This is a genomic window from Streptomyces sp. NPDC059861, from assembly GCF_042731435.1.
In the GTDB taxonomy this organism is placed as follows: domain Bacteria; phylum Actinomycetota; class Actinomycetes; order Streptomycetales; family Streptomycetaceae; genus Streptomyces.
In genome coordinates this window covers 1-47,688 of the sequence record NZ_JBHWJQ010000051.1, presented here as the reverse complement: position 1 = coordinate 47,688, position 47,688 = coordinate 1, and the positions used below count along the sequence as shown (strand labels likewise).

The window sequence follows — 47,688 nt, the reverse complement described above, 5'->3', positions numbered from 1 at the left end:
GCCGTCCACGCGGCCGACAACGCCGGCCAGCACATCCGCCTCGGCAGCGACGTCGGCGACCTCGGCCGCATCGGCGACAACCTCCCCGGCAGCACAGCCGACAACCTCCCCGGCAGCACAGCCGACAACCTGCCCGGAGGCCGCGCCGACAACCTGCCGACCAACAGCGTCGACACCCGTACCCCCGTCGGAGGCCCGGGCAACCACGTACCCGGCGCGGGGAACAACCTGCCCGGCGGAGTCACCGACAACCTCGGGTCGGGCGGTTCCCACGCCGACGGGCCCGGCTCAGGAGATGCCCACACCGGCGGCCCCGGCACAGGCGGCAACCCCCTCGAACCCCTGTCGCCCGGTGGCGCCCTCCCGGACGGCCTGGCCGGCCTGGACGACGTGACCCGCGGCTCGGACGAAGCCGCGCACCGTGCGGAGTACGAGGCGGCGCGTGAGACGCCCGCCGCCGACCGGACGCCCGCGGAGCGAGCGGCGATCACCCGCGAGCACGTCCGACTGGCCAACGAGGACCCGGTCTGGCGGGCGGAGCACTACGACAAGTGGGGGCCCGGCAAGCGCAACAACGCCGAGGCGATGGTCGACGGCCAGCTCCTGCCGAAGCTCGTCGAGAAACCGGGCGGCGGCTGGATGGCCGCGGACGCGATGCCGTACGCGAACCCGGAGAGGTTCCAGCTCTCTCCCTTGGACAGGGGTCGCGACACGGTCGCCCCGGAGAACATCAACCACCTCGACGAGGTTTCGGCGAAGCGCATCGCAGGCATGGAGCTGTCCAACGCTCAAAGGGCGTTCGACGCCACACCGACCGATGAGGCAGCGCGAGCACTCGCGGACGCGCAGAAGAACTTCGACACAACGGTCGGCGAGGGGGTCTCCAACAACAGCAAGCTGGGCGAGGCCCTCGGCGAGGAGGCCGCACGCCGGCACATGCTCGTGCAGAAGGAGTTCGACGGGGCGCGGGAGATCACCGACCTTCCTGAAACGGCCAACGGTTCGAGGAGGTTCGACCAGCTCTGGCGTGACAAGGACGGCAACCTCATCATCGTCGAGGCGAAGGGCCCCAACGCGAGGCTGGACTGGCGCCAGGGCAACGGTGCGCAGGACAGCGGCACCATGGTCAAGCAGGGAACGATCGAGTACGTCCGCACGATCCTCGCCGACATGGACGAGCGTGCCGTCTTCTCCCCGAAGGACGCCAAGTACGCCGAGGAGATACGAACGGCCATCGAGAACAAGAGCCTGAATTACGTCCTCGTCCAGGCTGCGGAAAACACCGGTAAGTATGCTGGCGCCGAGCTCAAGCACTTCAAGATCTTCTAAGGAGAATCGCGTTGGTCTCGATGATCCCCCGCCCTCCCTTGCCCACGGAGAACGCGGAAGAGGGCCTCGCGGTGCTCCAGGAGAACACCCAGGCGCTGATCGACGGTTTGGAAGAACGCTCCACCAGGTTGGGCGATGCCCAGCGCATCTCGCTCACCTTGGCCCAGTCACGCTGCCTGGTCGACCCCAGGGCCTCGATCTTCCCCACATGGGATGCCTGGGTCAACGCGATGCAGGTCGGTTCCGCCGTGTTCGCTGCCGCGACCACTGACGAGGACCACGTCCGGTGCCGCATCGCCCACAAGGACCGCACGCTCCAGGCCACCGGCCCCCAGTGGTATGTGAACCCGGGCAGCTGGATCAGCGCCTTCTACCTCGCTGTGGTGTGCCGGGAACGGGACAGGATCACTGCCCTGAGCCAAGTGCCCCTGTCTCTGCTCCGCGAAAACGGCGCGCAGTTCGACGAGTACCACTACGCGTGGATCGACACGCTCCAGACCTACTGGCGCGGCGGTCCCGACCTCGGGCCGAAGCTCGTGGCCGCGGTCGACGGCACCGACCCGGAAGTCGCCGCCGACCCGGAAACGGCGGGCAGGCTGCTCTACCCTCCGATGGAGATGTTCCACCGCTTCCTTCGCAAGGACGAGGCAGGCTTCAACAAGGCTCTCGCCAACGCCCTTCAGTGGCACAAGGAGTACTGGACCGAGGAGAGCCGGGCCTTCCAGGCTTCAGGCCTCGTCGCGCTCGCTCCCCTCGCCATTGCCTGCTTCGCCCACGACGCGGGCATCCCCATCGAGATCGAGTCCGAGTACCTCCCCGCTACCCTCCTCGGTCGCAACTGGCTCGGCGAATTCCCGACATGATGTGTGGCGTGTCGCGCCCGTTCCGCAGGCGCGACCGCCCCCGTTCTCGGTGGCTCCACACACAAGGACAGGCATGATCCAGACGCTGCCGCTGGCCCTTCCGGGCATGCTTGTGGACACCCACCGCATAGACCTGACCATGCACTCCCAGGGATGGAGCATGGATGCCCAAGACGTCGTGGCCGCACCTGGCGGAGATGTTTACGCGCTGTACCACGTGAACCGGTACGTCTGGGACACAGCCGACGACGAAGCGGACCCAGCGGTCGCCGACTTCGCCTACTGGGTCATCAACCGCTACTCCCCTGACGGGGAGGCAGTGGCCAGCGCGCCGGCCTGTGCCACCCACGGAGACACGGACATCTCAGCCGTGGCAAAGGGCGACGACATGACCTTGTGTGTGTTGCCGGACGGCACACTGACCGTCAATGCCACACCGGACTGCACCACTCTTGTCACACCCGACCTGAGGAGTGTGCTGGCCACCTATGACTCGCAGGACCAGCGACCTTTCGAGGAGTTCACACCGGGAGGCGGATTCGCCGGCTCCATCGGCGTCACACCTTCCGGGCGCCTGCTGTGCTCGGCCTCCGAATACGGCGTATGGGGCTACGGCAGCTCCATCACCAACCTCGTCGGAGTGGCCGACGGACCTCTGACTCCCACCGAGCGGCCGTCGATCGAGGCCATCGCCTCCCTCGACCCGGCGCCGGCCCGCCACAGCGACAGGGATCTCAAGGCCCATGTCCGGCATCAGGGCAGCCCGGTCGGCCGCGACCACCGTCCCCGCCCGTCGCTGACCGAACTGGCTGCCGGGGAGGACCGACTGTCGGGGTGGCACGACTCGCGACTCGGTCGGCCCGTTCCCCTGGCCGACGACCTTTTCGTGGCCCCCTTTTCGCCCGGACCTTCCGTAGCGGCAGTCGCGGCCAGCCGTTCCTCTTCGCTCTCGTCGACGATCAGGGCGAGATGGTTGGACGTCTCCAAGGTCTGGACGCACACCGCGACAGTCCCCTTACCGGCTTCTGCTTCACCCTCGCGTCCGACCCGGGCCGCGGCAGGGTCTACCACCTGAACCGCTACGGCCTGTACGCCTGGAACAAGGCCGGTGTGCTGCGTGCTCGACTGGAGACCGACTCGAAGACCTTCAAGCCGCTGTCCCACTTCGTGCTCACTGCCTGCTCACCCGACGGCGACCTGCTGCTGGTCCATCGCAAGTAGCATCTGATTCTGCGCGTAACCGCGCCCGGCGAGCTCGCCGACCTCGCGACGGTCATGGCGGACGCCCTGCGAACCCACGCCAAGCAGCGCCTGGCCCTGAAGAAGACGTGGGATCCAGTCGACTGGCACTGGGTCAACCCCTCGGTCCCCGCGCACCGCTTGTGAAAGCACGCCTGCGACCACGGTGACCGACCGGCTGACTCCGCCTAGAACAGGCTCAGCAGTGCCTCCGCCGGATCCATCACGCCGGTCTCGCCGTCCGGCAGCGGTAGTTCGAACCACACCGTCTTGCCCCGGTGGGTCCGGCGTGAGCCCCACGCCGCCGACAGGAGACCGACGAGTTGCAGGCCGCGGCCGCCCTCGTCGGTGTCGCGGGCGCGGCGGCGGCGGGGCTGGACCAGGCCCGAGTCCCAGACCTCGCACACCAGGGTGCGGTCCAGCAGCAGGCGCAGCCTGATCTCGCCCTCGCCGTAGCGCAGCGCGTTCGTCACCAGTTCGCTGACCAGCAGCTCCGTCGTGTCGACCAGCGGTTCCATGTCCCAGCTCAGGAGCTGGCCGCGCGCGTACTCGCGGGCCCGGCCCACGCTGCGCGGCTCGCGCGGCAGCGTCCAGTCGCCGACCGACTCCGCGGGCAGGCCCTGGACGCGGGCCATGAGCAGGGCGAGGTCGTCCTCGCCGTGGTGGGTGTCGAGGGTGTTGAGGACCTGGTCGCAGACGTCCTCCAGAGGGCGGGTGGGGTCGGTGAGCGCCCCGACGAACGCCTGGAGGCCCTCGTCCAGCGGATGGTCCCGGGACTCGACCAGTCCATCCGTGTAGAGCGCGAGCAGCGCGCCCTCGGGGAGTTCGACCTCGACCTCCTCGAAGGGTTCCCCACCGACGCCCAGCGGCAGCCCGGGCGGCACGTCGAGCATCAGCGCCGGCTCCCCGGGCTCGACCAGGACCGGCGGCAGATGGCCCGCGTTGGCGAAGGTGCACCGGCGGGTGACGGAGTCGTAGACCGCGTACACGCAGGTCGCCAGGTACACCTCGGAGAGGTCCGCCTCGCGGGGGCGCCGGGCGGCCCGGGTGGCCTGCTGGATGCCGCCGGGGGTGCCGAGGCCACGGGCGATCTCGTCCAACTGGGAGAGCACCTCGGCCGGTTCGAGGTCGAGCTGGGCCAGCGTGCGCACGGCCGTGCGGAGTTCGCCCATGGCGACCGCGGCGCGCAGGCCGCGGCCCATGACGTCGCCCACCACCAGCGCGGTGCGGTGCCCGGGCAGTTCGATGACGTCGAACCAGTCGCCGCCGACCTCGCTGGGGCGCCCCGTGGAGGCGTTCCCCGGCAGGTAGCGGCAGGCGATGTCGAGGCCGGAGGCGACCGGGTCGCCCGGCGGGAGCAGGGACCGTTGCAGTATCAACGCGCGTTCGTGCTCACGACGGTAGAGCCGGGCGTTGTCGATGCAGACGGCGGCCCGCGCGGCCAGCTCCACCGCGAGGTCGCGGTCCCGTTCGCCGAACGGCTCGCTGCCCTTCGTACGCGAGAACTGCGCGAGTCCCACGACCGTGTCGTGGGCGACCATCGGCACGGCCAGCGTGGACTGGACGAGGCCGCCCTCCTCGGCGGGGACGATCTGTGTGCGGGCCGTGCGCAGCGCGTCGGCGCAGGGCGAGTTGAATGGATAGTGGTGGACGGCGCCGACCGTGACCGGATCGCCCGTGCCCGCGAACGGGGCGTCGGAGACCGCGCTGGCGAAGGCGACGCGGCGCAGTTCGGCGCTGCCGTCGGCGAGGCTCTGCGGGGTCTGGTCGCCGACCAGCAGCCCCTGGTAGAGGTCGACGGTGGCCAGGTCGCAGAAGCCGGGGACGACGACGTCGAGGAGTTCGCGGGCGGTGGTCTCCAGGTCGAGGGAGTTGCCTATGCGCGCTCCGGCCTCGTTGAGGAGAGCGAGATTGCGCCGGGCGGCGGCGGCCTCGCGGGCGGCGGCGCGGCGGGAGGTGATGTCGGTTCCCAGCCAGGCGATGCCGATGGGGCTGCCCGTTCCGCTGTGCACCCGGTAGAGGTTGACCGACCAGTGACGGCGCTCGTCGGAGCCGGGGCGGAAGCCCGTGACGTGCATGTCCGTGATGCTGTCGCCGGTTTCCAGGACCCGGCGCAGGGTCGCGGCGACCCGCTCGGCCTCGCCGCGCGGCAGATAGTCATGGACCCCGCGGCCGCGGTGGTCGTCGGGTGTGCCGCCGAAGACGGAGGCGAACCGCTGGTTGGCGCGCCGCACCTTCAGATCGGCGTCGATCAGCAGGAAGCCGAACGGGGATTGACCGAAAATGGCCTGCGAGGCGGCGAGGTCCGTCTCGATGCGGCGCAGCACGCGGACGTCGACGACTATGCAGACGGCCGCCTTGTCGCCGCCTTCCGTGCGGGTCGGCATCACATAGACCTCGGCGAGGCCCGTGCCGCCGCGCCCGCCGTCGGCCGTGTCCGGCAGCCGGAAGGGGATGACGCCGGTCCACTCGCGCCCGTCGAGGATCTCGGCCATCTTCCGCTGTCCGCGCTCACGCAGATCGGGGTCGATGAACGCCGCGATGGGGTCCATGCCGACGGCGCGCTCGGCCGGGATGCCGAAGAGGTTCTCGGCGCGCAGGCTCCATTGGTCGACCAGCCCGTCGGGGCCGATGGAGAAGGACGCGACCTTGATGTAGTCGTAGATGGAGCCGGGCGGACTGCTCTGCCACAGGGCGTCCGTGAGCGGCATCTCAACGGAGGCACCCATGGCCTCCGTCCTCGCGCCGTCCGACGGGTCCTCGGACTCCGTGGCCTTCGCTGGTATCTCGCTCACGCGAACCGTCCCCTCCAGCTCACCGCGTCCGGTACCGGTCACCGGGGGCGGCTGCCCACAGTATCCAGCACTACGGCGCCGCACAACACGGTGTTCACGATCACAGCACGATCCAGGCGGTTTTCGGACCGTGCCGCGACAACACTTCCAGTCTTCTAACCAGGGGACACACCCTCGAATCACGCCTGAGGGCAACGGCTTCCGGCCCAATCCCGTTCGTGGACAGGAGTACGACCGGTGTAAGCGCCCCGGGACCGTTCTTCAGTCCGGGACGGCGAGCTCGAACCACACCGTTTTGCCCGACTCCCCGGGCCTGGTTCCCCAGCGGCGCGAGGACGATGCCACCAGTTGCAGACCGCGCCCGCTCTCGTCCTCGAGGCGGGGAGCGCGTTCACGGGGCGGCTCGGGGAGCGGGTCGGAGACCTCCACGAGCAGGACGTCGGACAGGTCGGCGGGACGCACCAGGCGTACCCCGATGGGGCCCGTCGCATGGCGCAACGCGTTCGTCACCAGCTCGCTGACCAGCAAGGCAGTGATGTCGCTCACACTGTCGAGCGCCCAGCCGTGCAACTGGCGGCGGACGACGGAACGTGCGGTGCGCGCGGCCGTGGGGTCGGCGGGGAAGGTCCACTCGGCGCAGTCTCCATCGGTGTCGATCACGCCGATCACTTCCCAGGACAGTAGGCCCACCCATGTCCGGTTTCGTGGGGTTAATGGGCACATACCCGATATCCCTGGGGCAGTACCCACAGGAAGGGCGCACTGTGGCACCAACGGCGTACGGATCGAGGTCGAGCACCAACGCCCGGACCAGGGCGCCGAATCACGCCGCTCGCGCTTCCACACGCCGGCCGATCACGCCGGTCACGCCCCCGCGATGTCGGCGTCCAGCTCCCCCGCCACCTCCCGGACCGCCGCCACGTCCTGCTCCAGCCACTCCACGCTCCACAGCGTCGCGGCAGTCAGCCAGCGCAGTTCGTCGTGGTCCTGGAGGGCCTTCGGCTCGGGGGAGCCGGCCCGCAGCCGCGCGGTCCACACCTGGAGGACGTACGGCGATCTCAGCGGCCACTCCCCCGGCACGCGCCGCACGGGCTCCGTCTCGACGCCGAGTTCCTCCCGCAACTCCCGCTCCAGCGCCGCCTCGGGCGTCTCACCGGGCTCCACCTTGCCGCCGGGCAGCTCCCAGCGGCCGGCCAGCTCGGGGGGCGCGCTGCGGCGCGCGGCGAGCAGCCGGCCGCCGTCGAGCAGGGCCGCGCCGACCACCACGATCCGTTCCGTCATGCGCCGGAGCCTACGGGAGCGCCCTGGCGGCACCCTCACGCCTCGAGGTCCCCGTCCTGCCCGATGCGCTCGACCCAATAGAGCTGCTTGTGCCCCCGGCTCTCGAGGCTGTCCGCGATCTTCTGGGCCTCGGACCGCGTCGCGTACCTGCCCACGCGGTAGCGATTGCCGCTGTCGTCCTGCCGTATGACCAGCCACGGGAGAGTCACCGTGCTGTCGTTCATCGCGCCCCTCCGCTTCCCGCCCTCGGCCCGCGCGCCCCGCCCGCTAAGGAAACCGCAATCCGCATATGCCCGAGCCTACGCCTAACCTTCACGCAGCGAATACGGCTTTTCACAAAGAGGTACGCAACAAGCCAGCACCAAGGGGGCGCACAAGGTCGAACGCGCCGTGCGCACACCTCGGCGCATCCGGTCAGCGGCGTACCGGGCACGCCCGGAGTCACCTGCGAGAACGTCCGGATTCCACCGGCGCGTGAAAGGGCTCCCGGCACGCCCGTGCCGGGGGCAACTGCCGCACGGTTGTGCGCTACTTCACCGGAAGGTGATAGGCGACCCGGTAGCGGTCGGCCGGGATCACGACGTCCGACGTCTCGACCGGTCGCCCTGAGGCGTAGAAGGTGCGCTGGACGACGAGGACGACATGTCCGGGGACGCCACCGAGCGTGAGCAGCTCCTCGGCCAGTCCGGGGCGGGCGCCGACCTCCTCGGTGACGTTGTCCACGACCACGTCGATGGCGGCCATGCGCTCGACGACACCCATGCCGCCGAGGGGACCCTCCTCGGGCAGCATCACCGGCGTGCGCCCGGTGACGGCGAGCGGCTCCCACGAGGTGGAGAGCATCATCGGCTCGCCGCTGTCCCGGAAGAGGTACTTGGTGCACATCACGCGGTCGCCCGGCCGGATGCCGAGCCGCTCGGCGATGGCGCCGCTCGCCGCGGTCTGCGCGCTGCGGGACTCCCAGGTGCCACGCGCGGCGGCGTCGGCCTGCTCCTGCCGGAAGGGCGTGGCGCCACCGGCAGGGCGGTACCCGGAGCGGGCGATGCTGCGGGGCACAGGCCGCTCCCGCACATAGGTCCCGGAGCCGGACCGGCCCTCGACCAGACCCTCCGCCATCAGCACCTTGCGGGCCTCCAGCGCGACCGTGTCCGAGACCCCGTACTCCTCGCGGATTCTCGCCTGCGAGGGCAGACGCGTATGCGGTGGCAGCTGACCGTCGACGATCTTCTGGCGGAGATCACCCGCGACGCGCAGGTACGCCGGCTGCTCACCGAATGTCACTGGCCGCTCCCATCAGGTTGTACAGACAGCAACAGCGTGGCAACCGTGGGTTGTGCCAGGCAAGCGAAGGCCAGAGAATCACTCAATGTGATGACTTCTGGCCCCCGCAGGCTTTACGCAGGCAGTTTCTCCCCGCTATGAGGCCGATCACTCCCCCGGCGACGGAAGTGGATCAAAGACCTGTGGCGCGCCCACACCTCGGCGCGCTCACACCTCCTTGTCCGGGGCCGCCTCGCCGGAGGCACCGGCGGGCGGACTAGTGTCCAGGCCCAGAGCTTCGCGCGCGGTGACGGTGGCCTGGCCGTCGTAGAACCCGTACCCCTCGTCGTAGTGCACGTAGAAGGTGTCGGCGTCCCCGGCGTCCGCGGCCTTCGCCCAGTCCTCCTGGGCCGACGCCAGCTCCTTGACCAGGGCGGCCATCGGCCGCTCCGCGTCGGCGGGCCAGGTGTGCGCCTCCAGTGCGGCGCCCTGCTCGGCGAGCACGTCGCGCATGTCCTGTGCCCATGCCTGGTTCACCGGCAGGTCCTCGTCGGGGAACGCCTCGGGCTCCTCGCCCATGACGGCGTCGATCGCGACCACCGTCTCCAGGTACGCGAGCTGGTCCGCGTCCAGGGTCGTCTCGTCGTTGCGCAGGGAGCCCGTCAGGCTGCCCTTCTCGTCGGTGTTGCCGAAGAGGCAGGTGATCTCACGGTCGCCGAGGGCCCAGCTCTCCCGGGTCGGCGTCAGGTAGTACACGTCGACGTCGTCGGGCACCGCCCAGCTGTCCATGGCGTAGTCGGGCTCCAGGGCGTAGCACTTGTCGTCGGCGACCTTCGCGACGTGGTCGTCGCCCGGGAAGGTGCCGCCGGGCACGGTGACGGTGGCGAACACCTCGCCGTCGTGCTTGCCGGAGCAGGGCACCACCTCGACGTCGTACGTCTCCCCCGCCAGCGATCCGGTGGGCGCGTCGAAGCACTCGCCCTTGTCCGGCGAGACGATCGCGCTCTCCCGCGCGCCCTCCTTGAAGCCCTCCCAGAAGTCGGACGCGCCGCCCGTCGAGAAGGTCAGGGTCAGCAGGGCCAGGCCGACCGTCGACAGCACGGCCCCGGCGATCGCCATGCCCTTGCCGCGCTCACCCTTCCGCTTGATCTGGCGCAGCGCGATCAGACCGAGCACCAGCCCGACGGCCGGCAGGAAGCAGAGGATGCCGAGCACGAGGGCGGCGATCGCGGCACCGTTGACCGGCGGCAGCCCGGGCGGCGGATAGGGGCCCCATGCCCCGTACGGCGACTGCTGACCGTACGGCCCCGGAGCGCCGTACGGTCCCTGGGTGCCGTAGTACCCCTGGGCACCGTACGGTCCCTGGGCCTGCGGGGCCGGGTACTGGCCGTAGGGGCCCTGAGGGTCCTGCGGCTGCTGGGGCCCAGGGGGCGGGGGTATGGACACAGGTACGGTGCTCCTGGTTCGGGCTGCGGAGGGTTCGGAACTGCCGTACGGATCGCGGGTGCGACGGGTGCGACTGGCGCATCGTAAGCGGGGGACGAGTGGGGGCGGAATGCGGATTGCGCGTACCACGGCACATGCCGTGAACCGGCTGACGGCCCGCTGGGCCAGGAATGTCACGGACGGTACGGCGATCTCGGCGGCCGGGGTGTGGCCCCTGCTCGACCTGCTCACGGACGGGGCCGGGGGCGCGGCGCGGGCGGAGCCGGCGGACGCGGTGGGCCTTACCGCGGACCAGGCGGCGGGCGCCGCACGGGAGTTGGTCGCCGCCTGGCCACGACGCGCGGCCTGGACGCGGCCCTGGGCCTGTGGACGAGACGCACGCTGGAGCTGAAGGAAGCCTGGGATGCCGGGCTGCCCGCCGCGGCGCACGGGGTGCTCACCGGGGACGTGGCCACCGATCGGGGCGGCGCTGGACGCCTGGGCGACGAAGCGCACGGGCGGGCTCGTCGACCGTATCCCGGTCGGGCCGGCGGACGGGACCGAACACGGCCCGCTTCGAGCGCCCCTTCGGCTTTCCTGGCCCTGCACCGGCACTCACGGCTGGTGCTGACGGCGGGATGGGTGACCGAGCCGGAGCCGTACCCGGAGGAGCCCAAGTTCTCCGGGGGCTTCTGAGGAACGTGCCTCGTCCTCGCGGTCCCGGCCGGGCTTCCGGCCGGGACCGCGAGGACGAAGGATGAGCGGGCGTCAGGCGTCAGAACTGGAGCGCCCAGGCGTCGATCCGCCCGGTGTCGTACCGCGCGTTGTCGCTGACCCTCAGCTTCCACGTGCCGTTGGCTGCCTCGGAGGACGCGTTGACGGAGTACGTGGCGTCGATGTTGTCCGCGCTGCCGCCGGTGCCGTAGCCCTTGAGGGTGTACGCCGTGCCGTCGGGGGCGATCAGCTGCACCTGGAGGTCACCGATGTACGTGTGGACGATGTGGACCTCGACGGAGAGCGCGGCGGGAGCGTTGCCGGAGACGCCGGTGACCGTCACCGGGGACTCGGCCGTCGCGTTGTCGGCGATGGCGACGTCACCGGTGTTCTCGAAGCGCGGGCCGGGCGGCGTCGGGTTGCCGCCGCCCACGTACAGCAGGCGGTTGGGCGAGCCGGTGCCGGGGCTGGTGACGACGTTGGGGGTGGCCGCGGACGTCAGCGCGCTGGAAACCTGGGCGGGCGTGGCCGAGGGGTTGCCGGCCAGGTAGAGCGCCACCGCTCCGGCGACGTGCGGGGTCGCCATCGACGTACCGGAGATGGTGTTGGTGGCCGAGTCGCTGGTGTTCCAGGCGGACGTGATCGAGGAGCCCGGGGCGAACAGGTCCAGGACCGTGCCGAAGTTGGAGTAGCTCGCCTTGGCGTCGGTGCTGGTGGTGGCGCCGACGGTGATCGCCTCGGTCACGCGCGCGGGTGACCTGGTCGAGGCGTTGGTGGTCTCGTTGCCGGCCGCGACGGCGAAGGTGACACCGGAGGCGATGGCGTTGCGTACGGCGGTGTCGAGGGCGGTGTCGGCGCCGCCACCGAGGGACATGTTGGCGACGGCCGGCTTGACCGCGTTCTGGGCGACCCAGTCGATACCGGCGACGACCTGGGCGGTCGTACCGGAGCCGGAGTTGTTCAGCACGCGGACGCCGACGACCTTCGCCTTCTTGGCGACGCCGTAGGCGTTGCCGGCGACCGTGCCCGCGACGTGGGTGCCGTGGCCGTGACCGTCCTGGGCGGTGTTGTCGTTGTCGATGGCGTCGTAGCCGTAGGAGGCGCGGCCGCCGAAGTCGCTGTGCGTGATGCGGACGCCGGTGTCGATGACGTACGCGGTGACGCCCTCGCCGGCCGAGTCCGGGTAGGTGTACGAGCTGTTCAGCGGGAGGTTGCGCTGGTCGATGCGGTCCAGGCCCCAGGAGGGCGGGCTGGGCTGGGTGCCGTCGATCGTGAAGGTGCGGTTCTGGACGACGGCGGCGACGGCCGGGTCGGCGGCGAGACGTTTCGCCTCGGTCTCGGAGGCCTCGATCGCATAGCCGTTGAGGGCCTTCTTGTACGTGCGCTCGATGGTGGCGCCGTACTTCGCGGCCAGCGCGCGGCCCTCGGCGGAGCCCGAGCGAGCCCGGTCCGCCTTCAGGGTCACGATGTAGCTGTCGGCGACGGCGTTCGCTGCGCCCTCGTACTGGATGTGGCCTTCCGCCGCGCCTGCGGGCAGCGCGGAGACGAATCCCGCGGTGAGCACGGCGCTGGTCAGGGCGCCGATCGCGGCCAGTCTTCGCCGGGTGGTGCGGTGGGGAGTACGCATCACTGCCATCTGAGGGGTCCTCCTCAATCGGTGGTGCGTCGGTGTGGGGGCGACGTTCAGGTGGACAGGAGCATGACAAGCAGCTGTGGTGCTCACCTGTGCGTCAGCCGAAAGATTGAGGCTTCCACAGGAATTGCACAAGGGCTGTGCATGAATGTAACTAGCCCGCCATAAGGCTGACATGACGGACCGTCAAGGCGATCGCGGAGCCGAATCCCCTCCGGGTGGCGGGCGGCGCGACGCCGGGGTCCGGCGGCCTGGCAGGCTGCTCGTATGGCTGATCGAGACGCTGTGTCGCCCGAGTTGTGGACCACCGTGGACGCGTTGTGGAGCTGGCTGGAATCGGATCAGCCGGTCACCGGCCGCGAAGGCCTGTTGCTGCGCATGCTGAAGCTCCAGGAGGAGGTCGGCGAGACGGCCGAGGCGGTGATCGGCGCGACCGGCCAGAACCCCCGCAAGGGCGTGAGCCACACCTGGGAGGACGTCCAGTCGGAACTGTGCGACGTGGTGATCACGGCACTGGTGGCCCTGCGCTCCCTGACACCGGAGGCCCGCCAGGTCTTCGCACGGCATCTGGAGCGGGTGGCGGAGAGGTCGCTGGGGGCGGAGGAGGGGTAGGCGCCGCCGGCGCGAAGGGGTTTGAAGCGGAATGTGTGCGGTCTGGTCCTGACCTGCGGCGGATCTCCATCCAGGGCTCTGAACTGGGGTTTCCTCGTTGGCGTGCGTTGGCTTCCGACGGCCGCTTACGGGTGTCCTGCGGACTGGCTGCGGACGGGCCGGGCAGGCGGAGGCCGAGAATCCATGGCGCACCGGCGGGACCGGCAAGGAGACTGCCCAGGTGAGCGACCGCTACCCCTGCCCCTGCTGTGGGCACCGCGTGATCGACGCCCTGCCTGGCTCGTACGAGATCTGCCCCGTTTGCTTCTGGGAGGACGACGGGGTCCAGTTCCGCTGACCCAGCATGAGCGGCGGCGCGAACAGGGTCTCCCTGATCGAGGCCCAAAGGACGCTGGCGGTTCGTCCGCCGGCCGAGGACGAGCCGCTCGACCTCGCCTGGCGCCCGTCGACCTGACGCGTGATTCCTTTGAGGACTGGGCGGCCGAGGACCGCGCCGCGTGCCCCGAGGACCGCTCGGCGCCCTGCTGGTGGCTGCCCACCTTCTGGCGGCGCGATCACCATGACCACTCACCACTCACCTCGAGAGACTCATCCAGCAGCTCGACGACTCGACCAGCCCGCCGTACAACGCCCGCGCAGAACTGATCGGCATCGGCTCCGACGCCATCCCTGCCCTCGTCGACGGACTGTCCTCCACCGACGGCTTCGGGCACTGTCCGCCATCGAGGTTGTCGAGTCCGCCCCTCAACTTTCTTACCCTGAGGCAGAATTACCGCTGCATGCTGCGACTGCGTCCAGCAGCACGCCTGCACAGTCTTGGAGACGTCATGCACGTGGGAAATCAGGCTCTGCTCGAACGCTTGGACCGTGGGCCGTGTTTCCTGCTGCTCGGCCAACGCTACCTGTCGATCGAGACCGGCTCCGACCCCCTGGCTGGTCCACTGGCCAGGGCTCTGGGGGTCAATGAGCCCCAGCAGAGTGTTTACCGGGCGATGCTCGGTCTCGCCCCGGGGCAGCGTCAGGCTGCGGCTAAGGCGCTGACCGAGGCCGGGCGGGCGCTGGTGCTACCGCCTCCTGTGCGGACCATTCTGGAGTTCCCCTGGAATGGGGTATTCTCCTCGGCCGTGGACCCGGCGTGGCGAGCGGGCCTGCAGCGTGAGTGGCGAACCATTCAACAAATCGTCCCTCAGCGCGATCGGACCCGGGTTTCGCGCAATGCCTTCGATGTCCAGGCGCTCATGCTCTTCGGCGGAGTGGACCAGCCCGCCGACGACCAGCCTCCCGCGACCAGACCCGAGCTGACCCGCCGCCGGGCGATCGCGGCCGAGGCGCTCGGCCGCGTTGTGTCCGACGCTCTCACCCCCAGAGGGCTCCTGGTGATTGAGGGCTGGGGTCTCGATGACTGGCTCACCTCCGAAACGCTGTATGCGCAGATCTGCGACGCCGTGCCGGGCCAGGTGCACCTGTTCTCGGCCACCGACGAGATCCTCGCGGACGACCACATCCAGGAGGCCATCGATCTTCAGGTTCTCGTCCCCCACCGGGAATCCTTCGCGTCGGTCGTGGTCGAGGCCCGTAGTACGGGCCGACTGAGCGAGGAACCTCCGGCGACGGCACTCACCCGGGCCCTGCGCGTAGGTGACCGGCTCCTGACGATGGACCGGAGCCGATGGCAGCGCATCCTGCCGCACGCCCGCCCCGTGGACGTCGACCTGCTCGACGAACCGCCCGCCGAATCGTCCGAGCGCCGATACCAGAAGTTTCGGGAGTTCCTCGGCACAAGCGACGGCTCCCCGGCATGGTGGGCCCATGCCCGGGGGCTGTCGTTCGAGCGGTCCTTCGAGCAGGCTCTTGCGGACCTCGTGGAGCAGTCCGCTGGCGCCCGGGGACAGAGGGGCCCGCTCTTGGTCGTCGGGCAGTCCGGCACAGGCAAGAGCGTCGCGCTGGCCCGGCTGGCCTTCCAGACGGCACGCAGCGGACGACGCGTCGTGCTGCACATCCCCAGACGCTCGACCCGACCTGAGTACGAGGCACTCGACGACTTCTGTCTCTGGGCCGAGGAACAGGCGGGCGGTAACACTCTGATCGTCTGGGACGGCATGATCGAGCCGCAGGAGTATCAACGGCTTTTCGACTATCTGCGCAGCCGCGGCCGGAAGGTCGTAGTCGTGGGCAGCTGCTACTGGGACGCGGACCTCTTCGCCGGGCCTCACAGGCGCAGACAGGGGCCCTCCGGAAAGTCCTCGCCCGCCGACTCCCGTTACGTACCCGGGCGGGACTTCATCCAGGCCCCCGCGACACTCGCCGGCAAGGAGCTGCAGCGCTTCCTGCGCTACCTGGGGGATTTCGGCGTCCGGCTCAAGCCCGGTGACGAGCAGGCCGTATCGCGCGACAAGTCGTTCCTCGCGGCGCTGTACCGGCTGCTGCCCGAGGTGCACGGCTCGCTGTCCAGCGGGCTGGCCCTGGAGCTGCGCCGGTCGGAACAACTACTCAACACGGCCGCGCGCACCCGTATGGACTTCCGGGCGAACAGCGCCATGGCGGACGCACTCGAAAGAGCCGGACTGTTGCACGGTCTGGAGGCGGTTCTGGACCACAACGGCGACACCCTGGCCTCCGTGGAGAACGACCCCTACGAACGGCTGCTGGGGCTCGTCCTGCTGATTCACAGTCACGGTCTGCGCATGCCGCTTGAACTAGCCCTGCGGACCATCGGCCGTGACGGTGTACGCAACCTCCCCGACCTGCTCAGCGGCATAGACATCATCCGCTGGGATGAGGACGAAGTGGGCAACTACACTCTCGGCGGCCGCAACCAGCTGGAGGCCCGGCTGCTGACGCAGGCAAGGGGCTCGGGAAAGGGGCGGGAGGCATCGCAGATCGCCGAGGTCCTCGAACTCGTACGCCCCGACGCACGGGCACGGGGTGGCGGCCCCGAGATCGACTTCGCCCTTGAACTACTGACCCGCATCGGGCCGCAGGGCGACCGCGACCAGCGCCTCTACGGAGCGCACTACCTCGAATTCGCCGACTCCGTAGCGGAACTGTGTATGCGCGTGACCGACCCGGTGGTCCACGCCAGACTCACACACAAGGAAGTCAATCTGCGCAGGGAATGGGCGGTCCGGGACCAGCGGCGGGAGGGTACCGACCCTGACATGCGCATGGCCGCACTGGAGACGGCCCAGGAAGCCGTCGACGAGGTTCTCCGCTCGGCAGAGGACGTGGGCCTGAGACCGCAGATCAGACTCAACCTCTACGTCGAGCAGGCCAGTGTGCGCGGCTCGCAGCTGTACGAACTTCTGTACTGCCGGCTGCCCTCTTCCCCGCCCTCCGAGGCGTATATCACCGACCAACTACAGGCCGTTCAGCGAAGCGTGCAGTCCGCGCTGTCCTGTGAGGGGACGAACTACTACCCGGTCGACGTCCTGTGCTGGGTGTGCCTGAACACGCTCAAGGCCAGCGTCCTGTCCGACGAAGCTTCCGCCACCCTGCTCGGAAACTGTCTGTCGATGCTGACGGCGATCGACCCGGACACGCTAGACCCACGCCAGGCGGCCCGCTACCACAGCAAGTTCGAGGAGATCGCGACCCTAGCCGGGGACACGGTGCTGGCCGAACAGCAGCTCAAGAAGCTCGAAGCGTACGACGAGCCACTGGCCGCCTTCTTCTACGCCCTCAAGGTGAGCGGCTTCCTGCAGAAGAACCCCCAGCAGGAGAGTGCCCGGCGGGCGCTGGAGCATCTCCGCGAGCGGCCGGACCGGCTCCAGGACGAGAGGTGCATCCGTCTCGCGGTGGATCTGCTGTGGTTCGCACGGACGGGCCAGCGGTTCATGTCCGGCGAGCGTCAGACGCTGCCCCTGGACAGCGCGGCCTGGCAGGAATGTCTGGACCTCACCGAACTGGCGATGGTGTACGACGTGGTGAACTCACCACGCGTAGTGTTCATGCGGGCGCTGGCCCTGTTCCACCTGGGCAGGGTCGAACACGCACTGGACGCCTTCCGAGAGTTGGACCGCCTGTCCTTCGAACAGCGCGACCGCAGGCGTGTCATCAACGTCTACGTGGCGAGTTCCGAGGACGGCATGCCCAGAGTGTTCCGCGCCCGGGTGCAGCGGGTGGACTCGGACTCCCGGAGCGGTCGCTGCTGGGTCGAGGACTACCAGCGGGAGTTTCCCTTCGACCCGGTCAACTTCGGTGCGGATCAGGCGATCGTCGGCCGGACGTTTGACGCCTACGTGGTGTTCAACATGCGTGGCCCTTGGCTCGAGCCCCCGCGGGAGCCCGGAGAACGGCGCGGCCCCACGCTTCTCGGTCCCGTCGGGGAGCGTCGCCACGAGACGAGGGGGGCCCAGTGACTACGCCACCTGCCGTTGCGCCGGAGGCCGCCTGGAACCGGATGACCCGGTTGCACATGGATCTGGACCGGCTGACCCGTCGTCTCCTCGAACGGCAAGCAGGCATGGACGTCAGTCTCCCGCCACCGGACTTCTCTCATCCACAGACTGCGTTCTTCGCCACGACCGTCTGGACGAGTGCATGGTACAAGGAAGCATGGTCGGTGAGCCACGGCTGGCTGGAATCCCAGGCGAAGGTTCTGGGGCACACAGTGCCCGACGCGAAGTTTGTCCATGTACTGGGGCGGCTGCGTACCTTCCTCGTCCACCACGTCGACCGAAGTCGACCCAAGGACGAGAAGACGGAGAAGACCTGCGTCGAGTGGTTCGAGGCAGCGTGCGGATCGGCAGTACCGCACGCTGCCGACGAGTGGCACGAGTGTCTGGCACGATTGCTCGCTCAAAATGAGGCGCACACTCAGTTCGTTTTCGACACCGCCAAGTCGGTGGAACGGAGCGCCGATCGAGACACTCTTGTCGACCAGTGGCGCTCGGTTCTCGAGCGACGGGACTATCCGAGATACCAGCGCAGCCTCCAGGAGGCTGCTGGCGATCTGGGGCTTGAACGGCTCGATGACCGGCAGCTCAATGGCATCCACGACCAGTACCGCGCCCGCTGGGAGAAGGCGATCTCCCAGCTGCCGCACGAAGCTGATTTCACTAGTGCCATGCGGCTCATGGCCGAGTGGGCCCTGCTCGCCGACACGGGTAGATCACTTGCCGTGGGCGCGGCCGATGTAATACGCACGCTCGGTCTGCCACCGGGCGTGAAGGTGGCTCAGGCGCTGCGGCTCGCTCAGTTGCTCCACGAGATCCACCCAGACGACACCACCGACGAGCTGCTGCGCCGCCTGTCCTGGCACTGGAAGGGGTTGTGCAATCCCATGTGAGCTTCTCAACGCCAGCCGCTCATCTTCTGCGCCGGGATTAGGGGCTCAGACCCATCCGTTGAGAGAAACGGGGTGTCCGTCAGACAAGTACTGACGGAGAGCGCTGGCTGTGGTGTCCACGAACGCTTGGGGGACGGCGTCGGCGTCGACCCAGCGAACCCGGGAGTGTTTGCGAGGTTCGCGGTTCTCGGGTTCTCCGGACCATTCATGGGTTGCGAAGACGACCGTGAGGAAGCCGTTGGGGGCTTCGACGCCCCAGGCGCCGTGGATGATGTGGGCGACCTTGAGGGGGCTCGGGCTTCACGGTGAGGCCGGTCTCCTCGTAGAGCTCGCGGACTGCGGTCTCCGTGATGGGTTCGCCCGGTTCGCTCTTGCCGACGGGGAGGTCCCACATGCCCTGGCCGAACTTGGCGTTCTCGCTGCGCTGGAGGAGGACGACGCGGTTGGTGGCCTTGTCGTGAACGATGACGGCGGCGACCAGCAGGGTCATGGATTCGAGCGCCGGCTTCAGGGCCTTTGGCTGATCGTCGGTGTGCTGGGTCACGGTGTTCCTTTCGTCGGGCGGATTGTTGGGCATGTTAGGCGAGGGTCTCGCGGGCGCGGCGGGCCAGATCGGCGGCGCCGGGAACGCGGCGGCGCTGGTAGACCGCCAGGGTGGAGCGGATCGACGTGATCGCCTTGCGGGTGCGGTCGGAGGTCATGCCCTCCATGAGGACCAGGGCCTGGGTCCAAGCGGCGACGGCTTCGTCGGCGCGGGCCTGGGCGGCGAGGCTGTCGCCTAGGTCTGCGTGGGTGAGGGCGTGGACGCGCTTGTACTTCGCAGGGTCCCAGCGGGTGAGGGCGTCTCGGTGCTGCTGTTCGGTGCCGATGTGGTCCGCGAGGTCAGTCAGGGTGCCGGCGGTGTGGCTGGCCACGGTGCCGGCGGCCGGGCCGCTCACACGGGAGTAGCTGGGCTGGGGACCGTCGTCCCGTAGGAGGGCGTCCTCGGCGGCGAGCAGGGCGCGTGCGGCCGCCGAGTTCTCGTCGGTGGCGGCGTAGGCGCGGGCATGGGTGATGTGCAGGAGTGCCTCGGTCTGGCCGTCGACGTGGCCGAGACCTGTGCGGAGGGCGCCTTCGACGAGGTCGACGCAGTGGTGGGGCTGTTTGAGGCTCAGGGCCTGGTGGGCGAGGGCCCGCATCGTCCAGGCTGCGTGGCCGTGGGGGTCGGCTTCGCAGGCGAGCTTGTAGCCGACCTGGTAGTAGCGCTGGGCGGCCCCTTCCTGGCCGAGGTCGTGGTGCTTCCACCCTGCGAGGTAGGCGAGTTCGGCGACGGCGCCGAAGGCTGCCCGGCGTAAGGCTTCATTGGGGAAACGTCCGCGCAGCTTGGGGGCGGCTGTGTCGGCGAGGTACGTGGTGACGGTGGTCAGTCCGTGCCCGCCGCCGAGGCGCTCGTCGGCGGCGCTGAAGGCCGCCGTGATCTGCCGTACGACGTCCACGTCCTCTGCCCCGACCACGGACGTGCCGGTGCGGGCGCGGAGCATGCGTGCAGTGGCTTCGTGGTCGTATCCGAGCGGCATGGCGACGCCGGCGGTGGTGAAGGCCGCGATGGCGAGGAAGCGGCGGCGCTCTACGTCGGCGCGGCCCAGGTCGGTGGCGGCGAGGACAGGGTCGTGTTCCGTCGGCGCTTCGTCATCGCTGGCCTGGAGGCCGATCTCGGAACGGGAAACCGGTCCGCCGTCGCTTTGTCCGGGTCAATCCCTTCGGCTGTCCTCCCCTCTCCCACCGGAGCCCCAGGTCAGAGCTTCTGAGAGTCGCCGCAAGGGTCAGCACCAAGTCAGCACACGACCCGGAAACAGCCTGAATCCGCAGGAGAAAACAGGAAGGGGCCAGACTCGATGGTCTGGCCCCTGACCTGGGGATTCATGCCCTGACCAGCCACGTTAGCCGATCAAGGAATCAGGCACTACACGTTGAAACGGAACTCCACCACGTCGCCGTCCTGCATCACGTAGTCCTTGCCCTCCATGCGGGCCTTGCCCTTGGCGCGGGCCTCGGCCACCGAGCCCGTCTCCACCAGGTCGCCGAAGGAGATGACCTCCGCCTTGATGAAGCCCTTCTGGAAGTCGGTGTGGATGACTCCGGCGGCCTCGGGGGCGGTGGCGCCCTTCTTGATGGTCCAGGCGCGGGACTCCTTGGGGCCGGCCGTGAGGTAGGTCTGCAGGCCGAGGGTGTTGAAGCCGACGTGGGCGAGGGTCGCGAGGCCCGGCTCGTCCTGGCCGACGGACTGGAGGAGCTCAAGGGCCTCGTCCTCGTCGAGCTCGGCGAGGTCCGCCTCCAGCTTGGCGTTGAGGAAGATCGCCTCGGCGGGGGCGACCAGGGCGCGCTGCTCGTCCTTGAAGGTCTCGTCCGTCAGCTCGTCCTCGTCGACGTTGAAGACGTAGAGGAAGGGCTTGGTGGTGAGCAGGTGCAGGTCGTGCAGGAGCTCGGCGCGCTCGCTGCCCTGGAGGATGCCGTGCGCGAAGAGGGTGTCGCCCTTCTCGAGGATCTCCTTGGCCTCCTCGACCGCCTTGACCTTGGGCGCCACGTCCTTCTTGATCCGCGACTCCTTCTGCAGTCGCGGCAGCACCTTCTCGATCGTCTGGAGGTCGGCCAGGATCAGCTCGGTGTTGATCGTCTCGATGTCGTCCTTGGGCGAGACCTTGCCGTCGACGTGGACGACGTTCTCGTCCTTGAAGGCGCGGATGACCTGGCAGATCGCGTCGGACTCGCGGATGTTCGCCAGGAACTTGTTGCCCAGGCCCTCACCCTCGGACGCGCCCCGCACGATGCCCGCGATGTCGACGAAGTCGACCGTGGCCGGCAGCACCCGGTCCGAGGAGAAGATCTCGGCGAGCTTCGTCAGCCGCGGGTCGGGGACGCCGACCACGCCGACGTTCGGCTCGATCGTGGCGAACGGGTAGTTGGCCGCCAGCACGTCGTTCTTGGTCAGGGCGTTGAACAGGGTCGACTTGCCGACATTCGGCAGACCGACGATTCCGATCGTGAGCGACACGTTGCGACTTCCCGTACGTGAGAGGGGCGTGGGGGCCGGTGGGCCGGGGCAGGCGCCAGGGGACTGGCTGGCCGATCCACCAGTTTACGGGGTGCCGGAGTCCGGCCGGGCGCCCTGTCGAACGCTTGGCCAAGCTCTGCCCAACGGCGTGTCGGACGGCCTATTTGGCACATTAATCGACCTAAGTTGGCCTAGTGGAGCAACACAGGGCGCGTTCTACTCAGCACGGACCGCGACGCGGCGCCGCGCCGCCGACGCCCCTGCCGTCGCAGGCTCGGCGCGGCGCCGGCGACGGCGGTGGGGACGGTGGCGCGGGCGGGGGCGGTGGGCGTTCGTCGCCACGGCCGGCCAAGCCCGCCGCCGCGCGGCGACAGGGCCGTCCCGCCGGTACGGCGCGGCCCGCGGCGGCGTTACGGCGTCCCGCCCCGCCCCTCGTCCAGGCGGTACGGCGGATTCCCAACCCCCGGTTCACCGGGCTCGGCTGCGGGCTGTTCTGCGGGGCGGTGCTGCTGGCGCTGGGCACGCTCGACGCCCTGCTGTTCGGGTCGTCGCTCGTCGTCTACGGGGTGCTGTTCCTGCCGGTGTGCGTGCTGGCGGCGGTGTGGGTGCGCGGGGTGGACCTGGTGACCGTGCCCGTCGTGGTGCCGATCGCCTTCGCACTGGGGCTGGTACCGGTCGCCGAGAGCGGGGAGGGGCTGAGCGGGCGCGTCGTGGGCCTGTTCACGGCGCTGGCCACACAGGCGGGATGGTTGTACGGGGGGACGCTCGTCGCGGGGTCGATCGTGACCGTACGCAAGCTGCGGCAGATGCGTCGGCACGCGGCACGCAACCGCCCACCGGCGTGAACCGCGCGGCGCGAGCCGCCCGTCCCGGGAACGCCCGCCCGTGCGGGCCGGCCCGGCGGAAACCCGGGACGGCCCAGCGGGAACCCGTGTCGTCCCCCAGGCCCTACACGCCGCTGCCCGGAGCCTGTCCCGCGTCCGCCGCCCGCATCGCCGCCCCCACGATGCCCGCGTTGTTCTGCAGCTCCGCGGGGACGATCTCCGCCCGGATGCCCTCGATGTAGTGCAGGAACTTCTGCGCCTTGCGGCTCACGCCGCCGCCGATGACGAAGAGCTCCGGCGAGAAGAGCATCTCGACGTGCGCCAGGTACTGCTGCACCCGCTGCGCCCAGTGCTCCCACGACATGTCGTGGTCCTCCTTGACCTTGCTGGAGGCCCGCTTCTCGGCGTCGTGCCCGTGCAGTTCCAGATGGCCCAGCTCGGTGTTGGGGACGAGGACACCGCCGGTGAAGACGGCGCTGCCGATGCCCGTGCCGAAGGTCAGCGTGATGACCGTGCCCTTGCGGTCGCGGCCCGCGCCGAAGGCCATCTCCGCGATGCCCGCCGCGTCCGCGTCGTTCACCACGGTGACGGGGACGCCGCCGAGACGGTCGCCCAACAGCACGCGCGCGTCCGTGTCGATCCAGGCCTTGTCGACGTTCGCCGCCGTACGGATCGTGGCGCCGCCCGTGACGACGCCCGGGAACGTGACGCCGATCGGGCCGGTCCAGCCGAAGTGGTCGACGACCTCCTTGACGCCGTCGGCCACCGAGTCAGGTGTCGCCGGGTGGGGGGTCAGCACCTTGAAACGCTCGTCCGTGAGATCGCCCCTGTCGAGGTCCACAGGGGCGCCCTTGATCCCGGATCCGCCGATGTCCACACCGAAGATCTGCATGTCACCACGTTACGACGGACCACTGACGGTCACTACGCCGCATCTGGCGAGGCGCCGACGCGCCCCCGCCGTCTCACCGCTCGCCGGAGGCGCCCTCCGCGTCCGTGCGCCGCGCGATCAGCTCGGCCGCCTCCTCGCGGAGGTCACGGCGGAGCTCCTTGGGCAGCGAGAAGGTGATGGACTCCTCCGCCGCCTTGACGATCTCGACGTCCTCGAAGCCACGCCCGGACAGCCATTCCAGCACCTGCTCGACGAGCACCTCGGGGACGGAGGCACCGGAGGTGACGCCGACCGTCGTGACGCCCTCCAGCCAGGCCTCCTCGATCTCGTCGGCGAAGTCCACGAGGTAGGCCGCGCGCGAGCCGGCGAGCTTGGCGACCTCGACCAGCCGCTTGGAGTTGGAGGAGTTGCGGGAGCCGACGACGATGACGAGTTCGGCCTCGGCACCCATCTGCTTCACCGCGAGCTGGCGGTTCTGGGTGGCGTAGCAGATGTCGTCGCTGGGCGGCGAGATCAGCTGCGGGAACTTGTCCTTCAGGGCGTCGACGGTCTCCATGGTCTCGTCGACGGAGAGCGTGGTCTGGGACAGCCAGACGACCTTGGAGGGGTCGCGGACCTCGACCTTCGCCACGTCGCCGGGGCCGTCGACGAGCTGGATGTGCTCGGGGGCCTCACCGGAGGTGCCGATGACCTCCTCGTGGCCCTCGTGACCGATCAGGAGGATGTCGTAGTCCTCGTTCGCGAACCGGACCGCTTCCTTGTGGACCTTGGTCACCAGCGGGCAGGTCGCGTCGATGGTGGCCAGCCGGCCGCGTTCGGCCTCCTGGTGGACGACCGGGGCGACGCCGTGCGCCGAGAACATCACGATGTTCCCCGGGGGGACCTCCTCCGTCTGCTCGACGAAGACGGCGCCCTTCTTCTCCAGGGTCTGGACGACGTACTTGTTGTGGACGATCTCGTGCCGGACATAGATCGGAGCGCCGTACTGCTCCAGGGCTTTCTCGACGGCGATCACGGCGCGGTCCACACCCGCGCAGTAGCCACGGGGGGCGGCGAGCAGGACACGGCGGCCAGGCGAAGCAGTCATGGCACCCATCGTAAGGCCGCGTTCGGGGGGTCAAAGATCGCGCCCTTGTGACGTTCCTGGGGAGACTGGCCTTGAGCCGCGAGGGACGGGGAAGAGCACCACGTACGTGACGGTCGGAGGCTGCTGCTGTCCGAAACCGGCACGGCGGTGCCCCGGGTGGACGAGGACCACCGCCTGCGGCGCACGCTGGGCTTTCGGGACCTGGTCGTCTACGGGTTGCTGTTCATCGCCCCGATGGCCCCCGTCGGCGTCTTCGGCACCTTGGACGCCAGGTCGCACGGGGCGGTCGCCCTGGTCTACGTCGTCGCCACGGTGGCGATGGCGTTCACCGCATTCAGCTACGCGCAGATGGTGCGCGTGGTCCCCCAGGCCGGATCCGTCTTCGCGTACGCGCGCGTGGGGCTCGGCAAGGAGGCCGGATTCGTCGCCGGCTGGATGGCGATGCTGGACTACCTGCTGATCCCGGCGGTCGCCTATCTCTTCTCCGGCATCGCGATGGAGGCGCTGGTCCCGGAGGTATCGCGCTGGGTGTGGACCGCGCTGGCGGTGGTGGTGACCACGCTGCTCAACCTGTGGGGCGTGCGTGCGGCCGCCCGGGTGGGCTTCCTGGTCCTCGCGCTGGAGATCGTGGTCCTGCTGGTCTTCGTGGTGTCGGCGAGCGTCGTCCTCGCGCGCGAGGGGGCCGAGCGGGCGTGGCTGTCCCCGCTGTCGGGGGACGGGACGCAGGGGGCGGTCGCGGTGTCGGCGGTGATCGGGGCCGTGTCGATCGCCGTGCTGTCGTATCTGGGCTTCGACGCGATCGCCTCGTTCGCCGAGGAGGTGACCGGCGGCTCGCGGCAGGTGGCGCGGGCGGTGCTGTTCTGCCTCGGTCTCGCGGGCGTGCTGTTCGTCGCACAGACGTACCTGGTGGCGCTGCTGGAGCCGGTGTCGTCCGCGGAGCTCGCCGCCGAGCCCGCCAGGCAGGGTTCCGCCTTCTACGACGCCGTGGACGCGTCCGTAGGGACCTGGCTGCACGATCTGGTGGCCGCGAGCAAGGCGCTCGGCGCGGCCTTCGCGGCGCTGGCCGGGCAGGCCGCGGCCGGGCGGCTGCTGTTCGCGATGGCACGGGAGCGGCGGCTGCCGCGGGCCCTGGCCCGGACGGACTCGGGGGTGCCGCGCCTGGCCCTGCTGAGCGCAGCGGTGATCACGATGGTCGCGGCGGTGTGGGCGGCCCGGCAGGCCGACGGCGTGGACCACCTGGTGTCGGTGGTCGACATCGGTGCCCTGACGGCCTTCACGCTGCTGCACGCGAGCGTGGTGGGGTGGTTCGCGGTACGGCGGCGGGGCGGTGAGCTGGTGGCGGCATGTGCTGGTGCCGGTGCTGGGGGCGGCGATCACGCTCGCGGTGATCGTGGCGGCGTCGCGGAGCGCGCAGGTGGTGGGGGCGGTGTGGCTGGTGATCGGCGTGGTGGTGCTGGTGGCGCAGGCCGGCCGGGAGAGCCCCTCCGGCGGCTGAGCACGGGCCGGTTTGTCGGTGCCGCCCACTACGCTCGCGGCATGGCAGTCAACACGTCCCCGGAAACCCCCCTGCCCGTCGGCGAGGTGTCGCGGCTCATCGGGAGCTGGATCGACCGGCTCGGGGCGGTCTGGGTCGAGGGGCAGATCACGCAGCTGTCGCGGCGGCCGGGCGCGGGCGTGGTGTTCCTGACGCTGCGGGACCCGTCGTACGACATCTCGGTCGGCGTCACCTGCTACCGGCAGGTGTTCGACGCGGTCGCGGACGTGGTGAGCGAGGGCGCGCGGGTCGTCGTCCTGGCGAAGCCGGAGTGGTACGCGCCGCGCGGGCAGCTGTCGTTGCGGGCCGCCGAGATAAAGCCCGTGGGCGTCGGGGAGCTGCTGGCGCGTCTTGAGCAGCTGAAGAAGAAGCTGGCGGGCGAGGGGCTGTTCGCGCCGGAGCGCAAGCGGCCGCTGCCGTTCCTGCCGCAGCTGATCGGGCTGGTGTGCGGGCGGGCCTCGGCCGCGGAGCGGGACGTGCTGGAGAACGCCCGGCACCGCTGGCCGGCCGTGCGGTTCGAGGTGCGCAACGTCGCCGTGCAGGGGGTGCACGCGGTGCCGCAGGTCGTGCAGGCGGTGAAGGAGCTCGACGCGGTCGACGCCGTCGACGTGATCATCGTGGCGCGGGGCGGCGGCAGCGTGGAGGATCTCCTGCCGTTCTCCGACGAGCAGCTGGTGCGGGCGGTGGCGGCCTGCCGCACGCCCGTGGTGTCGGCCATCGGCCACGAGCCCGACAACCCGCTCCTGGACCACGTGGCCGACCTGCGGGCCTCCACGCCCACCGACGCCGCGAAGAAGGTCGTACCGGACGTGGGCGAGGAGTTCGAGCGGGTACGGCAGCTGCGGGACCGGGCGCGGCGGTGCATGGCGGCGTTCGTCGAGCGCGAGGAGCGCGGGCTGGCGCACGCGCTGGCGCGGCCGTCGGTCCAGGACCCGCACCGGATGATCGACGAGCGGGCCGAGCAGGTGGCGGCGCTGGCCGAGCGCGGGCGGCGGTGCCTGGGGCACCACCTGGACCGGGCCGAGTCGGAGCTGAGGCACACGCACGCGCGCGTGGTGGCCCTCTCGCCGGCGGCGACCCTGCAGCGCGGGTACGCGGTGCTGCAGAAGGCCGACGGCCACGTGGTCCGCGCACCGGACGAGGTGACGGCCGACGAGCCCCTGCGGGCGCGGGTGGCCGAGGGTGAGTTCTCCGTACGTGTCGATGCTTAGGGTGGGCGGATGAGCGGCAATGTGGACGAGGCGCTGGGCTACGAGCAGGCGCGGGACGAGCTGATCGAGGTCGTACGGCGGCTGGAGGCGGGCGGTACGACGCTGGAGGAGTCCCTCGCGCTGTGGGAGCGCGGCGAGGAGCTGGCCAAGGTGTGCCGGCGGTGGCTGGAGGGCGCGCGGGCCCGGCTGGACGCGGCGCTGGCCGAGGGGGCGGCGGAGCCCGGGGCCGAGGCAAGGGCCGACCAGGAGTGATCGGCGCGGCGCGGGCCTGACCCGCGGTGCGGTGTGAAGCCGATCACCGCCCACCCGATTTGATTGAAGCTTGAACTTCTTTTGGCGTACGGTCGGTCTCGTCAGTGGGTCCGTGCACAGTACATGGACCCGACGCAGCACCAGGAAAGATCACGTATGTCTCTCGTTCTCGACCCCGCCGCCCAGGACCTGCTCTTCCGTGAGGCCCGCACCGCGAACACCTTCACCGACGAGCCGGTGACCGACGAGCAGGTGCAGGCGATCTACGACCTGGTCAAGTACGGCCCGACCGCCTTCAACCAGTCACCGCTGCGCATCACCCTGGTCCGCTCCGCCGAAGCCCGTGAGCGCCTGGTCCAGCACCTGTCCGAGGGCAACCGGGCCAAGACGGCCGCCGCCCCGCTGGTCGCGATCCTCGCCGCGGACAACGAGTTCCACGAGGAGCTGCCGCAGCTCTTCCCGCACGCCCCGCAGGTCAAGGACGCGTTCTTCACCGAGCGCCCGGCCCGCGAGAACGCGGCCGGCCTGAACGCCGCCCTCCAGGCCGCCTACTTCATCATCGGCGTGCGCGCCGCCGGGCTGGCCGCCGGCCCGATGACCGGCATGGACCTCGAGGGTGTGCGCAAGGAGTTCCTCGACGACGACCACACCCCGCTGATGGTCGTGAACATCGGCCGCCCGGGTCCGGACGCGTGGTTCGCGCGCTCCCCGCGACTGGCGTACGACGAGGTCGTCACCACCGTGTGAGCCCCCTTCTTCGCGCGAGAGGCCCCCGGCAGCCGCTGCCGGGGGCCTCTGCGTCGTCGCCCTTGTCGCCGCTACCGGGTCACGACGTCCTCAGCGCCTTCGCCATCGTCGTCAGCTGCTCGAACGAACCCGTGCCGGCCACCACCGTCGTCGCGCCCTTGGCGTCGTCGTCCTCCGCCAGGACCAGCGCGTCGTACCGGCCGCCGGTGTAGCGGACCCACGTACGGCCGCCGATCTCCTCGGTGACCTTCGTCTCCTGCGCGCCCTGGGTGGCGTCCTCGATGAACGGGATCCGCTTGTCCATGGACTGCTTCACCGTGACGTACTCCCCGTCGGGGGCGTGGAAGCCGAGGTGCCAGGCGTCCTGCTGCTGGCCGTCGAAGCGGACCGACGTCGGCTTCCAGGTCTGCGGGAGGCCCTGCGGCGCGGCCACCGGATACGCCGCGGCGCGACGGGCCGTGAGCAGTTCGACCCGGTAGTCCACCCGTTTGACGTCTGGTTCCTGGTCGTCGTCGTGCGGGATGAAGAGGTACATGACCAATCCCGCCAACACGATCAGGCCCAGGGAGAGAACCATGTCCCGGACCGTCTTCTGCTTGCCGTTCGCACCTGCCACGCGTCCTATCGTCGCAGGTGCCCCGGCCGCTCATCCGTAGGGGGCCCTGCTCATTCTGTCGATCTGACGATAGAGTCGTCGCCGAACCCTCATCCGGCCGTCGTCGTATCAGAAAGGTGCGTTCCGATGACCGAGCATCACTTGCCGTCCGAACTCGATGTGCCCTCCGAGGCCCCCGACCGCAACCTCGCCCTGGAACTGGTCCGGGTGACCGAAGCCGCGGCGATGGCCGCGGGCCGCTGGGTCGGCCGCGGGGACAAGAACGGCGCCGACGGTGCCGCGGTACGCGCCATGCGCGCCCTCGTCTCCACCGTCTCCATGAACGGCGTGGTCGTCATCGGGGAGGGCGAGAAGGACGAGGCGCCGATGCTCTACAACGGGGAGCGGGTCGGCGACGGGACCGGGCCGGAGTGCGACATCGCCGTCGACCCGATCGACGGTACGACCCTGACCGCCAAGGGCATGACGAACGCCATCGCGGTGCTCGCGGCGGCGGAGCGCGGCTCGATGTTCGACCCGTCGGCCGTGTTCTACATGGACAAGCTGGTCACCGGGCCCGAGGCGGCGGACTTCGTCGACATCGACGCGCCGGTGTCGGTGAACATCCGGCGGGTGGCCAAGGCCAAGCGCTCCGCGCCGGAGGACGTGACCGTCGTCATCCTCGACCGGCCGCGGCACGAGCGGCTCATCGAGGAGGTCCGCGAGACGGGTGCGCGCATCAAGCTGATCTCCGACGGCGACGTGGCCGGGTCGATCCTGGCGCTGCGCGAGGGCACGGGCGTGGACCTGCTGCTGGGCGTGGGCGGGACGCCGGAGGGGATCATCTCGGCCTGTGCCGTGAAGTGCCTCGGCGGGACCATCCAGGGCAAGCTGTGGCCCAAGGACGACGAGGAACGGCAGCGGGCGATCGACGCCGGGCACGATCTGGACCGGGTGCTGACGACCGAGGACCTGGTGACCGGGGAGAACGTGTTCTTCGTGGCGACCGGGATCACCGACGGGGAGCTGCTGCGGGGCGTTCGCTACCGGTCGGAGACGGCCACGACGGACTCGATCGTGATGCGGTCCAAGTCGGGGACCGTGCGGCGGATCGACTCCGAGCATCGGTTGAGCAAGTTGCGGGCGTACAGCGCCATCGATTTCGAGCGGGCGAAGTAGGCGCCTGACCTTCGAAGCAGGCGCTTGACCTCCGGGGCGGTGCGGGACGTCGGCGGCTGCGGGTGCGTCGTGGCTTGCCGCGCGGTTCCCCGCGCCCCTGAGGCCCGAGCACCGACCGGCACGACCGAAGGCGCCCCCTGTGCGGAGGGGGCGCCTTCGGTCGTGTGGGGCAGGGGTCAGCCGGCCGCCGCTATACGGCTGTCGGCGCGGGCCGTCTTCTTCAGCTCCAGTTCGCGCCGGCGACGCCGGGCCAGGACCACGCGGCGTTCGGCGGCGGTGAGGCCGCCCCAGACGCCGTAGGGCTCCGGCTGGAGGAGCGCGTGTTCGCGGCACTCGACCATGACGGGGCAGCGGGCGCAGACGCGCTTGGCCGCCTCCTCGCGGGAGAGCCGGGCGGCGGTGGGCTCCTTGGAGGGCGCGAAGAACAGGCCGGCCTCGTCGCGCCGGCACACGGCCTCCGTGTGCCATGGGGCGTCTTGGTCCCTGTCTCGCGCTGGCACCCGCTGGGCCGGAACGGCAGCTACCTGCAGGGACGAATGCGGCGGTTGCAGCACGGTCTACTCCTGACGACGGCTTCGCGAGCGAGAGACGATGCAGCAAGGTCTACCCGCTGTACGCGCGCCTATGCAGGGAGTCCCCAACGACCGGAATCAGGGGATACGGATGCGCCGCCCGGGACCACCGGAAGTGACCGCATCCCCGCCTTTCAGGCCGACTTCCCGACCGTCAGCGGTCCAGGTGCTTGCGCAGGCCCTTGTCGAGCTTGCGCTGCACCCGGTCGAGGATGTCCGCCACCAGCTTCCCGCGCTTGGGCCGCGCCTCGATGTTGCCGAGCACGGCCCAGCCGTCCACGAAGACGACGGGCGCGTCGGGATCCGGGGCGTCCTGGTTGTCGACCTCGAAGTTGCCGAGGACGCCACCACCGGAGCCGCGCAGCGAGACGTTCTCCGGCACCTGGACCTCGACGTTCCCGAAGACGGACCAGGCCTTGATCACGACCTGCTGGTACTCGAAGACCGCCTCGCTGAGATCGATCTCGACGCTGCCGAAGACCGAGTACACGTGGATACGCCGGCCCGCCCGCCAGCGGCCCTTGCGCACCGCGGCGCTGAACACCGCGACCACGTTCTCGTCGGGGTCCGCCGGTATCGCACCGGCCGAGGGGCGCTGGGGCGCGGAGGCGTACACGGGGGTCGCGCGGGCCTGGTGCACCCCGGGCAGGTCCCGGACGTACGGCTCCAGTTCACCGACCGTCTTGGCGGTGTAGACACCCTCCACCCGCTCGGCGTGCTCCTCGGCGCTGAGGCGGCCCTCCGCCAGGGCCTCGCGCAGGATGTCCGCGAAATGGTCGCGGTCGGCGTCGGAGGCGCGGAGTTCGGAGCCGGGCGCGGTCTGCTTCTGAAGGTCCACAGCAGCAGCGTACCCACACACGATAGATCGCGACACCCCAGGAGGTGGACCGGGCACGTCGGTTCGAACTGAGCCTTACCTCACAAGCTTGCCGTCCGTGCCACGTCCTACGCTTGTGGACGCTGCCAATGGATGCCAGCCGCTGTCTGCCGTGAGTGAGGAATGGGCGCGATGCCTGAGTTCGAGTACACCGATCTTCTCCCCATGGGGGAGGACACCACCCCGTACCGGCTGGTGACCTCCGAGGGTGTCTCCACCTTCGAGGCCGACGGGCGGACGTTCCTCAAGGTCGAGCCCGAGGCGCTGCGCAAGCTCGCCGAGGAGGCCATCCACGACATCCAGCACTACCTGCGCCCGGCCCACCTGGCCCAGCTGCGCCGGATCATCGACGACCCGGAGGCGTCCGGCAACGACAAGTTCGTCGCCCTGGACCTGCTGAAGAACGCCAACATCGCCGCCGCGGGCGTGCTGCCCATGTGCCAGGACACCGGTACGGCGATCGTCATGGGCAAACGCGGGCAGAACGTGCTGACCGACGGCGGCGACGAGGCGGCCCTGTCCCGGGGCATCTACGACGCCTACAAGAACCTCAACCTCCGCTACTCCCAGATGGCCCCGCTGACCATGTGGGAGGAGAAGAACACCGGCTCCAACCTCCCCGCGCAGATCGAGCTGTACGCGACCGACGGCGGCGCCTACAAGTTCCTCGTCATGGCCAAGGGCGGCGGCAGCGCCAACAAGTCCTTCCTCTACCAGGAGACGAAGGCCGTCCTGAACGAGGCCTCCATGATGAAGTTCCTGGAGGAGAAGATCCGTTCGCTGGGCACGGCCGCCTGCCCGCCGTACCACCTGGCCATCGTGGTCGGCGGCACGAGCGCCGAGTACGCGCTGAAGACCGCGAAGTACGCCTCGGCGCACTACCTGGACGAGATCCCCGCCGAGGGCTCGCCCCTCGGGCACGGGTTCCGGGACAAGGAGCTGGAGGAGAAGGTTTTCGAGCTGACGCAGAGGATCGGTATCGGCGCGCAGTTCGGCGGCAAGTACTTCTGCCACGACGTCCGTGTCGTCCGCCTTCCCCGGCACGGCGCGTCCTGCCCGGTCGCCATCGCCGTGTCCTGCTCGGCCGACCGGCAGGCGGTCGCGAAGATCACCGCCGAGGGCGTCTTCCTGGAGCAGCTGGAGACCGACCCGGCGCGCTTCCTCCCCGACACCACGGACGAGCACCTCGACGAGGCCGGCGACGTCGTCAGGATCGACCTCAACCAGCCGATGGACGACATCCTCGCCGAGCTGACCAAGTACCCGGTCAAGACCCGCCTCTCCCTCACCGGCCCTCTGGTCGTGGCCCGCGACATCGCGCACGCCAAGATCAAGGAACGGCTGGACGCGGGCGAGGAGATGCCGCAGTACCTGAAGGACCACCCGGTGTACTACGCCGGCCCCGCGAAGACCCCCGAGGGCTACGCCTCCGGCTCCTTCGGCCCGACGACGGCCGGCCGCATGGACTCCTACGTCGAGCAGTTCCAGGCGGCGGGCGGCTCCAAGGTGATGCTGGCCAAGGGCAACCGCAGCCAGCAGGTCACCGACGCCTGCGGCACGCACGGCGGCTTCTACCTCGGCTCCATCGGCGGCCCCGCCGCCCGCCTCGCCCAGGACTGCATCAAGAAGGTCGAGGTCGTCGAGTACGAGGAGCTCGGCATGGAGGCCGTCTGGAAGATCGAGGTCGAGGACTTCCCCGCGTTCGTCGTGGTCGACGACAAGGGCAACGACTTCTTCAAGGACCCCGCCCCCGCCCCGACGTTCACGTCGATTCCGGTTCGGGGACCCGGGCTGGCGTAACCCGCCGGAACGCCCCGGGGTCTCCCGGTCCGAACCCCTTCGCGAGGCCCCGCGCACCGGACAGGTGCCGGGGCCTCGTCCACTGTTCCCTCACCGCCGCGCCCTCGCACGGCCGGTCTCGACTCCTCACACCGGGTCGGCGGTTCCGGGTCGGCGCCGACGCACGTCCCGCGTGGCGGCCACCTCGTCACCGGTGGCGGTGACGGCACGCTGCGCGTCCGGCAGACCGACACCGCCCGTGCGCGGTCGATGCTGTGCGCCACCACCCGGCACGCCATGACCGCCGCCCGCCGGAGGGAGTACGTGTCGCCGGACCTGCCGTACGAGCCACCTTGCGGAGGCTGACTGCCGGCTCGCGCGATCCTGGAACGGGAATACGCCCCCGCAGGCGACGCGCTTCCCACCTGGAGGTACTACAACGATGACGAAGACGACGAACGCCGACGACGGCGACCAGAAGTACCGCATCGAGCACGACTCGATGGGCGAGGTGCGGGTCCCGGCCGACGCCAGGTGGCGGGCCCAGACCCAGCGGGCCGTGGAGAACTTCCCGATCTCCGGGCAGCGGCTGGAGCCCGCGCACATCGAGGCGCTCGCGCGGATCAAGGCCGCTGCCGCGACCGTCAACGCCAAGCTCGGCGTTCTCGACAAGGACATCGCGGAGGCCGTCCAGGAGGCGGCTCGGGAGGTGGCGGAGGGTCGCTGGGACGAGCACTTCCCCGTCGACGTGTTTCAGACGGGGTCCGGCACCTCGTCCAACATGAACACCAACGAGGTCATCGCGACCCTCGCGAGCGAGCGGCTCGGCCGGGACGTCCACCCCAACGACCACGTCAACGCGTCCCAGTCGTCCAACGACGTCTTCCCGTCCTCCCTGCACATCGCCGCCACCGCCGCCGTGCTGCGCGACCTGATTCCGGCGCTGCGGCACCTCGCCGCCGCCCTGGAGCGCAAGGCGGAGGAGTTCGCCGACGTGGTGAAGTCGGGGCGGACCCATCTGATGGACGCCACACCCGTGACGCTGGGCCAGGAGTTCGGGGGGTACGCCGCCCAGGTGCGCTACGGCATCGAGCGGCTGGAGGCCTCGCTCCCCCGGCTCGCCGAACTGCCCCTCGGCGGCACGGCGGTCGGCACCGGCATCAACACCCCGCCCGGTTTCCCGGCGGCCGTGATCGCGGAGGTGGCCCGCGCGACCGGCCTGCCGCTCACCGAGGCCCGCAACCACTTCGAGGCGCAGGGCGCCCGGGACGGGATCGTCGAGACCAGCGGGCAGCTGCGCACCATCGCCGTCGGACTGACGAAGATCGCCAACGATCTGCGCTGGATGGCGTCCGGGCCACGCACCGGGCTCGCCGAGATCAACCTGCCCGATCTCCAGCCCGGTTCGTCGATCATGCCGGGCAAGGTCAACCCGGTCGTCCCGGAGGCCGTGCTCATGGTCTGCGCCCAGATCGTCGGCAACGACACCACGGTCGCCACGGCGGGCGCCTCCGGCAACTTCGAGCTGAACGTGATGCTCCCGGTCATCGCGAAGAACGTGCTGGAGTCCGTCCGGCTGCTCGCCAACGTCTCCCGGCTGCTCGCCGACCGGACCGTCGACGGCATCACCGCCAACCGGGAACGCGCCCGCGAGTACGCCGAGTCGTCCCCCTCCGTGGTGACGCCGCTGAACAAGTACATCGGGTACGAGGAGGCCGCCAAGGTCGCCAAGAGGTCGCTGGCCGAGCGCAAGACGATCCGTCAGGTCGTCCTGGAGGGCGGCTACGTGGAGCGCGGTGACCTCACGGTGCAGCAGCTCGACGAGGCGCTGGACGTCCTGCGGATGACGCACCCGTGACCGGTACACGGGGCCGTGTCACCGGCGCGTGAACCGTGACACGCGCCGCAGCGTCGTATGCCGGTGACACCTAATATCTGTGCATGGCGGACGACGGAGCGGTGAGACGCGTGGAAGCGGGCGGAGCTACGGCCTTCTGGGCGCCGGGCAGTCACATCCTGTGGCGGTACCGGGAGAACGCAGGCGACCGCTTCCACATCGCGCGCCCCGTCACCGTCGTGCGCGACGACGCCGACCTGCTCGCCGTGTGGATGGCGCCGGGCACGGAGTGCGTCAAGCCGGTGCTCGCCGACGGGACGCCGGTGCACCTGGAGCCTCTGGAGACGCGCTACACCAAGCCGCGGACGGTGCAGCGCGACCACTGGTTCGGCACCGGTGTGCTGAAGCTGGCCCGGCCTCGTGAACCCTGGTCGGTGTGGCTGTTCTGGGACCCGGGCTGGCAGTTCAAGAACTGGTACGTCAACCTTGAGCAGCCGCTGGTGCGTTGGAGCGGCGGCGTGGACTCCGAGGATCACTTTCTCGACATCTCCGTTCATCCGGACCGCAGTTGGCACTGGCGGGACGAGGACGAGTTCGCGCAGGCCCAGCGGGACGGCCTGATGGACGCCGCGCAGGCCGCACACGTCCGGGACGCGGGGCGGGCCGCGGTGGAGGTGATCCGCGCCTGGGGGCCGCCGTTCGCCGACGGCTGGCAGCACTGGCGGCCGGATCCGGCCTGGGTCGTACCCTCACTTCCGGAGGACTGGGATCGTATGCCTGCGCGTGTGTCCTCATGAGACCCTTGCTGCGCCCCCGGGCGGGAAACGTAGGATCGTCCTCCGCAAGGGGCGCGCGGCGACAACTCGCAGGGCGCGCAGCGAGCTTGACCGGATGTCACCGAGGGGCGGCAGGACGTGAGCGAGGGCTACGAGGGCAACACCCGTGGGGGCCGCGGCCGGTCCGCCGGTGACACAGGAACAGCCTCTGACCACGCGGGAATCCCGTTCCTGGGGCATGTATTCCGGGTATCGGGACTTCGGCGGGACGAACTGCACGCGCGATGCAAGGCGCGCACGGCCCCGGACGGATGGATTCGACACGCGTGACGGAGCAGCCGACATCTTTCGAGCGCCCCCAGCCGGGCGTCGACCCCGTGGATCCCCGCGGGGCGCTCCTGCGTACCCCGGCGGCGCCGCTGACCTCCGGTGCCGCCGCTTTACCCGCACAGGCCCGCAGCGCCGGTGAGACGCCCTCGGGCACGTCCGTGACGCCCGGCGGTGCCGCCGGTCCGGAGCACTCCCAGCCGGCCGCGGCCGAGCCCGACAACCACCGCCCGCGCCCGGCGCCGGAGGCCATCCCGGCGCAGCCCGGCATCGACCCGGAGCGTTCGGGCCCCGGCGGCCAGGATCGCCGTACCGGCCAGCCGTCCCCGCTCGGCCGGCCCACGCCGATGCGGCGGGACGGCGACCGGCTGCGCTTCGTGGGCGCCGCCACCCGGCGGATCGCCCGCGGCATCGACCTCGACGAGATCGTCATGGGGCTGTGCCGGGCCACTGTGCCGACGTTTTCCGACGCGATCCTCGTCTATCTGCGCGATCCGCTGCCGGTCGGCGACGAGCGGCCCACGGGCCCCGTCGTGCTGCGGCTGCGGCGCACCGACCGGATCCCGGAGGAGCGGGACACCGAGGGCGGTTTCGCGCCGGTGCTCCAGCCGGAGCCGTCGGAGCTGTCGACGCTGACCGCCGAGCTGTGCGAGGTCCGGCCCGGGGGCGCGCTCGCCGAGGTGCTGCGCGGGGTACGTCCCGTGTTCGCCGACGCGCCCGCCGCCCGTGCCGCGCTGCCCGAACTGCTCGGCGAGAACGGCGAGGCGGTGATCCCCGCCGGCCAGCGGGCCATCCTCGCCCCGCTGCGCGGCCGCCGGCGCGTGATCGGCGCCGCGGTCTTCCTGCGCCGCCCGGAGCGGCTGGCGTTCGAGGCGGACGACCTGCTCATCGCGGCCCAGCTCGCCACGCACAGCGCGCTCGGCATCGACAAGGCGGTGCTGTACGGCCGCGAGGCGTACATCGCCGACGAGTTGCAGCGCACCATGCTGCCCGAGACCTTGCCGCAGCCGACGGGTGTCCGGCTGGCCTCCCGCTACCTTCCGGCCGCCGAGACCGCACGGGTCGGCGGCGACTGGTACGACGCCATCCCGCTGCCCGGCAGCCGGGTCGCGCTCGTCGTCGGCGACGTGATGGGGCACTCCATGACGTCCGCCGCGATCATGGGCCAGCTGCGCACGACGGCGCAGACGCTCGCCGGGCTCGACCTGCCGCCGCAGGAGGTGCTGCACCACCTCGACGAGCAGGCCCAGCGGCTCGGCACCGACCGCATGGCGACCTGCCTGTACGCGGTCTACGACCCGGTGTCGCACCGGATCACCATCGCCAACGCCGGCCATCCGCCACCGGTGCTGCTGCACCTGGGCGGGCGGGCCGAGGTGCTGCGCGTCCCGGCGGGCGCGCCGATCGGGGTCGGCGGCGTCGACTTCGAGGCCGTGGAGCTGGACGCGCCGGCCGGGGCGACGCTGCTGCTGTACACGGACGGGCTGGTCGAGTCCCGGCTGCGGGACGTGTGGACCGGCATAGAGCAGCTGCGCGAGAAGCTGGCCGCGACCGCGCAGCTCACCGGGCCGGATCATCCGCCGCCGCTGGAAGCGCTGTGCGACGAGGTGCTGGACATGCTCGGACCGGGCGACCGGGACGACGACATCGCGCTGCTCGCCGCCCGGTTCGACGGGATCGCGCCGAGCGATGTGGCGTACTGGTACCTGGAGCCGGAGGAGATGGCACCGGGCAAGGCCCGGCGGCTGGCCCGCAGTGCGCTGTCCCGGTGGGACATGGAGGAGCTGACGGACTCCGTCGAGCTGCTCATCAGTGAGGTCGTCACGAATGCCGTGCGGTATGCGTCGCGGCCGGTGACGCTGCGGTTGCTGCGGACGGACGTGCTGCGCTGCGAGGTGGGCGACGACGTGCCGCAGCTGCCGCGCCTGCGGCAGGCCCGTGCCACGGACGAGGGCGGGCGTGGGCTGTATCTGGTGAACCGGCTGGCCCGGAGGTGGGGGGCGACTCGGCTCAGCACCGGGAAGGTCGTCTGGTTCGAGCTGAATCGCGGGTGAACGTCGAGGGCGCCCGGCGGAATCCGCGGGGCGCCCTCTTCTATCGCTCGTCGTCCGGGAGGAACGGGTTCTCCGGGGCCGTCGGGGTCGTCGGTATGGACGGCGGGGGTTCCGTCGAGGGGGTCTGCGACGGCGGCGACTGACTGGGCGTCTGGCTCGGCGTCTGACTCGGCGTCCGGGTCGGGGACTCGGACGTCGGGGGTGCCGACGTCGGCGGCTCGGACGTCGGAGCCTCGGTGGTCGGCTCGTCACTGGGGGTCGGGGTGTAGGTCGGCTTGACCGCGGCGCCCTGGGTGGTGTCCAGGTCGAACTTGCTGACCTCGTCCATCACGCCGAAGGTGTAGGCCGCCCAGATCTGCGCCGGGAACCCGCCGCCGTTGACTCGGCCCTTGCCCGGGAGGGTGCCGGTGGCCCCCGCCATGTTCACCTGCTTGCCGGTCTTGGCGTCCTGGCCGAACAGGCCGACCGAGGTCACCAGGTCCGGGGTGTAGCCGGTGAACCAGGCGGACCTGCCGTAGTCGGAGGTACCCGTCTTGCCGGCCACCTGCTGCCCGTCACGCTCCGGGTTGTCGCGCACCGACCTGCGGGCGGTGCCGTCGTCGACCACGCCGGTGAGCACCGAGGTGACCGTGTCGGCGGACTCCCGGCTGATGACCTGATCGCCGACGGGGTCCGGCAGGTCCACCACGGTGTCCTTGTGCTCGGCCGAGGCCAGCACCGCCGGCGTGACCTTCTTGCCGTGGTTGTCGAGGGTGGCGTAGATCCCCGCCATCTCCAGCGGGCTCGCGCCCATGGAGCCGAGCGTCTGGGCCGGCACCGCCTGCATGCCCTCGGTGTCCATGCCGAGCTCGCCGGCGACCTTCATCACCTCGTCCATGCCGACGTCGACGCCCATCTGCGCGAAGACGGAGTTGATGGACTTGTTCATCGCGGTCTGCACGGTGACGTCGCCGTAGTCGACGTCGTCCTCGTTCGGCGGGGCGAAGCCGACCTTCTCGCCGCTGTCCATGACCTGGTGCCTGCTGTCACCGTCGTAGATCGTGTTCGCGGTGATCGGCTCGCCGTCCTGGGTCTCGGCGGCCTCCTCCACGGCGGCGGCCAGGATCACCGGCTTGAAGGTGGAGGCCGGCTGGTAGTCGCGGCGGGTCGCGTTGTTCGTGTAGTGCTTGACGTAGTCCACGCCGCCGTACATCGCGACGACCTTGCCGGTCTTCGGGTCGACGGACACGGCGCCGGGCTGGATGTTCGCGTCGACCTTGCGCTTCTTCGGGTCGAGCTTGCTCGCGAACTGGTCCTCGGCGGCCTTCTCCAGCTGGGCCTGCTTCTTCTTGTCGACGTTCAACGTCAGGTTCCAGCCGCCGCGCTTGACCATGGCGAGGGCCTGGTCCTGGTCCTGCGCCGTCCCCTGGGCGACCAGCCGCCGGGCCAGCTCCACGTTGGCCGCGTCGACCCAGTAGCCGGTCTGGCCCTCCATGCCGGGATTGCCCTGCGGCTCCTTCGGAACCGGGAACTTCATCCCCTGGCGTTCGGAGGCGCTCAGCCAGCGCTTCTCGACCATGTTGTCCAGGACGTAGTTCCAGCGGTTCTTCACCAGTCGCTTGCTGGTCTCCGAGGCGGCCGCCCAGTCGTACTGGCTCGGCGCCTGGAGCAGCGCGGCGAGGTACGCGCCCTGCTCGACGGTGAGTTCGTCGGCGTCCACGCGGTAGTAGGCCTGCGCCGCGGCCTGGATGCCGTAGGCGTTGCGGCCGTAGTAGCTGGTGTTGATGTAGCCCGCGAGGATGTCGTCCTTGGACATCTGGCGGTCCACCTTCAGCGAGATCACCAGCTCCTTGAGCTTGCGGGTGACCGTCTGTTCCTGGCTGAGGTAGTAGTTCTTGACGTACTGCTGGGTGATCGTCGAACCGCCCTGCGCGCCCTTGCCGCTGAGGGTGTTGAGCAGGCCTCGGGTCGTGCCTTTCAGATCGACGCCGTTGTCCTGGTAGAAGGACTTGTTCTCGGCGGCCACGAAGGTCCGCTGGACGGCCTTGGGCACCCTGGCCAGGTCGACGACCTCGCGGTTGACCTCGCCGTCGCGGACCAGGACCGTGCCGTCGCTGTACTTGTAGACGTTGCTCTGCAGCTTCGCCGCCGCGTTGCCCTCGGGGACGGACACCAGCAGGTACAGCAGGATGAAGCCGCCGATGCCGAGCAGGCACAGGCCGAGGAAGGTGCCGAGCATCTTCCGCCAGGTGAACAGCCTGCGTATGCCGCTCTTCCCGGACTTGCCGGGCCTGCCCCGCCGCCGGCCGGGGCCGGTCGGGCCTTCCTGGCTCGCAGCGCGCGACGAACGGCGGTTCTTCGGCGCCGCGCGGTGGCCACCTCGCTGCCGCGCTCGTCTGTCTTCCGCTCGTCCCATGGGTCCGTTCGCTCCGCTCCGCTCTCGGGTGTCACTTCGGTTCCGTGGCTCAGGTCAGCTCAGAAAGCTAACACCGCTCTCTATGACAAAGTCCGACTCTTTCGGTCTTTTACGGACGTGACAATCAGCACGCCTTCCTACGGAACCGACGCCCGAAGGGGGGTCGAGGTTGCCGTGTCGGGGTAAAGTGATATCACTTAGCTAGGAAAGAGCTAGACAGAAACGGGGGACCCTCATGTCCACGCACGACTCACCGGCCGTCGCCGACGTCCCGGAGATGCCCGCCCCACGCGTCCGGGAGTTCCAGGCGCACAGCATCGGCGGCGGACTCGCCCTGCTCCTCGGCCTGATCGGGCTGCTGGGCGGCATCGCCATGATCGTCAGCGCCACGACCGTCGCGGGGACCGGCCTCAAGGCCACGCTGATCGTCCTCGGCATCCTTGTCGCGATCTCCGCGTTCGTCGCGATGTGCGGGCTGAACATGGTGGCGCCGGGCGAGGCCCGCGTCGTCCAGCTCTTCGGGCGCTACCGCGGCACGATCCGGCAGGACGGCCTGCGCTGGGTGAATCCGCTCACCTCGCGCACCAAGATCTCCACCCGCGTCCGCAACCACGAGACCGCGGTCCTGAAGGTCAACGACGCCTACGGCAACCCGATCGAGCTCGCCGCGGTCGTCGTATGGCGCGTCGAGGACACCGCGCAGGCCTCCTTCGAGGTCGACGACTACATCGAGTTCGTCTCCACGCAGACCGAGGCGGCCGTGCGGCACATCGCCATCGAGTACCCCTACGACTCCCACGAGGAGGGCGGCCTCTCGCTGCGCGAGAACGCCGAGGAGATCACCGAGAAGCTCGCCGTCGAACTGCACGCGCGCGTGGAGGCGGCCGGCGTGCAGATCATCGAGTCCCGTTTCACGCACCTCGCCTACGCCCCCGAGATCGCCTCGGCGATGCTCCAGCGGCAGCAGGCCGGCGCGGTCGTCGCGGCCCGCCGGCAGATCGTGGACGGCGCGGTCGGCATGGTCGAGATGGCGCTGGCCCGGCTGACCGAGCGGGACATCGTGGAGCTGGACTCCGAGCGGAAGGCGGCGATGGTGTCCAACCTCATGGTGGTGCTGTGCGGTGACCGGGCCGCCCAGCCGGTCGTCAACACCGGGACGCTCTACCAGTGACGGATCCGTCCGAGGAGGCTTCCTCGAAGCGGCGGCCGCCGCAGCAGCGCAAGCAGGTGCTGCTGCGGCTGGACCCGTCGGTGTACGAGTCGCTCGCCCGCTGGGCGTCGGACGAGCTGCGGTCGGCCAACGCGCAGATCGAGTTCCTGCTCCGCAAGGCCCTCAAGGACGCGGGCCGGCTGCCCGGCGACGCCGGGCCCCTGCCCCGCCGGGGCCGGCCGCCCGGAGGCCCCCCGCCGCAGTAGCAGAACCGTGACAATCTCCTCCCACCTGCGGCGACGCACCCTTCCCCACGATCTACACACCGTGCGTATACACCCGACGTATACCCGGTATGTAGAGTGCTCGTCATGTCCATCGGTCACACTCTCCTCGGGCTCCTGGAGTCCGGCCCCCGCCACGGCTACGACCTGAAGCGGGCCTTCGACGAGAAGTTCGGTCAGGACCGGCCCCTGCACTACGGCCAGGTCTACTCGACGATGTCCCGGCTGCTGAAGCACGGCCTCGTCGAGGTCGACGGCATCGAGCCGGGCGGCGGGCCGGAGCGGAAGCGCTACGCCATCACCGACGCCGGCATCACCGACGTCGAGCGGTGGCTCGCGACGCCGGAGAAGCCGGAGCCGTACCTCCAGTCGACCCTCTACACCAAGGTCGTCCTCGCCCTGCTCACCCGGCGCGACGCCGCCGACATCCTCGACACCCAGCGCTCCGAGCACCTGCGCCTGATGCGGATCCTCACCGACCGCAAGCGCAAGGGCGATCTCGCGGACCAGCTGATCTGCGACCACGCGCTGTTCCATCTGGAGGCGGATCTGCGGTGGCTGGAACTGACCGCCGCACGGCTCGACAGGCTCGCGGAGGTGGTGACGAAGTGACTCCCACCGGTGCCCTGCTCGTGGCCGAGGGACTGTACAAGACGTACGGCCCCACCACCGCCCTGGACGGCGCGGACTTCTCCATCCACCCCGGCGAGGTCGTCGCCGTGATGGGCCCCTCCGGCTCCGGAAAGTCCACCCTGCTGCACTGCCTCGCCGGCATCGTCCCGCCCGACAAGGGCTCGATCCGCTACGACGGCCGGGAGATGGCCACGATGGACGACGCCCGGCGCAGCGCGCTGCGGCGCTCGGAGTTCGGGTTCGTCTTCCAGTTCGGCCAGCTCGTGCCCGAGCTCACGTGCGTCGAGAACGTGGCCCTGCCGCTGCGCCTGAACGGCGCGTCCCGCAAGGCCGCCGAGCGCACCGCCCTGTCCTGGATGGAGCGCCTGGAGGTCGACGGCATAGGGAAGAAGCGGCCCGGCGAGGTCTCCGGCGGCCAGGGCCAGCGCGTCGCCGTGGCCCGCTCCCTGGTCACCGGCCCGCGCGTGCTCTTCGCCGACGAGCCCACCGGCGCGCTGGACTCCCTCAACGGCGAGCGGGTGATGGAGCTGCTGACGGACGCGGCCCGCTCCACCAACGCGGCCGTCGTCCTCGTCACACACGAGGCGCGGGTCGCCGCCTACTCCGACCGCGAGATCGTCGTACGGGACGGCAAGTCCCGGGACATGGAGCGGGTCGTATGAGGCTCCGTCAGTCGCTTCGGGACCTGGCCATGGGCTTCGGGTTCGCGTTCACCGGCCGGGGCGGCTGGGTGCGCGCGGTGCTCACCGCGGTCGGCGTCGGACTCGGCGTGGCGCTGCTGCTGCTCACGGCCGCGATCCCGAGCGCGCTGGACGCCCGGCACGAACGCGAACAGGCCCGCACGGACTACACGTTCGACCCGACGCAGCGGCCGAAGTCGGACTCCACCCTGCTGGTCGCCATCGTCGGCACCACCTTCCGCGACGTGAACGTCCGCGGCCGGGCGCTGGAGCCCGAGGGCCCGAAGGCACCGCTGCCGCCCGGCGTCGACGCGATGCCCGGGGCCGGCGAGATGGTCGTCTCGCCCCGGCTGAAGGAGCTGCTGGAGTCGCCCGACGGGAAGCTGCTGCGCGAGCGGCTGCCGGAGCGGATCGTGGGCACGATCGGTGAGCCGGGCCTGGTCGGCTCCGCCGAACTCGCCTTCTACCGCGGTGCCGAGGGGCTCTCCGCCCACCTGGGCCAGGGTGCGGTCCACCGGATCGAACGGTTCGGGGAGCCGATCGCGGGCAACTCCGACCCCTGGGACCCGGTACTGCTGCTGCTGGTCCTCGTGGTCTTCGTGGTCCTGCTGATGCCGGTGGGGGTCTTCGTCGCCGCGGCCGTGCGGTTCGGCGGCGAGGGACGCGACCGGCGGCTCGCGGCGCTGCGGCTGGTCGGCTCCGACAGCGGGATGACCCGTCGGGTCGCGGCCGGTGAGGCACTGGCCGGTTCGCTGCTGGGCCTGGTCTTCGGCACCTGCTTCTTCCTGGTCGGACGCCAGCTCGCCGGGCAGGCGGAGGTGTTCGACGTCAGCGTCTTCCCGAGCTACCTCAACCCCTCCCCCGCCCTCGCCGCGCTGGTCGCGGTCCTGGTCCCGGCGGCGGCCGTGCTGGTCACCCTCCTCGCGCTGCGCGGCGTGGTCATCGAACCGCTCGGCGTGGTGCGCACGGCCAAGCCGAGCCGCCGCAGGCTCTGGTGGCGGCTGCTGCTGCCGCTGGCCGGCCTGGGCATGCTCGCCCCGATGATCGGCCAGGGCAGTGACCAGGGGAACTTCAACCAGTACCTGGTCGTCGGCGGCGTGATGCTGCTGCTCATCGGCGTCACCGCGCTGCTGCCGTGGATCGTCGAGACGGTCGTCGCGCGGCTCGGTGCGGGTTCGGTCTCCTGGCAGCTCGCCGTCCGCCGCCTCCAGTTGAGCAGCGGCGCGGCGGCCCGCACCGTCAACGGCATCGCCGTGGCGGTGGCCGGGGCGATCGCGTTGCAGATGCTGTTCGCCGGGGTGGAGAGCGACTTCACCCGGCAGACCGACTACGACCTCAGCAGGGCGCAGATGCAGGTGCGGCTCTCGGAGGGCGTTCCCCTGGCCGCGGCCGCCGAGGAGTTCCGGCGGACCGACGGCGTGCGCAAGGTCTACGCCTTCTCGGAGGGCTATCTCGGCGAACGGCGCGAGGACCCCGAGCAGGGCGCCCAGGTGACGGTCGGCGACTGCGCCGAACTCCGGGTCCTGGCGAAGCTGCCGTCGTGCCGGGACGGAGACGTCTTCGCGCTGGCCGGCGCGGAGTGGGACACCGACATCGCCGGGCTGGCGAAGCCGGGCCGGACGCTCTACTTCGACCCGACCTACGAAGGCAGCCCCAAGGGCGCGGAGGCCGCGTGGAAGGTGCCGGCCGTGCGCGACGCGACCGCTCTGCCGGGCCTGACGGGTGAGCCCCGGGGCGGGTTCCTGGTCACGCCCGAGGCCCTGCCGCAGGCGGCCCTGAGAACGACGACCAGCGAGGTGTACCTCAAGATCGACGACACCAGGCCGGAGGTGCGCGACCTGGTGCGCAACACCTCGGCGGCGGTCGACCCGCTCTCGGACCCCATGGTGTGGGCCTCCACCGAGCGCGCCGACCGCTACGACTCCATCCGCACCGGCCTGTTCGTCGGCGCGGCCTGCGTCCTGGCCCTGATCGGCGCGAGCCTGCTCGTCTCCCAGCTGGAGCAGTTGCGCGAACGCAGGAAGCTGCTGTCGGCCCTGGTGGCCTTCGGCACCCGGCGTCGCACGCTGAGCCTGTCCGTGCTGTGGCAGACGGCGATCCCGATCGTGCTGGGACTGACCCTGGCATCGGTGGTGGGGCTCACCCTGGGTGCCGTCCTGCTGAAGATGACGACCACGGCGCTGAGCGTTGACTGGTCGAGCGTGCTGGCCATGATCGGCATCGGCGCGGGCGTCGTCCTCGTCGTCACGCTGCTCAGCCTGCCGCCCCTGCTGCGGATGATGCGGCCGGAGGGCCTGCGCACCGAGTGAGCTGCTCGGCGCCGCTCAACACGCGTACGGGAAGCGGCCGCAGTGCCTCGCGCAGTGCGGCCGCCAGCTCCCCGTACTCCGCACCGCGCGCCGCGCCCGTCCGCATCGCCAGCGCGATCCGGCGGGTCGGCGCGGGGTCGGAGAAGTACCCGGTGAGCAGCTGATTGCTGCGGCTCGTCTCCACCTTGACGGCGGTACGCGGCAGCAGGGTGCAGCCCAGGCCGCCGGCGACGAGCTGGACGAGGGTGGACAGTCCGGCGGCGGTCGTGGTGACCGGCGCGTTCTCGCGGCCGGCCTCGCGGCAGATGTCGAGGGCCTGGTCGCGCAGGCAGTGCCCCTCGTCGAGAAGAAGCAGGTTGAGCTCCTTGAGCGCCTCCCGCGGAATGCCCTCGCGTCCGCCGAGCCAGTGGTCGAGCGGCGTGACGAGGACGAAGTCCTCGTCGAACAGCGGCAGTTCGCCGACTCCAGGGACCCCTAGGGGCACGGCGAGCAGCAGCAGGTCGAGCCGCCCCGAGGTGAGCCCGTCCAGCAGGCTGGCGGTCTGCTCCTCGTGCACCTGGAGGTCGAGGTGCGGGTAGCGGTCGTGCACCAGCCGCAGGACGGTGGGCAGCAGGTAGGGCGCGACGGTCGGGATCACACCGAGCCGCAGCGCGCCGGTGAAGGGCGCCCGCACGGCCTCGGCCTCCTCCATCAGGGCGCCCACCTCGGCCAGCACCGCCTTGGCGCGGACGGCGAGCCGCTCGCCGGCGGGTGAGAGCAGCACCTTGCGGGTCGTACGCTCGAGAAGCGTGACGCCGAGGACCTCCTCCAGTGTGGAGACGGCTCCGGAGAGGGCGGGCTGGCTCATGCCGATCGCGGCGGCGGCGTCGCGGAAGTGCAGATGCTCGGCCACGGCCGCGAACGCGCGCAGCTGGGCGAGGCTGGGCTGACGCCGCCTACTGGTGTTACCAACGGTCACTGATAGCTACCTCCGATCAACTCGACCGAGTGTAGCTATTTCCCGAATCAATGCGCGTTGTGCCACGATCGGCCACGTCCAACCCATGGGGAAGACTCGCCAAAAGCGGGTCTTCCTGCGCTGCAAGGAGAGCTAGTGCTCACTGTCGGTGACAAGTTCCCCGAGTTCGAACTGACCGCCTGCGTCTCGCTGGAGAAGGGCAACGAGTTCGAGGAGATCAACCACAAGACCTACGAGGGCAAGTGGAAGGTGATCTTCGCTTGGCCCAAGGACTTCACCTTCGTGTGCCCGACCGAGATCGCCGCCTTCGGCAAGCTGAACGACGAGTTCGCCGACCGTGACGCGCAGGTCCTCGGCTTCTCCGGCGACTCCGAGTTCGTCCACCACGCCTGGCGCAAGGACCACGACGACCTTCGGGACCTGCCGTTCCCGATGATGGCCGACTCCAAGCACGAGCTGATGCGCGACCTGGGCATCGAGGACGAGGACGGCTTCGCCAAGCGCGCGGTCTTCATCGTCGACCAGAACAACGAGATCCAGTTCGCCATGGTGACCGCGGGTTCCGTCGGCCGTAACCCCAAGGAGGTCCTGCGGGTCCTCGACGCGCTCCAGACGGACGAGCTGTGCCCGTGCAACTGGAGCAAGGGCGAGGACACGCTGGACCCGGTCGCCCTGCTCGCCGGGGAGTGATCCACGCATGTCCCTCGACACCCTGAAGTCCCGTATCCCGGACTACGCCAAGGACCTGAAGCTCAACCTGGGTTCGGTCATCGGCAACTCCGACCTCCCGGCCCAGCAGCTGTGGGGCACGGTGCTGGCCACCGCCATGGCCGCGCGCTCCCCGATCGTGCTGCGTGAGCTGGAGCCGGAGGCCAAGGCGGCGCTGTCGCCGGAGGCGTACACGGCGGCCAAGTCCGCCGCGGCGATCATGGCGATGAACAACGTCTTCTACCGCACCCGGCACCTGCTGTCCGACCACGAGTACGGCACCCTGCGCGCGGGTCTGCGGATGAACGTCATCGGCAACCCCGGTGTGGACAAGGTCGACTTCGAGCTGTGGTCCTTCGCCGTCTCCGCCATCAACGGCTGCGGCATGTGCCTCGACTCCCACGAGCAGGTCCTGCGCAAGGCCGGCGTCGACCGCGAGGTCATCCAGGAGTCCTTCAAGATCGCTTCCGTCGTCCAGGCGGTCGCGGTCACCCTGGACGCCGAGGCGGCACTCGCCGAGTAGTCCCCCGCAACGCCCAGGTCCCGCCCACCGATCGGT

The 47,688-nt window shown here is 70.2% G+C and carries 38 protein-coding genes and 4 pseudogenes; 25 read left to right on the top strand and 17 right to left on the bottom strand.

What is annotated here, in order from left to right:
* The 3 genes and pseudogenes from ACFV6X_RS32185 to ACFV6X_RS32175 all read left to right on the top strand — a co-directional run.
* Window positions 1-1,329 (top strand): annotated as a pseudogene (locus ACFV6X_RS32185) (hypothetical protein); the annotation flags it as partial.
* A gap of 11 nt (window positions 1,330-1,340) precedes the next feature.
* Window positions 1,341-2,192, top strand: coding sequence for an immunity 49 family protein (locus tag ACFV6X_RS32180; RefSeq protein WP_385389647.1), 852 nt, complete (start codon window positions 1,341-1,343; stop codon window positions 2,190-2,192).
* A gap of 73 nt (window positions 2,193-2,265) precedes the next feature.
* Entirely contained in the window at window positions 2,266-3,267 is a 1,002-nt protein-coding gene (locus tag ACFV6X_RS32175) for a hypothetical protein (protein ID WP_385389646.1), read from the top strand.
* A 352-nt stretch (window positions 3,268-3,619) separates the two neighbouring features.
* Here ACFV6X_RS32175 and ACFV6X_RS32170 read toward each other — a convergent pair whose 3' ends face one another.
* The 6 genes from ACFV6X_RS32170 to ACFV6X_RS32145 all read right to left on the bottom strand — a co-directional run bounded on the left by ACFV6X_RS32170 (window position 3,620) and on the right by ACFV6X_RS32145 (window position 10,213).
* Window positions 3,620-6,226 carry a SpoIIE family protein phosphatase gene (locus ACFV6X_RS32170; RefSeq protein WP_385389645.1) on the bottom strand — a complete coding sequence of 869 codons (2,607 nt, stop codon included), beginning with the start codon at window positions 6,224-6,226 and terminating at the stop codon, window positions 3,620-3,622.
* A gap of 261 nt (window positions 6,227-6,487) precedes the next feature.
* A complete protein-coding gene (locus ACFV6X_RS32165; protein WP_385389643.1) occupies window positions 6,488-6,949 on the bottom strand; it encodes an ATP-binding protein in 462 nt (153 codons plus the stop codon).
* Between the two features lie 141 nt (window positions 6,950-7,090).
* On the bottom strand, window positions 7,091-7,507 hold the full coding sequence (locus ACFV6X_RS32160) for a (deoxy)nucleoside triphosphate pyrophosphohydrolase (protein WP_385389641.1): 417 nt from the start codon (window positions 7,505-7,507) through the stop codon (window positions 7,091-7,093).
* A 35-nt stretch (window positions 7,508-7,542) separates the two neighbouring features.
* On the bottom strand, window positions 7,543-7,731 hold the full coding sequence (locus ACFV6X_RS32155; RefSeq protein ID WP_385389640.1) for an SPOR domain-containing protein: 189 nt from the start codon (window positions 7,729-7,731) through the stop codon (window positions 7,543-7,545).
* A 304-nt stretch (window positions 7,732-8,035) separates the two neighbouring features.
* On the bottom strand, window positions 8,036-8,788 hold the full coding sequence (locus ACFV6X_RS32150) for a GntR family transcriptional regulator (protein WP_385389639.1): 753 nt from the start codon (window positions 8,786-8,788) through the stop codon (window positions 8,036-8,038).
* A 207-nt stretch (window positions 8,789-8,995) separates the two neighbouring features.
* Window positions 8,996-10,213 carry a DUF4190 domain-containing protein gene (locus tag ACFV6X_RS32145; RefSeq protein ID WP_385389637.1) on the bottom strand — a complete coding sequence of 406 codons (1,218 nt, stop codon included), beginning with the start codon at window positions 10,211-10,213 and terminating at the stop codon, window positions 8,996-8,998.
* Window positions 10,214-10,352: 139 nt separating this feature from the next.
* On the opposite strand from ACFV6X_RS32145, the gene ACFV6X_RS32140 reads away from it, so the two are divergent.
* Window positions 10,353-10,604, top strand: coding sequence for a hypothetical protein (locus ACFV6X_RS32140; RefSeq protein WP_385389636.1), 252 nt, complete (start codon window positions 10,353-10,355; stop codon window positions 10,602-10,604).
* Between the two features lie 363 nt (window positions 10,605-10,967).
* Here ACFV6X_RS32140 and ACFV6X_RS32135 read toward each other — a convergent pair whose 3' ends face one another.
* Complete coding sequence (locus ACFV6X_RS32135) at window positions 10,968-12,542, bottom strand: S8 family serine peptidase (protein ID WP_385389634.1); 1,575 nt, start codon at window positions 12,540-12,542, stop codon at window positions 10,968-10,970.
* A 264-nt stretch (window positions 12,543-12,806) separates the two neighbouring features.
* Here ACFV6X_RS32135 and ACFV6X_RS32130 point away from each other — a divergent pair, with 264 nt between their 5' ends.
* The 4 genes from ACFV6X_RS32130 (at window position 12,807) to ACFV6X_RS32115 (ending at window position 18,438) form a co-directional block, all read left to right on the top strand.
* Window positions 12,807-13,151 carry a MazG-like family protein gene (locus ACFV6X_RS32130; protein WP_365451004.1) on the top strand — a complete coding sequence of 115 codons (345 nt, stop codon included), beginning with the start codon at window positions 12,807-12,809 and terminating at the stop codon, window positions 13,149-13,151.
* 220 nt (window positions 13,152-13,371) lie between these two features.
* Window positions 13,372-13,488 carry a CPCC family cysteine-rich protein gene (locus ACFV6X_RS32125; protein ID WP_385389632.1) on the top strand — a complete coding sequence of 39 codons (117 nt, stop codon included), beginning with the start codon at window positions 13,372-13,374 and terminating at the stop codon, window positions 13,486-13,488.
* Between the two features lie 442 nt (window positions 13,489-13,930).
* Window positions 13,931-17,509 (top strand): hypothetical protein, encoded by a 3,579-nt coding sequence (locus ACFV6X_RS32120; RefSeq protein WP_385389631.1) that lies wholly within the window; start codon window positions 13,931-13,933, stop codon window positions 17,507-17,509.
* Entirely contained in the window at window positions 17,506-18,438 is a 933-nt protein-coding gene (locus ACFV6X_RS32115) for a hypothetical protein (protein ID WP_385389629.1), read from the top strand. The genes ACFV6X_RS32120 and ACFV6X_RS32115 overlap by 4 nt, the downstream gene beginning before the upstream one ends.
* Before the next feature lie 45 nt (window positions 18,439-18,483).
* On the opposite strand, the pseudogene ACFV6X_RS32110 reads toward ACFV6X_RS32115, so the two are convergent.
* From ACFV6X_RS32110 to ychF, 3 genes and pseudogenes are all read right to left on the bottom strand, one after another.
* Window positions 18,484-19,015 (bottom strand): annotated as a pseudogene (locus tag ACFV6X_RS32110) (NUDIX domain-containing protein).
* 1 nt (window position 19,016) lies between these two features.
* Window positions 19,017-20,138: pseudogene (locus ACFV6X_RS32105) on the bottom strand (tetratricopeptide repeat protein); the annotation flags it as partial.
* 242 nt (window positions 20,139-20,380) lie between these two features.
* A complete protein-coding gene (ychF, locus tag ACFV6X_RS32100) occupies window positions 20,381-21,469 on the bottom strand; it encodes a redox-regulated ATPase YchF (RefSeq protein WP_385389627.1) in 1,089 nt (362 codons plus the stop codon).
* Between the two features lie 194 nt (window positions 21,470-21,663).
* On the opposite strand from ychF, the gene ACFV6X_RS32095 reads away from it, so the two are divergent.
* Window positions 21,664-22,314 carry a DUF6542 domain-containing protein gene (locus ACFV6X_RS32095; protein ID WP_385389626.1) on the top strand — a complete coding sequence of 217 codons (651 nt, stop codon included), beginning with the start codon at window positions 21,664-21,666 and terminating at the stop codon, window positions 22,312-22,314.
* Between the two features lie 103 nt (window positions 22,315-22,417).
* Here ACFV6X_RS32095 and ppgK read toward each other — a convergent pair whose 3' ends face one another.
* The gene (gene ppgK, locus ACFV6X_RS32090) at window positions 22,418-23,185 is read right to left on the bottom strand and encodes a polyphosphate--glucose phosphotransferase (RefSeq protein ID WP_385389624.1); all 768 of its coding nucleotides are present in this window, start codon (window positions 23,183-23,185) and stop codon (window positions 22,418-22,420) included.
* Between the two features lie 73 nt (window positions 23,186-23,258).
* The gene (locus ACFV6X_RS32085) at window positions 23,259-24,281 is read right to left on the bottom strand and encodes a 4-hydroxy-3-methylbut-2-enyl diphosphate reductase (protein ID WP_385389622.1); all 1,023 of its coding nucleotides are present in this window, start codon (window positions 24,279-24,281) and stop codon (window positions 23,259-23,261) included.
* A 117-nt stretch (window positions 24,282-24,398) separates the two neighbouring features.
* On the opposite strand from ACFV6X_RS32085, the pseudogene ACFV6X_RS32080 reads away from it, so the two are divergent.
* From ACFV6X_RS32080 to ACFV6X_RS32065, 4 genes and pseudogenes are all read left to right on the top strand, one after another.
* Window positions 24,399-25,767: pseudogene (locus tag ACFV6X_RS32080) on the top strand (APC family permease).
* Window positions 25,768-25,808: 41 nt separating this feature from the next.
* Window positions 25,809-27,017 carry an exodeoxyribonuclease VII large subunit gene (gene xseA, locus ACFV6X_RS32075; RefSeq protein ID WP_385389621.1) on the top strand — a complete coding sequence of 403 codons (1,209 nt, stop codon included), beginning with the start codon at window positions 25,809-25,811 and terminating at the stop codon, window positions 27,015-27,017.
* A 9-nt stretch (window positions 27,018-27,026) separates the two neighbouring features.
* A complete protein-coding gene (locus tag ACFV6X_RS32070) occupies window positions 27,027-27,269 on the top strand; it encodes an exodeoxyribonuclease VII small subunit (RefSeq protein WP_385389619.1) in 243 nt (80 codons plus the stop codon).
* 156 nt (window positions 27,270-27,425) lie between these two features.
* The gene (locus ACFV6X_RS32065; RefSeq protein ID WP_385389618.1) at window positions 27,426-28,016 is read left to right on the top strand and encodes a malonic semialdehyde reductase; all 591 of its coding nucleotides are present in this window, start codon (window positions 27,426-27,428) and stop codon (window positions 28,014-28,016) included.
* 79 nt (window positions 28,017-28,095) lie between these two features.
* On the opposite strand, the gene ACFV6X_RS32060 is transcribed toward ACFV6X_RS32065, so the two are convergent.
* Window positions 28,096-28,632, bottom strand: coding sequence for a DUF4245 domain-containing protein (locus tag ACFV6X_RS32060; RefSeq protein WP_385389616.1), 537 nt, complete (start codon window positions 28,630-28,632; stop codon window positions 28,096-28,098).
* Between the two features lie 126 nt (window positions 28,633-28,758).
* Here ACFV6X_RS32060 and glpX point away from each other — a divergent pair, with 126 nt between their 5' ends.
* Window positions 28,759-29,790 (top strand): class II fructose-bisphosphatase, encoded by a 1,032-nt coding sequence (gene glpX / locus ACFV6X_RS32055; protein ID WP_365450980.1) that lies wholly within the window; start codon window positions 28,759-28,761, stop codon window positions 29,788-29,790.
* Window positions 29,791-29,966: 176 nt separating this feature from the next.
* Here the strand turns inward: glpX and ACFV6X_RS32050 are convergent, their stop codons facing one another.
* Entirely contained in the window at window positions 29,967-30,344 is a 378-nt protein-coding gene (locus ACFV6X_RS32050; protein WP_385389615.1) for a WhiB family transcriptional regulator, read from the bottom strand.
* A 172-nt stretch (window positions 30,345-30,516) separates the two neighbouring features.
* Window positions 30,517-31,200, bottom strand: a complete 684-nt coding sequence (locus tag ACFV6X_RS32045) for a DUF1707 domain-containing protein (RefSeq protein WP_385389614.1) — start codon at window positions 31,198-31,200, stop codon at window positions 30,517-30,519.
* Window positions 31,201-31,371: 171 nt separating this feature from the next.
* Between ACFV6X_RS32045 and ACFV6X_RS32040 the strand changes: the two genes are divergently transcribed.
* From ACFV6X_RS32040 to ACFV6X_RS32025, 4 genes are all read left to right on the top strand, one after another.
* Complete coding sequence (locus ACFV6X_RS32040) at window positions 31,372-33,039, top strand: fumarate hydratase (RefSeq protein WP_385389613.1); 1,668 nt, start codon at window positions 31,372-31,374, stop codon at window positions 33,037-33,039.
* 421 nt (window positions 33,040-33,460) lie between these two features.
* Window positions 33,461-34,876 carry a class II fumarate hydratase gene (locus tag ACFV6X_RS32035; RefSeq protein ID WP_385389612.1) on the top strand — a complete coding sequence of 472 codons (1,416 nt, stop codon included), beginning with the start codon at window positions 33,461-33,463 and terminating at the stop codon, window positions 34,874-34,876.
* A gap of 83 nt (window positions 34,877-34,959) precedes the next feature.
* A complete protein-coding gene (locus ACFV6X_RS32030) occupies window positions 34,960-35,652 on the top strand; it encodes a DUF402 domain-containing protein (RefSeq protein WP_385389610.1) in 693 nt (230 codons plus the stop codon).
* A 290-nt stretch (window positions 35,653-35,942) separates the two neighbouring features.
* The gene (locus tag ACFV6X_RS32025) at window positions 35,943-38,012 is read left to right on the top strand and encodes a SpoIIE family protein phosphatase (RefSeq protein ID WP_385389608.1); all 2,070 of its coding nucleotides are present in this window, start codon (window positions 35,943-35,945) and stop codon (window positions 38,010-38,012) included.
* 40 nt (window positions 38,013-38,052) lie between these two features.
* On the opposite strand, the gene ACFV6X_RS32020 is transcribed toward ACFV6X_RS32025, so the two are convergent.
* Entirely contained in the window at window positions 38,053-40,407 is a 2,355-nt protein-coding gene (locus tag ACFV6X_RS32020; protein WP_385389607.1) for a transglycosylase domain-containing protein, read from the bottom strand.
* Between the two features lie 235 nt (window positions 40,408-40,642).
* On the opposite strand from ACFV6X_RS32020, the gene ACFV6X_RS32015 reads away from it, so the two are divergent.
* The 5 genes from ACFV6X_RS32015 to ACFV6X_RS31995 all read left to right on the top strand — a co-directional run bounded on the left by ACFV6X_RS32015 (window position 40,643) and on the right by ACFV6X_RS31995 (window position 45,463).
* Complete coding sequence (locus ACFV6X_RS32015; protein ID WP_385389605.1) at window positions 40,643-41,578, top strand: SPFH domain-containing protein; 936 nt, start codon at window positions 40,643-40,645, stop codon at window positions 41,576-41,578.
* Window positions 41,575-41,823 carry a hypothetical protein gene (locus ACFV6X_RS32010; protein WP_385389603.1) on the top strand — a complete coding sequence of 83 codons (249 nt, stop codon included), beginning with the start codon at window positions 41,575-41,577 and terminating at the stop codon, window positions 41,821-41,823. Before ACFV6X_RS32015 ends, ACFV6X_RS32010 begins: the two co-directional genes overlap by 4 nt.
* Before the next feature lie 105 nt (window positions 41,824-41,928).
* A complete protein-coding gene (locus ACFV6X_RS32005) occupies window positions 41,929-42,453 on the top strand; it encodes a PadR family transcriptional regulator (RefSeq protein WP_365450956.1) in 525 nt (174 codons plus the stop codon).
* Window positions 42,450-43,136 carry an ABC transporter ATP-binding protein gene (locus tag ACFV6X_RS32000; RefSeq protein ID WP_385389601.1) on the top strand — a complete coding sequence of 229 codons (687 nt, stop codon included), beginning with the start codon at window positions 42,450-42,452 and terminating at the stop codon, window positions 43,134-43,136. Before ACFV6X_RS32005 ends, ACFV6X_RS32000 begins: the two co-directional genes overlap by 4 nt.
* Window positions 43,133-45,463 carry an ABC transporter permease gene (locus tag ACFV6X_RS31995; protein WP_385389600.1) on the top strand — a complete coding sequence of 777 codons (2,331 nt, stop codon included), beginning with the start codon at window positions 43,133-43,135 and terminating at the stop codon, window positions 45,461-45,463. Before ACFV6X_RS32000 ends, ACFV6X_RS31995 begins: the two co-directional genes overlap by 4 nt.
* Here the strand turns inward: ACFV6X_RS31995 and ACFV6X_RS31990 are convergent.
* Complete coding sequence (locus ACFV6X_RS31990; protein ID WP_385389599.1) at window positions 45,408-46,421, bottom strand: LysR substrate-binding domain-containing protein; 1,014 nt, start codon at window positions 46,419-46,421, stop codon at window positions 45,408-45,410. The two genes, ACFV6X_RS31995 and ACFV6X_RS31990, sit on opposite strands and share 56 nt — an antisense overlap.
* 135 nt (window positions 46,422-46,556) lie before the next feature.
* On the opposite strand from ACFV6X_RS31990, the gene ACFV6X_RS31985 reads away from it, so the two are divergent.
* Window positions 46,557-47,111 (top strand): peroxiredoxin, encoded by a 555-nt coding sequence (locus ACFV6X_RS31985; protein WP_385389598.1) that lies wholly within the window; start codon window positions 46,557-46,559, stop codon window positions 47,109-47,111.
* Between the two features lie 7 nt (window positions 47,112-47,118).
* A complete protein-coding gene (locus ACFV6X_RS31980) occupies window positions 47,119-47,652 on the top strand; it encodes an alkyl hydroperoxide reductase (RefSeq protein WP_385389596.1) in 534 nt (177 codons plus the stop codon).
* Window positions 47,653-47,688 lie beyond the last annotated feature (36 nt).

Coding starts and splice junctions, on each gene's coding strand:
- ACFV6X_RS32135 (WP_385389634.1), bottom strand. CDS start 12,542: ATGGCAGTGATGCGTACTCCCCACCGCACCACCCGGCGAAGACTGGCC.
- glpX (WP_365450980.1), top strand. CDS start 28,759: ATGACCGAGCATCACTTGCCGTCCGAACTCGATGTGCCCTCCGAGGCC.
- ACFV6X_RS32175 (WP_385389646.1), top strand. CDS start 2,266: ATGATCCAGACGCTGCCGCTGGCCCTTCCGGGCATGCTTGTGGACACC.
- ACFV6X_RS31995 (WP_385389600.1), top strand. CDS start 43,133: ATGAGGCTCCGTCAGTCGCTTCGGGACCTGGCCATGGGCTTCGGGTTC.
- ACFV6X_RS32120 (WP_385389631.1), top strand. CDS start 13,931: ATGCTGCGACTGCGTCCAGCAGCACGCCTGCACAGTCTTGGAGACGTC.
- ACFV6X_RS32085 (WP_385389622.1), bottom strand. CDS start 24,281: ATGGGTGCCATGACTGCTTCGCCTGGCCGCCGTGTCCTGCTCGCCGCC.
- ACFV6X_RS32130 (WP_365451004.1), top strand. CDS start 12,807: ATGGCTGATCGAGACGCTGTGTCGCCCGAGTTGTGGACCACCGTGGAC.
- ACFV6X_RS32065 (WP_385389618.1), top strand. CDS start 27,426: ATGTCTCTCGTTCTCGACCCCGCCGCCCAGGACCTGCTCTTCCGTGAG.
- xseA (WP_385389621.1), top strand. CDS start 25,809: ATGGCAGTCAACACGTCCCCGGAAACCCCCCTGCCCGTCGGCGAGGTG.
- ACFV6X_RS32030 (WP_385389610.1), top strand. CDS start 34,960: ATGGCGGACGACGGAGCGGTGAGACGCGTGGAAGCGGGCGGAGCTACG.
- ACFV6X_RS32165 (WP_385389643.1), bottom strand. CDS start 6,949: ATGTGCCCATTAACCCCACGAAACCGGACATGGGTGGGCCTACTGTCC.
- ACFV6X_RS32040 (WP_385389613.1), top strand. CDS start 31,372: ATGCCTGAGTTCGAGTACACCGATCTTCTCCCCATGGGGGAGGACACC.
- ACFV6X_RS32035 (WP_385389612.1), top strand. CDS start 33,461: ATGACGAAGACGACGAACGCCGACGACGGCGACCAGAAGTACCGCATC.
- ACFV6X_RS32015 (WP_385389605.1), top strand. CDS start 40,643: ATGTCCACGCACGACTCACCGGCCGTCGCCGACGTCCCGGAGATGCCC.
- ACFV6X_RS32070 (WP_385389619.1), top strand. CDS start 27,027: ATGAGCGGCAATGTGGACGAGGCGCTGGGCTACGAGCAGGCGCGGGAC.
- ACFV6X_RS32025 (WP_385389608.1), top strand. CDS start 35,943: ATGGATTCGACACGCGTGACGGAGCAGCCGACATCTTTCGAGCGCCCC.
- ACFV6X_RS32005 (WP_365450956.1), top strand. CDS start 41,929: ATGTCCATCGGTCACACTCTCCTCGGGCTCCTGGAGTCCGGCCCCCGC.
- ACFV6X_RS32020 (WP_385389607.1), bottom strand. CDS start 40,407: ATGGGACGAGCGGAAGACAGACGAGCGCGGCAGCGAGGTGGCCACCGC.
- ppgK (WP_385389624.1), bottom strand. CDS start 23,185: ATGCAGATCTTCGGTGTGGACATCGGCGGATCCGGGATCAAGGGCGCC.
- ACFV6X_RS31980 (WP_385389596.1), top strand. CDS start 47,119: ATGTCCCTCGACACCCTGAAGTCCCGTATCCCGGACTACGCCAAGGAC.
- ACFV6X_RS32155 (WP_385389640.1), bottom strand. CDS start 7,731: ATGAACGACAGCACGGTGACTCTCCCGTGGCTGGTCATACGGCAGGAC.
- ACFV6X_RS32160 (WP_385389641.1), bottom strand. CDS start 7,507: ATGACGGAACGGATCGTGGTGGTCGGCGCGGCCCTGCTCGACGGCGGC.